Below are 42348 nucleotides of genomic sequence, written 5' to 3'. Positions count from 1 at the left end.
GCAGACAGGTAACTGTCCAGATTGAAATCACCGGCAATGGGGTTATCCCGGTTCAGCAGACAGGAAAAGGAATCCTTCCACAGACTCACCTGGTGAAAGGAACCGGGAATCTCGTTAAACCGGTTCACCGCCATGTCCACCCGACCCTGCTCCATGTCCTGGTAGCTCACGTCCGAAGGGGTCAGGAAGTCCAGCACCACGTGCGGGGCTTCCGCACGCAGGCGCCGCACGATATGGGGCACCAGGGTGGCTTCCGCATAGTCACTGGTCATGATGCGGAATACCCGACGGCTTTCCGAGGGCTGGAACACATCCTCCGGGGTAAACAGCTGTTCCGCCTGGGACAGGATCTGTCGCACCAACGGGCGCAGTTCCTGGGCACGTTCCGTGGCGGTCATGCCGTCACTGGTACGAATCAGCAGGGGATCACCGAATAATTCCCGCAGTCGCTTGAGGGAATTGCTCATGGCGGGCTGGGTAATGCCCAGTTGTTCTGCCGCCCGGGTCACATTCTGCTCGCGCAGCAGCACATCCAGGTACTTGAGCAGGTTCAGGTCAGCCGCACCAATATTCATGATATGAATCGCCACCTAAGAAAGCATCACCAAAATGGATTCTATAGCGCGGCATGCGGGGTGTCACATGGCAACGCGTTACGCCCCAAAAGCAGACAATATCCGGGCAAATCCCGCCACGTCGTGAGGTCTGCGTGAAAACATTGCAATGTAAAAGCAATTTTTACCGTTTTCGGTGTTAACCGGGTCGCTGTTTGAGGCTTAATGGCAAGCTGCCAGTATCGCCTAAAGGCAAAAAAATGCGTAAGGTCTAATGCACTGTTAACGCTACACCCTGTCGTGTTGTCTGGAACAGCCGCCCTGTATATAGAGGCTGATTTATTGTTCGCAGGTGTGATTCAGAGGTTACTATGACAAGCAGCGCAACCACGCGAGCCGAGAAGTTCGTGGTTCGATTTCCCAATGGCATGCGGGCCAGTGTCGCGGAAACCGCCGGCCTCAGCCATCGAAGCATGAATGCGGAGATCATTGCCCGCTTGCAACACAGTCTCAGCAATTGGCCCGCCACCTTGCCCCATGGCGAACCGGCAATTCCTGACGGCCAGGAAGAAGCGTACCTGCTGGAACGTTTCCGGCGTCTGCCTGCCGGTAAGCGACAGGCACTTTTGGCTCTGCTGGACTGAATGCAAATCGCCTTCTGTCCTTACAATGTGCCGCTGGCCGCCTGTGATTTTTTTCCATAGTCGGCATACTCTATGATGAAACATGGCCGTCATCGACGCACGGACACAAAGGAGCCCTATCGGCCGTGACCGCCCCCCAGAAACATAATCCGCTCCCCACCGGCAGTGACATCAAACTGCCGTGGCACCTGCGTCTGCCAAAGCCGCTGGAAAAAGACTTTCGCCTGTATTTTCTGGCCAGTGTGTCAAAGGTCGCACCCTGGGCGCTGGGCCTGGTCTCCACCCTGATTGCCACCGCCATGCTGATCGAGTCGTGGATCGGCACGGATGTGATCAGTAATTCCTGGCGGCCCCGACTCTTCACCTTGATGCTGGCCGGCGGCTGCGTGATTCTTGCCCGCAAACTCCAGTGGCGGGAATGGCTGCACCCGGCCACTCTGGCACTGGCGTTTGCCATCGCCCTGACTGGCAATTATCTGGGTGTACATGTGGATCACCCTCTTGCCTACACCTTCTTCCTGCATACGCCCCTGTCGATCATCATGATCTGCATCCTCGTGCGGGTGCCTTTCTACTCCGCCCTGCTCAGTTCCACCGTGATGATCAGCGCCATGGTCGCCACACTGCTGGCCAATCCGGAGCGGACCCCGTTCGAATCCATCACCCTGACCATGGTAACCCTGGCCTTTGCCAGCATGAGCCTGTTTGGCCAGTACGTGTATGAGCGGTTGCTGCGCCAGCACTTCCTCTCCGAGCACGTGCTTTACCAACACCGTAACGAGCTTCACTCCGCCAACCTGGTACTGGAAAACCAGGCCACCGTGGATGGCCTCACCGGCTGCATCAACCGGCGAGGCATGGAGTCCCGGCTCAATCACCTGTTCCACCTGCACAAGCAGGGCAATCCGGATGCCCCGGAACGCATCAGTCTTTTGCTGTTCGATATCGATTTTTTCAAACAGTACAACGATACCTACGGCCACCCGGCCGGGGACGAATGCCTGAAGAAAATATCCCATGTCCCCCTCTCGATGGTGCAGGCCGACACGGACTTTGTGGCCCGCTATGGTGGCGAGGAATTCGTTATCATCCTTACCGATTCCAGCTTCAATGATGCCCTGGTGTTTGCGGAGCGGATGCGCAACCGGGTCGAACAACTGGGCCTGCCCCACAGCGGCTCCCGGGTCAGCCAGGTGGTCACCATCAGCGTGGGAGTCGCCTGCTCCGACCACGGCGCCAGCAATGGCGCCGAACTCCTGAAACAGGCTGACGAGGCCCTCTACCAAGCCAAAGGCGCTGGCCGTAATCGGGTGGCGATGACGAATAGTCAGGGATTGGTGGAGATGTTGAGTTAATTAATAGTTAATAATGAATAATTAATAGTTTCGCAGGCCAGCGACAGTGCCGCCTGCAAGCAAAGAGGCCGCGTCCAAAGCATGGGCGCGGCCTCTTACATTGAAGAACAGGAAAGCCGTTTCGCGACGTTATTAATTATTCATTATTAACTATTCATTGCTTTCCATCTCCCCCACCACCGTCACCGGATCAAGCTTCTCCTCGAACCAGTTCAATCGCCAGTCCAGGTGCGGTCCGGTCGCGCGACCGGAGGCGCCGACCTTGGCCACCGGCTCGCCCTGCTTTACCGCCTGCCCTTTTTCCACCAGCACCTCGCTGAGGTGGATCATGGTGGAGGAAACCCCGTAGCCATGATCCAGGATCAGGGTGCCGCCGGAATAGTAATTATCGCCCTGCACCAGTGTCACCACCCCGTCCGCAGGAGCCACCACCACAGTGCCCGTGGGCCGGGCCACGTCCACACCATAGTGGGGCCGGCCCGGCTTGCCGTTGTAAACCCGCTGACTGCCATAGACACCACTGATACGGCCCGTGAGCGGCCACTGAAAATCACTGAGAAAGGCAAGCAGGGCAGAGTCCGTGTCCCGCGCCGTTTTGATTTCCGCCACCTCGCGACGAATCCGCTGGAGCACCGCTTCCGGTGGCGGCTCCACGGTACGCTGCGGCACCCCTTCGATACGCTGGATATCATACTCACGCTTGCTGAGGATTACCGGCACTTGCTGTGCCTTGCCCTGCTTTTCCAGCGTCAACACTTGCTCAAGGTCGGCATCCCGGCCAAAACCAACGGCAAAGAATCCTTCCGGTGTGGTCCGTACCGCCCTGTCACCCAGTTTGACCGTCACCCCACTTGCCACCTGGCCACGCAACAGCGCCCCCTGGGTTCGCTGGCCTTCCAGAGAGAGCAGCCAGTCGCTGGCGAGGCACACAGATGACACCAGGCAGAGCAATACAGCAAGAGTAATACGCACAGGAAACCTCAAGAAAACATTCGGTCGTCTTTCCGCAGGCGCGTCGCTGGCGGCGCAATACATTCCGTCTCGAGTGACGAATTACAGGACGCGACAATCAGCAGGCCCTACCGCTTTTCAGGTCTGCCTTTCGCAACTCGCTCCTCACATTTCGCCGCTCTGGCTATCGCGCCGCCAGCGACGCTCCTACAGAAAACCCATCACAGAAAAGCACTGCCATCCTCCACATCCAGCTGCACCGGATCCAGATGTTTTGCGGCGTACTGACGCCACACCCCGGAGCGAATAAACAACCGGTACAGATCCGGATCCAGGTGATCGTTGTCGCGCATTCGCTGCATGATGGCCAGGGCTTCGCTGAGCTTCAGCGGTGTCTTGTAGGGACGTTCCTTGGCGGTAAGGGCTTCGAACACATCGGCGATGGCCATGATCCGCGCCGGGATCGACATCTGGTCACGGGTGAGTCCAAGTGGAAAACCGGTGCCATCCATTTTTTCATGGTGGCCGCCCGCATATTCCGGTACCTGGCGCAATTTGGGGGGAAACGGCAGTGACCCGAGCATGTCCAGGGTCACATCCATGTGGCCATTGATGATTTGCCGCTCTTCCGGAGTGAGCGTGCCCCGGGGGATACACAGGTTGTAAACCTCATCGTCGGTGAGCAGGGGCTTTTTCTGGCCCCAGGCATCGGTCCAGCGCCGCGCCGCGATGTCCCGCACCCGTTGCTGGTCCGCCTCGGCCATGGCTTCTCCGCCCCGATTGATGCGCTCCAGAAACGCCAGGTCCTCCTTCAACTGACCGATTTCTGCTTCCATGCGTTCACGGCTGGCTGGCTCGTCGGCGGGATCCAGCAAACAGGCCTTTTCATAGCGAAACTGGATCTCCCCGCGCAGGGCAGCAAAGCGGCTGGCCACCTCATCGATACGGTCATGGAGGGTGTGCAGCTTGGTGGACTTGTCCAGCACCGAGTCCGGCGTGGCCAGCTTGCCGCAGTCGTGCAACCAGGCCGCCACATGCAATTCGTACCAGCCGTCCTCATCCAGGGAAAAGTCCGCAAAATCCGCATTATCCTCACAGGCCGCCTGGGCCAGCATTTCGGTAATCACCGGCACCCGCTGACAGTGGGCACTGGTGTGCGGACTCTTGGCATCAATGGCCTGGGCCAGCACCTTGATAAAGGCATCCAGCAGCTCCTTCAGCTCCTGCACCTGGCTTAGATTGCTCAAGGCAATCCCCGCGTAGGTCAGCAGGGACTGGAAGATCAGATCGCTGTGCTTGCCCAACCGGTGCAAACGGGCCGGTAGCGAGCGGTTATAGGCCAGCTGCAGCACCCCGATCACCATGCCCTCATGATTGCGCAGGGGCCACAGCCGCAAGCCGCCGGCATCCGGTGCCAGCGCATCCAGCAAGTATCGGTCCTCCTCGCTGAGAGCACTCCGGGAGAGATCCACCGCCAGGGGCTTGCCGTCCTGGTAACACTGTTCCGGCAGGCCGCTTTTGCGCGCCATGGGGCAGAACAGGCTGGCCTCCTCATGCAGGGACGCATCACCGGCCCGGCGACACAGGCAGCTCAAACCCGGCTCAGGCTTGCCATCTGCATACAGCCACACCCAGCCGGTATCCGCCTCACACAGGTACAGAGCCTCATCCAGCAATACCTGCAGCAGGCGCGGTACATCCCGCTGCTCGCTGAGATGTTGCGCCACCCGCAACATGCGCGGCAGCAGATTTTCGTCCGTCACCGATGTGGTGTCAGGCAAAAAGGAGTTCATGAGCTATCCCGCTCCCAATGGTCATCCATAGCAAAATCGTGTGTTTGCCCAGCAAGCATAGGCTGAGCCAGGATTTCAGGCAAAAAAACGCCGCTTTCCTCTATTCCCTTTCGACCGACGCCCATACCGCCGGTCCACAACACTGTCATATCGCACAACCTGCGCCCTGCTGGCCGCCACATTCAGCAGGCAGCGACTTGAATGAAACCCCAACAGCCCCTACCATCTGCCGGTTCCGAGCCAATCTGGATTCCTACCTCTCATGAGTGTCAGCTATCAACTGCCCGACGGGGCAACCATGGCGTTTGATCAGCCGGCGTCCGCCCTGGACATCGCCGAGCGTATCAGCAAAAAACTCGCCAAACAGGCTCTTGCCGCCAAAGTGGATGGCAAGCTGATCGATGTTTATCTGCCCATCGACGATGGCGCCATGGTAGAAATCATCACCCGCGACACCGACGACGGCCTGGAATTGATCCGCCACGATGCGGCCCATGTCATGGCAGAGGCGGTGCAGGAGCTGTTCCCGGGAACCCAGGTCACCATTGGACCGACCATCGAAAACGGCTTTTATTACGACTTCTACCGGGAAGATTCCTTCACCCCGGAAGACCTCAAATCCATCGAAAAACGCATGATGGAAATTGTGCGTCGCAACGAGGAAATTCGGCGTGAAGTCTGGGACCGGGATGAGGCCATCGACTTCTTCCTGAAAGCCGGTGAGGAATTCAAGGCGGAAATCATCCGCGACCTGCCCGCCGACCAGGAAGTGAGCCTCTACCGCCAGGGCGATTTCATCGACCTGTGCCGCGGCCCCCACCTGCCCAGCACCAGCAAGCTGGGCGACGGCTTCAAACTGATGAAAGTGGCCGGTGCCTACTGGCGCGGCGATGCCTCCAAGGCCCAGCTGCAGCGTATCTACGGTACCGCCTGGCGGGACAAGAAAGAACTCAACGCCTACCTCAAGCAGCTTGAGGAAGCGGAAAAGCGTGACCACCGCAAACTGGCCAGGGAAATGGGCCTGTTCCATATCCAGCAGGAAGCGGTGGGCAGCATGTTCTGGCACCCGAAAGGCTGGCGCATGCGCAAGAACCTGGAAAACTACATCCGCGGCAAGATGGAAAAAGGCGGCTACCAGGAAGTGGCTACCCCGCAGATGATGGACCGCATCCTCTGGGAAAAGTCCGGTCACTGGGACAAGTACGGCGATGACATGTTCACCGTCTGTACCCACGATCACCGGGAAATGGCGGTCAAGCCCATGAACTGCCCGGGCCACGTGCAGATCTTCAACCAGGGCATCAAGAGCTACCGGGACCTGCCCATTCGTCTCGGCGAGTTCACCACCCTGTTCCGTAACGAAGCCCACGGCGCCCTGCACGGCCTGATGCGCGCCCGCTCCTTCAGCCAGGACGATGCCCACATCTTCTGTACCGAAGGGCAGATCAACAAAGAAACCGCCGGGTTCATCACCATGCTGCGGGAGGTCTACAAGGACTTCGGCTTCGAGAGCTTCCGTATCAAGTTCTCCGACCGCCCGGAAAAACGTGCCGGTGCCGACGAGACCTGGGACAAGGCCGAAGGCGCCTTGCGCGATGCGGTGGAATCCCTGGGGCTGGAATGCGAACTGAACCCGGGTGAAGGGGCCTTCTACGGCCCGAAACTGGAATTTGTCCTGCGCGACGCCATTGGCCGTGACTGGCAGTGCGGCACCCTGCAGGTGGACTTCGTGCTGCCCGAGCGCCTGGACGCGGAATACGTGGCCGAAGACGGCTCTCGCCAGCGTCCGGTGATGCTGCACCGTGCGGTGCTGGGGTCCCTGGAACGCTTCCTGGGCATCCTGATCGAGTCCACCGCCGGGCACCTGCCCCTGTGGCTGGCACCGGTACCGGTAGCGATCTGCACCATCACCAATGCGGCGGATGACTACGCCCGCAGTGTGAAGGAAAAGCTGGAAGCCGCCGGCATCCCGGCGGAACTGGACCTGCGTAACGAAAAGATCGGCTTCAAGGTCCGCGAGCATTCCCGCGCCAAGGTGCCGCAGATCTGGGTCATCGGTGAAAAAGAAGCGGACGAGCAATTGGTGGCCATCCGGACCCTGGGCTCCCAGGCCACCGACACGACAAGCCTGGACGCCGCCATCACCGCCCTGGCCAACGCGACCCGCCTGCCGATCTGAGGCCAAGAAACACCGTTGGAGCCTTGCTCGCAAGGCGAATAGAGGGTAACCCCCTCGCTTTGCAAGCAAAGCTCCAACGGCCGCATTCAGCCCCCGGAGGCGTCATGTTCAAAGACAACGAACAACAGCCCGAAGGTTTCCAGGTACCGCTGCAAGAGGCCCTGGACAACCTGAAGCTCACCGACGACGGCCTGATTGCCGCTATCGCCCAGCAGCATGACACCGGCGAAGTGCTGATGATGGCCTGGATGAACCGGGAAGCCCTGGAGGAAACCCTGGCCACCGGTCGGGTCTGCTATTTTTCCCGCTCCCGGAAAACGCTCTGGCGCAAAGGCGAATCCTCAGGCCAGGTGCAGATACTGAAAGAACTGCGCATTGATTGCGACGCGGATACCGTGCTGGTGAAAGTGGACCAGACCGGCCCCGCTTGCCACACCGGCCGACGCGACTGCTTCTACTGGAAAGCCGACGCCGACAGCGTCACCATCGACAAGACGCCGATCATCGATCCGAAAGAGCTTTACAAAAAATGAGCCTGAAACTGCACAACACCCTGACCGGGCAGAAGGACGACTTCATTCCGCTGGATCCCAACCGCATCACCCTCTACGTGTGCGGCCCCACGGTCTATAACTTCGTCCATATCGGCAATGCCCGCCCGGTGGTGGTGTTTGATGTGCTGTACCGGCTGTTGCAGCGCCTCTACCCGGAGGTGGCGTATGCCCGCAACATCACTGATATTGATGACAAGATCATCAAGGCCGCGGCGGAAAATGGCGAAGACATTGGTGCCCTCACCGAACGCTTCACGGCCGCCTTCGCCGAAGACATGGCGTCTTTGAATGCGAAAACCCCGAGCATCATTCCCAAGGCCACCGACCACATCAGCGAAATGATCGCCATGATCGAGACCCTGGTGAAAAAGGGCCACGCCTACGAGGCCGACGGCCAGGTGCTGTTTGCGGTGGAATCCATGCCCGACTACGGCAAGCTTTCCGGTCGCAAACTGGAAGACATGCTCGCCGGAGCGCGGGTGGAAGTGGCCGACTACAAGCGCCACCCCGGTGATTTCATCCTCTGGAAGCCATCTACCGATGACCAACCCGGCTGGGAGTCCCCCTGGGGCCGTGGCCGTCCCGGCTGGCACATTGAATGCTCCGCCATGATCCACAAGCACCTGGGTGACGTGATCGATATCCACGGTGGCGGCCAGGATCTGATCTTCCCGCACCACGAGAACGAGATCGCCCAGGGCTGCTGCGCCCACGGCACCGACTACGTGCGCTACTGGATGCACAACGGCTATATCAACATCGACGGCGAAAAGATGTCCAAGTCCCTGGGCAATTTCCGTCTGGTCCGTGATCTGCTTACCCAATACCACGGCGAAATCCTGCGCTTTGCCCTGCTCTCCAGCCACTACCGGTCACCGCTGAACTTCTCCGCCGACGTACTGGAGAATGCGGAGAAGGGGCTGGATACGCTCTACTACGCCCTGCTCGGCCGTGGCGAAACCGTGGAGCCAGAGGCCGGCTACCAATTGCCGGACAACCACCCTGTGCTGGCAGCCCTCAAGGATGACCTGAACACCTCCGAAGCTGTCAGCGCCCTGCACGCCATTGCCGGCGAGCTGAACAAGGCCGAGCTGGCCGACAAACCGGCCCTGAAGGCCGAACTGCTGGCCGCCGCCGACTTGCTGGGCCTGCTCACCGAGGACCCCACCGCCTGGTTCCAGAACAAGAACGCGGGCGAAGACGGGCTGAGCAACGAGGAAATCGATGCCCTGGTGGCTGAGCGCACCCAGGCGAAGAAAGACAAGAACTTCGCCCGCGCCGACGAGATCCGCCAGCAACTCACCGACGCCGGTATCCAGCTGGAAGACACCCGCGAAGGCACCCGCTGGAGTCGATGAAAGGCGAGTTGAAAGTTTAAAGTTCAAAGTTGAAAAGCGCGGAGTGGGTTTTTCGCTTCATAAACGCAAGAGGCCGCGTCCATGGTTTGGGCGCGGCCTCTTTTGCTTGAGCACTTCTTGCCTCTACTCGCGTTTCAACTTTGAACTTTAAACTTTCAACTCAAAGCCTCAACGCATCCATCCCCGGCAGCCCCGGCAAATCCTCACGCCGGGCATTGGCAAACCGCGGCTTCTCCAGCTGCTCCTTCAACCCTTCCAGGGTCACCCGGGGTGCCTTGGTGGAGACCAGATTCGCCAGCCACACCGGCACATTGCCCCCCGGATCCACGAAGGTCTCGAATTTCACCCGTACCCAGCCGTCCGTCAGCGGCGTAATCACAAACTGGTTATCCAGGGCCGGGATACGCACGAAGCCCGGCTGCTTGTCCTTGACGCCCTCGGCGTTCTCACTGTGCAGATGAATCTCGCCATCAGCGGTCTGGGTCAGTGTATTGACCAGCACCACATCCCGGTCCGCCACCGGCCAGATCCCGTTGAAACGCATATGGATGCGCTCTTTTTCCGTAATACTGAGGCGCTCTGCCCCCTGACTCTGGAAGATCCACTCCGGGAAGGTGTCCACCGCCGTGATCACCGCCAGTACCGAGGTGGCGCTGGCCTGCAATTCCACCACGCCCTTGAAGGCCTTCACCGGGCTGTCGGAGACCTCGCGCACATAGGTAGTCACGTCACCCCGCTGCGAACCTTCATGGTTCAGCTCCCAATCCGCCGCCCAGGATGGGGCCGTCAACATCAACAACGTCAGAACAATGGCTCTCACAACACACTCCTCACAATCATGTCCGTGGCGCAGTATGCACCCGGCTTGCCGCCAGACAAGGGCATGCTCACAAATTGGCACAACCGGCCAAGGCGCCCCTAGGAGCCCATGCTTGCATGGCGAACCGGTGTGGGGAGGTTCGCCATGCAAGCATGGGCTCCTACAAGGACAGAATCAGCCTGCTCCCGCATCAAGGTAGCATCCGCCACCGGATTGGCCGTATCATGCCCCGTTGAGTTGACACCACACAGGTCTTGATACCGTGAAATCGCTTCTGCTCGGTATGCTCTGGTTATACCAGAAGCTGCTGAGCCCCTGGATCGGCAACCAATGCCGCTTCTACCCCACCTGCTCGGAATATGCCCGACAGGCGGTGGAAGTCCATGGCGGCCTGCGCGGCAGCGCGCTGGCAGCGAAGCGTTTGTGCAAATGCCACCCCTGGCATCCCGGTGGTTTTGACTATGTGCCGGGCACCGAGCCCAGTCAGGAACAGCACCGCTGCAGAAAGCACAGCGCCCCGGGGGAGAACGCATCATGATGCCAGCTCGCCACGGCCTGTCGCTGTCACTGATTCTGGCGCTGTTCTGCGCCCAGCTACTCTTTGCCTGGCATGCGCCCGCTCACATCGATGCCCAGCCCCACGATTCCCACACGGAGCTGCTGGCCGCTGCGGATTGCCAGATCTGTACCCACGGCCAGGGCATGCTCGCCCTGCCCAACCACTATGTTCACGTCGTTTCCATGCACGCCGAACCGGCCCCAGCCCCTGTGGCTGCCCCGGTACGACGCACCCTTGAACACCTTTCCTACCCCCCACGCGGCCCACCCGCCTCTGCTTGATACCGTTTGTTCAATCCGACAGCCCGCGCACGCTTCAACGTGATGGTCCTGCGTGCATAACGCTGTCGGACACCCGTTCCGGACCGCGACACCAGGCCCCTTGAATCCAGCGTCGCGGCCGCTCAAACGTGAAGACAGAGGTTTCTATGAATTCTCGACGCCACACCCTGGCCGGGTGCGTCGCCGTGGCGCTGGCTACATCGCTGGCCCCAACGGTCGTTCAGGCCGACAGCTCCGATTCTTCCACCGCCAATGAACTGGAAACGGTGAACGTCTCGGCCCTGCCTTTGGGCAGCGGCAGCCCCAGCACCCCGTACTCGGTGATGGATCAGCAAACCCTCACCCAGAAAAACGCCGCCACCCTGGGCGAGACCCTGAACAATCAGCCCGGTGTGCACAGCGATACCTTCGGTGGCGGCGCCAGCCGGCCGGTGATCCGCGGCCAGAGCGGCCCACGCGTGGGCGTACTCAACGACGGCTCTGCGGTGCTGGATGCTTCCAAGATCTCCCCGGACCACACCGTCACCGTGGATCCCATGCTGGCCCGCCAGATCGAAGTCCTGCGCGGCCCGTCCACCCTGCTCTACGGCAGCGGTGCCAGTGGCGGCGTCGTGAATGTGCTGGACAGCCGTATTCCCACCGAACGCCCGCGTGAGGACGTGGAAGGCTTCGTAGGCGCCCGCGCCAACACCGTGGCCGATGAAAACGCCACCGCCGCCGGCATCACCTTCTCCGCCACCGACCATCTGGTGTTCCGGGTGGAAGGCAGCCGCCGGGACGCGGATGATTACGAAGTGGACGGCTTCGACCGCCTCACCGTGCCCGGCACCTACGCGGAAAGCGACAACAGCAGCATTGGCGCTTCCTGGATCGGTGACCAGGGCTTCTTCGGCATGGCCTACAGCTACCGTCGTGACAACTACGGCCTGCCCGGCCACAGTCACGAGTTCGAGGAGTGCGGTGTCAGCGGCAACAGCCTGGCCTGCCCGGACGAAGAGCACGACCACGAGCACGGCGAAGAGGTTACCCCCTTCGTGGACCTGGCCAGCCGCCGGGTAGACGCCCGGGGGGAATACCGCAACCCCATGGACGGCATCACCGCCATCCGCTTTCGCGGCAATCACACCGAATACCGCCACCATGAAATCGAGGAAGGCGAGATCGGCACCACCTTCCGCAACCGGGGCGGCGACGCCCGGCTGGAAGTGGAACATGCTCCCATCGGCGACTGGCGGGGCGTGGTCGGCATGCAGTACACCGACTTTGACTTCAGCTCCCTGGGGGGTGAAGCCTTCGTGCCGAAAACCGAAAGCCGGGCCCTGGCCCTGTTTGCGGTGGAAGAGTACCGGCTCAACGATCAATGGCGTTTCGAACTGGGCGCCCGCCAGGAGCGCCAGCGACTGCGCCCGGAAGACCGTCCCGGCGAAGCGCTACCGGATCTGAAGCAGGACAGCACCTCCCTGTCCGCCGCCGCCAACTGGGCATTCGTGCCGGGTTATGAGCTGGTACTGTCCGTGGGCCACGCCGAGCGCGCCCCCAGCGCCCAGGAGCTGTATGCCGAAGGGGTGCACCTGGCCACCAACACCTATGAGTGCGGTCTTCTCAGTGCCTGCGGGGGCGGCCAGCGGGACCTGGACGACGAAATCAGCCTCAACGCCAACCTGAACCTGCGCAAGACCCAGGGCGACTGGCTGTTTGATCTGGGCGTGTTCGAGAACCGCATCAATAACTACATCTACGCCCGCACCCTGGACCAGATCGAAGATTTCCGCCTGATCAAGTACAGCCAGCGGGATGCCACCTTCACCGGTGCCGAAGCCTCGGTGAGCTACTACGGCGTCGACCCCATTGGCATTACCGTGTTCGGCGACATGGTGCGCGCCACCTTCGATGACGGCGGTTACCTGCCACGCATCCCCGCCAAGCGGCTGGGAACCCGGCTCAACACCTACGTGGGCCATTTCGATGCGGAGCTGGAGTACTACCGCACCTTCGCCCAGGACCAGATCGCCGGTTTCGAGGAACGTACCGATTCCTTCGACATGGCCAACATCACCGTCAGCTACCGGTTGCGCGGCGACCAGCGCTACACCTTTTTTGTGCGCGGCAACAACCTGCTCGGTGAGGAAGTGTTCAACCACACCTCCTTCCTGGCCAGCACCGTGCCGGAACCGGGCCGCAACCTGACCGTGGGCACCCGTATCGAGTTTTGACGCCTGGATCGTTAAGTGAAAACGACATACCCCGGCGCCATTATTCCGCCGGGGTCGCGAACCGAATTGGAGAACACCATGCAACGCTTCAAACACGCAGCCAAGCGGGGTCCGGCCCTGCTGACCTGTCTGCTGGCCGCCCTGCTACTGGCCGGCTGTGAAAACGAAACCGGCAGCACCCCGCTGGGCGGCGGTGAAGACGCCCATGACCATGATCACGACCATGATCACGGTGACCACCCGGGCCGCCTGGTCATTGCCTCCAGCGATGGCGCCGGCGATCAGCTCTATATGTATGATCTGGAAGAGCAGGCCCTGCTTCCCGGCTCCCTGTCGCTGAATAGCGCCCCAAGCGCTCTGTACACCAGCCCCGGCAAGCGATTTGTCCTGGCCCCCCAGCGCAGCGCCAACCAGGTGCAGATCCTAGACGGCGGCCTCTATGTCCATGACGATCATGTGCATGAAGACGCCCCCTCAATGGCTGGCACCCTGAACGGGCCCGCCCCCACCCACTACCGGGTCCACGGCGAACAGGCGGCTCTGTTTTACGATGGCGATGCCGGCAACGCCATCATGGCCAGAGTAGAACTGCTCACGGATGCGTCCCTGGAAAATGGTGGCAGTGTGGCCAGCCAGACCCTGGACAGTGCCCACCACGGCGTCGCCGAACCCCGTGGTGACATTCTGCTGGCGACCTACCGCACCGCGGCCAACGGCCTGCCGGAAAAGGTGGACATCTATCACCAGCATAACGATCACTATCATCGGGAAGACACCGTCAACCTGGACTGCCCGGGCCTGCACGGCGCCGGCTCCAATGAAGACTATTCCGTGTTCGGCTGCAGTGACGGCATCCTTATCGTCCACCAGGACGGCGAGACCTTCACCGCCCAACACGTGGACAACGCCACCCTGGGCCTGACTGGCAGCGAGCGGGTCGGCAGCTTTGACAGCCACCATGAGTTGCCTCACTTCGTGGCCTATGCGGGCGACCGGATTCTCATCATCCATCCGGAGGATGGCGATGCCGAAGAGCTGGACTGGACGGAAGGGGCCGACGTTTCCCTGGACAACCACAGTCTCGATCCCCATGGCGAACACCTGGTTCTTCTGGATGACGCTGGCGACCTGCGCATCTTCGACACCGCGGACTGGAGCGAACATGCCCATGTGGAAGACGCTGTCGACCCCAGCACCGCTCCTGCGGCCTCTGGCCACGGCAGCCGGATCGCCATGGCCGTTGCGGGGGAGCCCGCCCACGTCTTCCTGGCCGATCCCGGCAATGACGCCATCGTCGTGGTGCATCTGGAAGAAGGCGAACGGGAAGATCCTCTGCCCCTGACGTTTACACCCGGCAAACTGGCCTGGGTAGGCCTGGCGGGCGAACCCGCCCATGGCGATGATGAGCACGACCATGATCATGACCACGAGGGTGAAGACCATGACCATGATCACGAGGATGAAGAGCACGATCATGACCACGAGCATTAATCCCTGGTCCAACCCGGCAATCTTTCAGGAGGGATAACGCTCCTGTTTGCCGGTCTACGGCGGATAAAGGCAAACACGTCTTTACCGCCGTAGCGCCCTTCACAACACCGCGGGGTCATCCCATTGCGGCCCACAGCAAACAATCTGCCTGCAGGCGCCCCTTGCGGGCAGGCTCCTGCAGCGCCTTCCTGATCCCCCGGTCGCCCTACCGCCTTCTTTTCACTACAATCCGTTTCATTACTTCGTCATACACATGACTCAAGCGGGAGATACCATGAAAAAAGTACTGCTAGCCGCGACCCTGGCCCTGCCCATGTTTGCCCAGGCCAGCGGCTACGCCGGGCTGGATATCGTCAGCAGCAAGATCGAGCCGGACAACACCAGTGCCTCCGCCAAACCGGAAGTGCTGCAATTCAAATTCGGCACCTGGATCAACCGCGACGAGACCCTGGGTGGCGAACTGCGCCTGGGCCTGGGTATCGGTGAGGACGAACTGAGCAACAACGTGGACGTGGAGGTCGATCGCTCCTACGGCGCCTTCTTCCGCGGCCAGTTCCCCAACACCCTGCCGGTCCGCCCCTACGGCCTGATCGGCGTGTCCTACATCGAAACCACCGCCAACTTCCCCGGCGGCGGCTCCGACGGCGAAAACTACAAGGACCTGTCCCTGGGCCTGGGCGCCGACATCACCATCACCAACCAGATCTTCCTCAGCGTGGAATACCTGCGTGCCGTGGATCGCAGCGGCGATGAAGTGTCGAATCTCGGCTTTGGTATCAACGGGCGGTTTTAACCGCTGAAGCGCTCGATAAAAAACCGCGCATCAGCGCGGTTTTTTTATGGACAGCCGTCGTGCCCCTTGAGTCGCTGAGGCATCGCTTATGTCTTTCGCGCAAATGCGGAAACGCGATCCAGCCATGTCTGCCGCTTGCCATCAGAAGCTCCCCTCACTGGCCCCAGCACGGTTATTTCAACGGGCTTGATGCCCACAAACTCAAGAATGGTTCGACGGATCTGATTGTGGGCCGGGTTACGGTACACCAGCCGGAAATACCAGGGGGGCGTATCCATGGTGGTGATCACATGTGCCGACCGGCCAACCAGAAGCTTGTCCCACAACTGGGAATTCTCACGATACTTGAAGGCATAACCCGGCAGAAAAAGACGGTCAAACATGCCTTTCATGATGGCCGGCATGGAGCCCCACCACACCGGGAACACCAACACCACATGCTCTGACCAGGTGATCGCGCTCTGAATGTCCAGGAGTCCGGGTTCCAGTTCCTGGCGCCGGTTGTATCCATGGCGCAACACCGGATCAAATTCAATTTCACCCAACCGAAAGTAGCGCACTTCATTACCGGCCTGCTCGGCACTTTCTGCGTAGCGATCGGCCAGAGCACGACAGAAACTGTCCGGATCCGGACTGCCCAGGATCACCGCGATCTTCTTTCCCATGAAATTCCCTTAATGAATAGATCGAAACCAACACACGACACCCTCGGCTTACCGCCAGACAGCGCTCTCACCCTTGCTGTCATGGTAGAGAAATGGGGAGCGACTGAAGGATCGCAAGGCCTGCCATAAAAAGAAAATGCAAGGCAGGAAGAATGGGGCCATTGGCCTGACAAGAGTGCGGCCCGAACGTGCGCTCACAGGATTGAGTCATTGGCGGGCATAAAAAAGCCCGGGCAGCGTATGGCTGCCCGGGCCTGGTGGTGGCGGGGTTAGCGCCGCTCTCCCTTAACGGTCCTCGTAGCGTTGGTGCTTGAAGAAGATGCCTGTGTCACCGAATTGGGACAGGGTGAACTCGGACTGGGTGACCAGTTCGCCGATTTTGACGGCGCTGTTGCGACGCTCGCGGGCATAGCGGGCGGTGACCCAGGGCCAGATGGATTTACGGATCTGCATGTCGGTGCCGTAGACGTCATACACCTTGGTGCCCGCCGGGATGGCCGTGAGGTCCTCGCGGAAATCGTGGGGGGCGGTGCTGATGGTATTTCTCAGCGTCAGGTTGGGCACGAAGTAGATCTGCGTCGGGGTTTTGACGCTGCCTGCGGCGCTGCCGTCCTGGTTCACTTTGGCCATGTCGCTCATCACCAGCAGGGTGGGCTTGGTGGAAACCAGGGAGAACAATGCGGTGGTGCCCAGCGTTTCATTCACTTCCGCCTGCACATAGTTGGACAGTTCGTTGGCGAAGATGTTGTGGTTGTCGCCCTGGCCGCTGAGGGTATAGAGCGCCGACACGTTTTCGGAGCGTTTGCCATCCACCAGCAGTTTCAGTGCCAGGCCGGGGGCAAAACCGCGGTCGGAAGGATCACCGGTAACGGACAGGCGCAACAGCCCGTGGTCGGCGCCCTGGAAAAGGCCGCTGTAATCATGGCCGCCGGCGGACTGCAACTGGACCTTGGCCAAAGCACCGCGCGGATGAATCGGCTTGCTGTAACCCGGGGGCGCCACGTCGGTGACATCCTGTACTTTCTTCCACAGTACCGAGTTGATCAGGCCGCCGATGTCGATGGGTTCGATGGCGGGCATTTCACCCTCTTCATAGCTGGTGCGCAGGGCGCCGTTGACCCACAGGTGATCCTGCTTGGCCTGGGCGGACCAGTCCTGATAGTCGTCCGGCATGTTCAGGCCCCAGGGTTTGAAGGCGTTGTCCATGCCCACCAGGCTGGTGGCCAGGGTGGGAAAATGACGACGGATCACATCCACCATGGTGTTATCTTCCACCCAGTCGATACCGGCGGCGGTGTAGACCTCGTCGGTATAGTCGGTGGTGAAGAAGCGGTCGGTCATCAGACGACGGGAGGCATTGAGAATGAAGATCTGGAAAGAGGTTTCGCCGAAACCAAAGCCTTCCGGACGGGTTTCTTCCGCCAGCTGCCCCACCAGGGTGTCGATCATTTCGATGTCGTTGTTGTAGAGCGACTTCAGGTCCGCCAGCAGTTCCGGGTCGCTGGTGAGGTCCTCGAAACGGGTGATGGGCTTGAGGCCGATCTGGCGGCGGAATTCGTTGTAGCGCGGCACCCCGCGTTCGCGATCACGCAGTACATCGATGGCGGCCATGTCGATGTCGCCGATCAGCGGCATGGACAGGTTGCGCAGGAAATCCGGGTAATTGTTCAGGGTCAGCGCCCCCGGATGGGTGATGCCGAAGGAATACCATAGACGGTCTTGCCCCACGTCGCCGAGCAGATCTTCTGCGTCGCCGTTGCGGGTGTCCTGAATGGGAATTTCCTGATCAACGATGTTGGAGCCGATGTCGTAGACCTTGATCTCGTCACGCAACAGCGGATGCATGCGGTATACGGAAACAAACTCTTCGGTCAGTGTGTAAGGCACACCGTAATTGTTGGGCGTGCGCGAACCCACCAGGCCGGCCAGGGCATGCTCGATGGAACTGGTAGGGCTGTCGCCCAGGCCCGTATCGATGCCGACCAGGTCAAACAGACTGCCCAGCTGCCCCAGGTTGTTGTTGAGCATATCCAGGTCTTCCTGGAATTTGTCGCGGGTGTCGCGATCGCCGCCCAGGCCCCACCAGTTGGCGTACATGGCCCGCTCCAATACCGGATTGGCCAGGATCGCCGGGGTCCATTCCACGGTGTGAATCTTGGCCATCAAGGCGGAATTAATCAGGCGAGCCTTGTCGAACAGCCACTGATCAGACTTGCCGGGATTGTTGGCCTTGAGCATGTCGGCGATGGCGTTGTGCTCCAGGGTGAACAGGTGATGCATCATGCTCAGCCCCACCCACCAGTTCTCGTTGAAACCGGTGACCGGTTTGCCGCTGAGAAATTCCGTGGGCAGACGGCCGTTGCCGTCCACTTCCAGCTTGCCGTCCACGAAGGAACGAACCTCGTCGTTGGTGTCCTTGTCGCTACCGTAGAGCTGGGAGCCATCCCACCAGTGGGTGTTGATGTTCTCGTAGGTGACCACGGACTCGTCACCACTCACATCCGGGTCCGGACGGGTGCGCTGGACGGACATGGTGCCGGATCCCAGCACATCCCCCGGTGGCAACGGGAACTCAATGGGGTTGGCATCGGTGCGCGGACCATGGTCGAACCAGTCGTGCACCATGAACTGAATCCAGGAAGTGGCGATAAAGTTCAGGGTGGTGGCGGGTTTGAAATCGCCGCCCCGGGACATGATCAGGTTACTGACTTCCCGGGGGTTGGGGGTCAGCAGATTGCCACTGGCGTTTTCCGCATACACCGACGCCGGGTCCACATTTCGGCCGAAGTTGGTATGGACGGAGCCCTCCGCCGGGTTCTCCAGAATATTACAGGTGCCATCTTCGGTGCGGGCGGTCAGGCTGCGTTCGTCACAGACAATGCTGGCGTTCTTTTCGTCCCAGCTTTCCATATCGAACATGTTGTTCTCGAGCAGGTCTTCCCGCTGCCCGGCCAGTACCAGTAACGCACCCATCACGCCCAGGGTGCCGAATTTGGTCAGGGCCGGCCAGGTAACCCAGGGGGTCATAGCCATGATAAGCCTCCGTCTTGTTGTTCTCGGGGTATGTCGGATGACAACGCCCGGACTCTAGCAACGGGGCCAGCCCCTCCACCCCCTCCTGCGGGAGGGGGTGGGCGGAAATCGCGAACCGGGTCATGGTTTGGCTTTCGGTAGGAGCGTCGCTGGCGGCGCGATAGGCGAGTTGCGAGTTACGAGAAGCGAAAACCTGGCTTTCCCTGGTTCTCGGTTTCGATTTTCGAATCTCGCTTCTCGCGACTCGTCACTGTTTGATTTATCGCGACGCCAGCGACGCTGCTACGGCAAGCGCTAACGCGATGCCGCGCGCAGGACCGCTTCGGTGCGGCTGGAAACGCCGAGTTTGCTGTAGATGTTTTTCAAGTGCCATTTGGTGGTGGTGATGGAGGTGCCCGCTTTTTCGCTGATGCCGGCGTTGCTCAAGCCACCTTGCAACAGCTCGAAGATTTCCAGTTCCTTTGGCGTGAGCACCGCATCCGGGTCCACATCCAGCGGAGCATTGGCCGGGGCCGCGTCGAAGACGGCGGGGAACAGGTCGGTATAAAACTCCGGCAGCATCAGCACGCCACGGCTCCACAGCTTTTTCATCAATGCCGCCAGGCCCGGCGCTTCGTCGAATACCGAGCGGTTGATATTGAGCAGCCCGTAGCGGGTAATCAGTTCATCCACCCGTTTTGCCTGCTCACCGGCACTACTGCCACGGGCGGTGATTACCAACAGGTTGGCCTCCACGATGGAAGCCCGGGTCATGATCCCTGCCGCCTTCACAACTGAAAGCAACCGCTGCAACACGGCGTCTGCCTCGGCAAGGCGGCCATTGGCGATCAACCAGTAGGCCGCAGCCAGCCCTTTCCGTTCCCAGCTCTGGCTGTAAGTGGCCGGGGTGTGGGTGCCGTTTTTCGCCACCCAACCGGCCAGGTCGAAACGTTCCGCCACCGCATCCAGCCGGCTCCAGCAACCGGCGGTGAAGGCCTGGCGCACCATTTCCAGCACCGTCATGTTGACGAAGCGCTGGTAGTTGCCCAGCTGCAGAATGCCCAGCAGTTTTTCCAGCATGCGCTCGGAGGGTTTCTGTTTGCCTTGTAGATGCTGAAGCCGCGACAGGGTCAGGTAGACCGTGGAAATCACTTCCGTGGCCGAGGCGGACGACACCATGGGCAGCAGGTCTTCGCACAGCTGTTGGGCTTCCTCCAGACGGTTCTGGTCGTACAGCACCACCACCATGCCGGTGGCCCACAGGGACCAGGTCGGGCTGTCCCGGGAGGTGCCATGGAAATGCTCGTTGATAAACGCCACCGCTTCACCGATATGGCCCAGCTGGTGGTTGGCCAGGGCGGTAATCAACCCGGCGTAGCCGGCGGTAAAATGATGCCCCAGGCGAAGCAAGACTTCTCTGGCCTGACTGGAAAACGCCAACGCGGATTCCAGTCGTCCATGCTGCAGGTGGTAGTAGGCCACCATGGCCAGGGAGAAGGCCCGGATGTCCCGGTGACCACTGCTTTCCATCAGCAGGGACAGATTGGCACCCTCCATGAAGTCGGTATCGTGCTGGAACAATTGCAGGTGCATTTCCAGAAAGTCGATCACCCGGGCGTGATTGTCGCGGGCTTGCTGATCGTTACGCGGCGCCTCTTTCAATGCATCCAGATAATAACGGGCCCGAAAGAACCGGCGAGACAGAGTCAGGGTGCTGATCAAGGGGGCGGACAACTCATCACGGCTGAGAAGGGTGCTGTCCGACAGCGTTTCCGCCCAGTCGAGAATGTGGGCGGTATAACCTTCCCGTAGCCAGTAGTCGAAGGCCTGCTCCAGGCAGTGAATGAACAGGCTGTCGTCCCCGGCCCGTTTGGCATGCCATACGGCCTGCCGAAAATTCTGCTCGCGCACAAAGAAACGGGTGGCACGGCGGTGGATCGGCGCGATGCATTCGGGCATTTCAATGGCGACTCGGGCGCGCAAAAAATCCTTCAGTAACCCGTGATAGCGATACCAGCCGGGCCTGCCCGATATCGGGATCAGGAACAGTTCCCGGGAGGTCAGCTCCTCGATCAGACGGGCGGCGCGATCGCTCTGCAGCACCTGGTTGCACAATTCCGCATTGAAGCTGTCCAGCAAGGCGCTCTGCATGAACAGGGTGCGGGCGGTATCGGGCAGACCTTTCAACACCGCATGGCAGAAGTAGTCCATCAGCTCCGGCTGGCTGGCATCAAAATCTTTCAGGGTCTGCATGCCCGAGCGCATGGCCGCCAGCAGGGCAATCTTGACCCCGGCCATCCAGCCTTCGGTAATGCTAAGCAGGTGGACCATCTCCTCCTCATCCAGCGCCCCGCCGCCCAGACCTTCATTGAGGGCAGTGACTTCCTCACGGCGGATTTTCAGTTCGCTGGCGCCGATTTCCAGTAACGCGTCCTCCAGCCGCAGGCGGCTGATATCCAGGGGCGGCTGGGTGCGGCTGGCGATGATCAGGTGCACGTCCGCCGGCGGCTGGTCCAGCAGGGTGCTGATGACACTGAGTGTTTCCGGGCTACGGATATGCTGGAAGTCATCAAAGACGATAATCAGGGGCCCGGCCACCTGCTCCAGGGCCTCGAAGAGCGCATCGGCAATGGACGATGGCGGCAGCTCAGCCACATCGAAGGGCATGAACCAGGAGGTATCGAACGCCGGCACGGCGGCACGGGTCTGCTCGGCAAAACGGCGCAGGAAGCGCACCGGGTCATCATCCGCCGGGCGCAGGCTCAGAGAGACCACCACGCCGGGGCCGGGCCGGGATTGCCACTGGCTGAGCAGGGTGGATTTCCCCGCTCCGGCGGGAGCCAGCAACAGGGTGAGAGGCACGCGGGCGCAATGATCCAGCAATGCCACCAGTTCCTTCCGGTAGAACCGACCTGCCACGGGCCGGGACGCATCAGTCGTACTCATTTCTGATCTGCCTAGCGTTTTTTATTGTTGTACTGCCATCGGCTGGCTGGGACGCCAGTGCCGATATGCAAACTAACGGATATTGGCTCACCCGAACCGGCATTTGATCACAAACCGAACAACAGGTAGCGGCATGGCCGCAAATCACAAAAGGCGTGATTGAGAGGACGCGGGGCTGAGGTCGGATCTCCGACCGGGGGCTGAGAGCTGGGGCGCGACCCACAAAAAAGCCCCCTTTCCGTCAGGAAAGAGGGCTTCTTGTGGTGCGCTGACTGATCAGGGAATCGGCAGGTAACCGCCGTCCACTTCCTTGGTGACAATGGCCACCGCGTTGTGGGCGTGCAGGCTTTCCAGGTGATTGACCCGCAGCCAGAAATCCTTGTAGCAACCCTGGGGATTCAGGGCCTGCTTGAGGCGACGGGCCGCATCTTCACAGAACATCAGGTTCTGGCCGTTGAGCAGGGCGAATTCCTGTTCGTCCACCCGCTTCACGGCGGTCTGCACCGGGGTTTTCAGAGCCCCTTCGATGGAATCGATCAGCGCAGTGATGGGGAACGCATCGCCTTCGGTGTGATCCAGCAGGACCCGCACCTGGGCCACGGAGCGCTGGCTGTGCGGGGTGGCCAGAATACCCTCTTCGGTCCCCAGCCACTCAAACACCGCATCCGCATCGACCTTGCCTTCCGCAAAGTCACGGCGGAACTGTTCCTGAATCAGCTGGCGGGACAAGGCCGCTGAACACGGGCAAGTGGAGGAGTACGGCACTTCCACGTACATCTCGATCCGCATGCCTTCTTCACACAGGGTGCCCTTGATGCTGACCGGGTAGCTCTTCCAGCCGGAATAGCTGCTCTTCAGGGCAGGACGACGCATGGAGTATTCAAAGTCCAGCTGCACAAAGCCGCGGGTGCTGAGGCCTTCATGGGTCTGCAGGAAATTACGCAGCAGCTGCTCAATGGATGCAGCACTGACCGAATGATCGCCAAAGGTCTCTTCCAGCATCAGAAACAGCCGGGACATATGGATACCCTTGGAATCCGGGTTGGCCAGATTCACATAGGCCTGGATAGAGGTGCTCACCGGGCGCTCACCGGCCAGGGTGTCACTGACCCGGGCAGGCAGGTGGATTTCGCTCATGCCGACCCAATCCAGGGTGCTATGGATGTGATCCACCATGGAATTGGACGCGACGTCCGGCATCTGTTTGGTGCCACCGGCACCAGTTTCACGTGTCATGGGATTCTCCATAGGGGCGCACGAGAGACCATCTTATGGCCCGTCGGGTGAACAAAACGGTAACCCGACTGTCATCGCCCTGACTGACAAGGGGGGCAAGTCTAGCAGAAAGTCTCCCGCAAATTGACCATTTGCGGGCGCGGCTTTGGCTATGGGATTGACAGAATGGCCCTATCAGCCCGATCAGATCGGTTCGTCTGCACTACCCACCAGTTCCTGGAAGCGAGCCAGCGCATGCAGGGGGCGGAACATCTCTTCACTGCGGGCATGACGGCGCAGGGTTTCGGAGGTCTGGATGGCCGCATCCAGGTCGGCGAGCGCATTATCGATCTCACCCAACCCGGCCCAGGCGCAGGCGCGCTGGTACAAGGCATGGGAGTTTTCTTCATCCACTTCCAGCACCCGGTCACACAGGCTCAGGGCCCAGCGTTGTTCGCCCAGCTCCAGGGCCGCATCGGCCTTCCAGGCCAGGGCTTCCGGATCATCCGGGCGTAATTCCAGAATCCGGTCATACAGCTCGATCTTGGCCTGGGCGCTGGGCTCCTTGGTGGCCTTGAGCCACAGGCTGTGGATCTCGTTGGTGCGCTCGATCTCTTCCTGGTTTTCGGCAATGGTCAGGGATTTCTTGCGCAGCTCCCGCTCCAGATCCGCCAGGCGAGCCTCGTACTCGCTGGTCAGACGGGCCATTTCCTTTTCCGCGTAAACCCGCACGTTGTCCTTCAGGTCACGAATGGTGGACCAGCCCACCAGCGCCAGAATGGAAGCGGCACCGGCAATCAGATAGAAGAAATAGGTCACCGTGTTGGTGGCATAGCCCATGGCCTTGTCTGCCACTTCCAGCTCCCGGTCAGTGACCAGCAGGTTCATCTGGTTACGGTATTCCATCATGTCCTGGCGGAGGTTACGCAACTCGCCAAGGATCCAGTTTTCCCGGAACTGGGAAATGACCGGCCCCTTCTCGATTTCGCTTTCAGCCTCCTGGCGGGGAGCCTCATCGGTTTCCGCCATGACGGTGGGCGCCAGGCCCAGAAACAACACCCCCAGCAATGCCAGGCGCGCAAGTCGCATTCTCTGCAAGACTCTATCCTCAATCTGTCGACTTACGTTTAAACGGCGCAAGAAGCGGTCACTTCAGGCCCAGAGTATGGTCGCATTAAGCCCTGCCATGTGCCACCACTGTGGCCACATTCGCCAGGCCGGCCGGACCCCAGCCCCACCCACACATCCACCGGGGAAGGCTCTGACCGGGGCGCAATACTGATTCAACAAGGAGAGCAATTTCGGGTCATTGCCAGGCCTTTGGCAAATCCCGTGCAGGCCAGAAAAGACGCGGCATCGCGCCGTTTCGGCGGGCTTGCGCCAGGAGTTACTTTGACTTCTAAATGTTTTATCTCTAAAATAGCTTACCAATTTTCGCAAGGAATTACTTGGCGTTGCCCTGAATGGTGTGGGGTTGAATCCTTACATCTCAAAGGTGATTGCAGACTGATTATGTCCAATAACGGTCACATTACTTTGTTATCAAGAGAACGGACGGCAATGGCCAGACACGAAGACGTGCTGATTGCATTAAGACAGATTATTCGCGCCACCGACCTTTACTCTCGCAAGTTGAGCAAGGTCTCGGGGCTCACTTCGCCTCAGCTACTCATCATGCAGGCGATTTCGGCTCACGGTGAAATCACCATGGGCGACCTGGCCAATGAGGTCTCTCTCAGCCAGGCCACCATCACCACCATTTTGGACCGCCTGGAAAAGCGGGAGCTTGTCGAGCGCAAGCGCGGCGAGCAGGACAAACGTCGGGTCTACGCTCACCTGACCCCGGCCGGTGACGACATCATCGACCAGGCCCCTACGCCGCTTCAGGACGAATTCATCGAGCGTTTTGACCGCCTGGAAGATTGGGAGCAATCGTTAATCCTCAGCTCCCTGCAACGGGTGGCCGCGATGATGAATGCCGGGGATATCGACGCGTCCCCGGTATTGGATCTGGGCGCCATCGACCGCGCCCAACCAGCGGTGGACATGAGTAGTCGCCGCGAACGCGAAGCCAACTCTTTCTCTAAAACGGACCAAAAGTGAAACCATGGTTGCAGACAGTGCAAAGAAAACGGATTCATCCACCGACAATCAGGATGACATTACTTTCCGCAAACCGGAAAGCCAGGACGGCAGCCGGGTGCACAAGCTGATCAGTGAGTGCAAGCCGCTGGACGAGAACTCCGTCTATTGCAACTTGCTGCAGTGTACGCACTTTGCTGACACCTCCGTCGCCGCGGAAATGGACGGCGACCTAGTGGGCTTCATTTCCGGTTACATCCCGCCCAAGCAGCAGAACACGCTGTTCGTCTGGCAGGTGGCCGTACATGAGAAAGCCCGCGGCAAGGGCCTGGCCAAGCGCATGCTGGCCGAACTGATCAACCGTGAGGAAAGCACCGACGTTCAGTTCATCGAGACCACCATTACCCCGGACAACGAAGCCTCCTGGGGAATGTTCCGCAGCTTCGCCTACCAGCGCAGCATGCCCACGGAAGAATTTATTCTGTTCGATTCGCGCATTCACTTTGCCGGCGAACATAATGACGAATATCTGCTGCGTATCGGGCCATTCAACAGAGACGAAGCCTGAGCGAACTGAACAGAACGTAACAAGCACCGAATTCAAGCGAGGAACAGGAATCATGGATACCGACATTTTTGAAAGTCACGAATCGGAAGTAATGAGCTATGCACGTAGCTTCCCGGTGGTGTTTGACCAGGCCAAGGGCAGCTACCTGTACGATGAAACCGGCAAGGAATACATCGACTTCCTGGCCGGCGCAGGCACGCTCAACTACGGCCACAACAACCCGGTACTGAAAGAGAAGCTGCTTGAGTACATCCAGCGTGACGGCATTGTTCACGGCCTGGATATGCATACCACGGCCAAGCGTGAATTCATGGATGCTTTCTACGAAGTGATCCTGAAGCCCCGCGATATGGATTACATCATGCAGTTCACCGGCCCCACCGGCACCAATGCAGTGGAAGCGGCGCTGAAAGTGGCCCGTAATATCAAGGGTCGCGAAAACATCATCAGCTTCACCAATGGCTTCCACGGTGTGAGCCTGGGTGCCCTGGCCACCACGGGTAACAGCCATCACCGTGGCGTTGCCGGTGTCACCATGGGCGGCGTAACACCGATGCCGTATGACGGTTATCTAGGCGATGCCTTCGACACCACCGAGTACCTCGACAAGGTGCTGGGCGATTCCTCCAGCGGTGTGGACCACCCCGCCGCAGTAATTGTGGAAACCGTACAGGGCGAAGGCGGCATCAACGCAGCCAGCTTCGACTGGTTGCGCAATCTGGAAAAAGTGTGCCGCAAACACGACATGCTGCTGATTCTGGATGACATCCAGGCCGGTTGTGGCCGTACTGGCACCTTTTTCAGCTTTGATGATATCGGCATCAATCCGGACATCATCACCCTGTCCAAGTCCCTGAGCGGTTATGGCCTGCCCTTCGCCATGGTGCTGCTGAAACCGGAGCTGGATCAGTGGAAACCCGGTGAGCACAACGGTACCTTCCGTGGTCACAACCTGGCCTTTGTGACTGCAGCGGCCGCGCTGAACCATTACTGGCGTGACGACAAGTTCGCCAAGGAAGTACAGCGCAAGGCGGATATCATCACGGACCGTTTCCGTGAAATCGCCAACAGCTATGACGACCACTGGTTCTACCTGAACGGTCGCGGCATGATGCAGGGCCTGGTGGCCCGTGACGGCGAACTGGCTGGCGAAATCACCAAGGCTTGCTTCAAGCGTCAGCTGGTGATTGAAACCTCCGGTGCCGATGACCAGGTGATCAAGACCCTGTGTCCGCTGACCATTGCCGAAGAAGATCTGACCCGCGCGCTGGACATCATCAAGGAAAGCGTTGCCGAAGTCATGACTGACCGCATCAAGCGCGGTGAAGCGCACTCTGTTGCCAGCATGGCTAGCTAAACAGACTGCCCGCTCCCCCGGTTCCGGGGGAGCCTTTCTCCCTCCCTTTTTTGCTCAGGAGTCATAATTCATGATCGTTCGCACTCTGGCGGAAGCCGAGAAGTCAGACCGTTGTGTCAAAGCCGAAAACGGCAACTGGCAGTCTGTTCGCCTGTCCCTGAAAGACGACAAGATGGGGCATTCGTTCAACATCACCACCATCTTCAAGGGTACCAAGACTCACATCCACTACCAGAACCATCTGGAAACCGTGTATGTGATGTCGGGTAACGGCAAAGTAGAAACCATTTCCGATGGCAAGGTCTACGACCTGAAGCCCGGCACTGTCTACCTGCTCAATGAGCACGACGAACATTATCTCTATGGCGGTGACGAAGACATGGTCGTGGCCTGCGTTTTCGATCCGCCGCTGAGCGGCAAGGAAGTGCACGATGAAAATGGCGTTTACCCGGCAGATGTTGATTAAGCGACCGGGCACTCGCTGACAAGAAAAAACGGGGCGCTTCAAGCGCCCCGTTTTTTTTGCCCTTCAGACTTTACCGTTGGAGCCTTGTTCACAAGGCGAACCTTCCACGTTCCCCAGCAAGCTTCGCCATGCCGACATGGCTCCAACACCTCAACCGAGGCGCCATTCTCAAAACGCGTACTTGGCAGTGAACTGCACACGCTTCAGATCACCATTGTCACCGGCTTCGGTTTCCCGTTCGGCATAAATCAGCTCCCCCCCCAATGACAGGGGCTTTGCCACCTGCCAGATCAGGTTGGCATGGGCGCTCTGTACGGTTTCGTTGGTGGTGCCGGCCACAGTCTCCGGGTTATCCGCTTCGCTCATGGACACCGCAAAGTTCGACCTCCAGCGATCATTCCAGTTGTGGTGCAGGGCCAGTACCGCACTCCACTGATCAATCAGCTCGATATCGCCATCCGCTTCAATTTGCCCGGAGCGGAATGCATTCAGGGTGTGGTAACGGCCAATGGCATTGCCGTAATTGAGCTGGAAGCGTACATCATCCATCTCGCCCAGCATCATCTTGCCTGCCAGTGCCAGTCCGTAGCCATATTCGCTCTCGTCCCGGTCCTGGCCACCGATGTTGTCCTGGTAGGCCAGCTCACGCCCCATGCCGGACAGGCTCACATTGCCCCAGTCTCCGGTCAGGTTGTAGCGCAGCACCACATCAGGCACACCATTATCGTCGTAGGGATTTTCCGTGCCGCCGTAGAGCGTCGTGGAGGGGTTCTCCAGGGCCAGCATGATCGGGCCACTGGTGTAACGAATCTGCGGTTGGCGCTCGAAGACGGTGCCGGCAGCACCCACAAAATCCAGGGTTTCCGGCAACGCACTGACATTGAAAAAGGTGGACCAGGTCTGTCCGAACAACCACTTGTCCCAGCACAGATAGGCATGGCGAATACGTGGCGCATAGCTATTGGTAATACGCTCGTCGCCAAGGCCGGTGGTCTGAAAATCGATTTCGATATGGCCCTTCACATCCCCCACCGGAGTACGGGTAACACTCTTCAGCCAGAAGCGGCTCTGTTTGGCATGCATATGAAGCTTGCCGGAGCCCTCTTCCCCCGCCACAGGAATGGTGGAAGGCACCATAAAGTCCTCCCCGATTGCCGCTGATGCTTCTTCACCATCGCTGTATTTGCTGTAGATCGTGTCAGCTTTGATAAAACCACCAAAGGTGATCTGGCTGTTTCCGCCACTGTGTTCCAGTTTGTTTTCCAGCTCGGCTACCCGCTCCTCCAGGGTAGCGGCACCCGCCATACCCGCATGGGCAAATAGAACGGCGGCACACAGGTACTTGGGTTTTATTGCTGTCATGGCCCTGCCCTCTTGTTTTCATCAACACGTAAGTCACTCCATCAACAGCTTGCTCGGCCCCTGAGCGCGCAACTATTAGCCATAGGTCGAAAAGGGGCTGCCTTCTCTTAAGACCAAGGTCTAATTCAGGGCACCGCCGTGCTTTCGCACACTGGCAGCATCCTTGATAACAACCGCATCACTTCAGTGAGGAAGTCCCATGGAAACGGGTGCACGCGTGCCGGTAAAAGCCGCTCTGAAATCCCATTGCTGGATCGACGCCAACGACTACCAGTCTCTCTACACACAGAGCCTGCAGGACAGCGTCGGATTCTGGCGCAGCCAGGCCCAGCGGATCGACTGGGTACGCGAACCGCAGCAGATTCGCGACACCCGTTTCCATCCGGATGACGTTCATATTCGCTGGTTCCATGACGGCGAACTCAACGCCAGCAGCAATTGCATTGACCGTCATCTGGCCGCCAATGGAGACGCTGTCGCCCTGTACTGGGAAGCGGATGAAGCTGGCCTGCCGAGCCGGGAAATCACCTACCAGGCACTCCATCTGCATGTTTGCCAACTTGCCAATACCCTCAAGCGCCAGGGCGTCGGCAAGGGCGACCGGGTGATGATCTATATGCCTATGATCCCGGAAGCGGTTTTCGCCATGTTGGCCTGCGCCCGCATCGGTGCCATTCATTCCGTGGTGTTTGCCGGTTTCTCTCCGGATGCCCTGGCCGGTCGCATTGCCGACTGTGGCGCCAAAATGGTGATCACCGCCGATGCCGGACGGCGTGGCGGCAAACCGGTGCCCCTCAAGGACAACGTGGATGAGGCCCTGCGACAGGATGGCACTGGTGTGGTGGAAAAGGTTCTGGTGGTCCGCCACGTGGGCAATGACGTCCACTGGCAACCGGGCCGGGATCTGGACTATGCGGAAGAGCAGGCACAAAGCGACAGCCACTGCCCGGCTGAAGCCATGAATGCGGAAGACCCCCTGTTCATTCTTTACACCTCCGGCTCCACCGGCAAACCCAAGGGGGTGCTGCATACCACCGGTGGTTACATGGTCTATGCATCACTGACCCATCAGCTGGCCTTCGATTACCACCCCGGCCAGGTCTATTGGTGCACCGCCGATGTGGGCTGGATCACCGGGCATACCTATCTGGTCTATGGTCCGCTGGCCAACGGCGCCACCTGTGTGATGTTTGAAGGCGTGCCCAACTATCCCAATGATCAGCGGGTGGGCGACATCATCGATCGCTACGGGGTGGAAATTCTCTACACCGCCCCCACCGCCATCCGCGCTCTGATGGCCGGCGGCGATCACTGCTGCCAGAGCAGCAAGCGCGATACATTACGGATCCTGGCCACCGCCGGTGAGCCCATCAATCCGGCGGCCTGGCAATGGTTCCACGATGTGGTCGGCAAAGGCCAGGCGGCCGTGGTGGACACCTGGTGGCAGACCGAAACCGGCGGCATCATGATCTGTCCGCTCCCGGCGGCCACCGAGGCCAAACCCGGCGCCGCCACCTTGCCCTTTTTCGGCATCCAGCCGGCTCTGGTGGACAACGACGGCAACCTGCTGGACGGCCCTGCCGAAGGCAACCTGGTCATTGCCGACAGCTGGCCTGGGCAGGCCCGCACCCTGTGGGGCGATCACGAACGTTTCGTACAGACCTACTTCAGCAGCTTCCCCGGGTACTACACCACTGGCGACGGTGCCCGCCGCGACGAAGACGGATACTACTGGATTACCGGCCGGGTGGATGATGTGCTCAACGTGTCCGGTCACCGCATGGGCACTGCCGAAGTGGAAAGCGCCCTGGTCGCCCACCCGAGGGTGTGTGAGGCAGCGGTGGTGGGATACCCCCACGACATCAAGGGGCAAGGCATCTATGTCTATGTGACCCTCAATGACGGGGAAGTGGCCAGCGATGCACTGCTCCAGGAATTGCGCCAGTGGGTACGCCGGGAGATTGGCCCCATCGCCACCCCGGATCTGATCCATTTCACTGGCGGGCTCCCGAAAACCCGCTCCGGCAAGATCATGCGTCGCATCCTCAGAAAAGTGGCCGCCAACGAACATGACAGCCTGGGCGACATCTCCACCCTGGCGGATCCGGCGGTGGTGGCAAGCCTGGTGGAAACCCGGGTCAATCGGTGAGTGAAGGGTGCGCCGGGGCGCTGAAACGGACCTGCGCGTACTCAGCACCCATGCACCAGGGCCAGAGATTTATGCTGAAGGGAACCCGTTGTTTCCTGTTTTTCCCACGCTGCCCTGCGAGTCTTCCAAAGGGCAGCATCTTTTTTTCTTTCATGCTTAAATCGGGGCCATGACAACAATACTGATAGCCGATGACCATCCCCTTTTCCGCGCTGCCCTGAAACAGGCGGTAGCCGCCAGCTTTGTCGATGCCACCATCCATGAAGCCGACTCTCTGGCGACTCTGGAGACGCTGGGGCAACAGGCCATTCCCTTCGATGTGATTCTGCTCGATTTGCATATGCCGGGCACCCATGGCTTTTCCGGGCTGGTCTACCTGCGCGAACAGTATCGCAAGGTGCCGCTGGTGGTGATTTCCGCAACGGAAAGTGTTGATGTGATTCAACGGGCCATTCATTTTGGCGCCGACGGCTTTATCCCCAAATCCGCTTCCATCGAAACCATGACCGACGCCATGGGCAAGATCATGGCTGGTGAACGCTGGCTTCCCGAACACGCCCGCCGGGCCATGCCCCCTACCCTGCCCGATCACTCTGGCATGAGCGAGCGCATCGCCAGCCTGACACCACAACAATTCCGGGTCATGGGCATGTTGATGGAAGGCATGCAGAACAAAGTGATTGCCTATGAACTGGATGTCTCGGAAGCCACCATCAAGGCCCACATGACCGCCATCTTCCGCAAACTGGGAGTGCGCAACCGCACCCAGGCGGTGCTGGCATTGAAGGACCTGGCGATTGAACCGCAGGGGGTGGATGGCAATTAATAGTTAATAATGAATAATTAATAACGCGCGATCAGAAATTCTCGCTATCTAAAAGGCATGAGGCCGCGCCCAGTCTTTGAGCGCGGCCTCATGCGGTCCGGCTGTGATTACCTTTCGCGCGCAACTATTAATTATTCATTATTAACTATTAATTTGCTCCAACGCTCTCCTGAGCATCGCCTCCGTCAACGGCTTCTGCAGGAAACCAACCCCTTGCTCTTCCGCGCGCTCTCGGACGTGGGGGTTGCGGTCGGCGGTCATGAGGATGGCGGGGACCACGTCTTCCCAGCAGCTGTCCAGCCCTTCGATCACCGCAAAGCCGTCTTCATTATCCAGCTGATAGTCCACCAGCAGCACATCCGGGGCAGGGTTGTTGACTGCTTTTTGCAGGGCGTCATCCAGACCGCTGGCCGCTACCACGTCGCAATCGAGCATCTCCAGGGCCGCCACCAGACTGGCCAGCAGTGCCGGGTCGTTATCCACGCAGAACACCCGCAAACCCTCAATGCCCTTGCTGGCCGTTTCCGCTTCTTGCAGTAACGGCGGCAATTCGCCGCTGGCCAGCGGCACAGTGACACTGAACACCGTACCTTTACCGGGCCAGGAACGGACCGTTAACCGGTGCCCCAGCAATCGACAGATCCGGTCCGCGATGGCCAGCCCCAAGCCCAGCCCTTTAACCGGCTTTCGGCTTTGTTGCGGCAGGCGCTGGAACTCCCGAAAAATCTGTTCGTGCTGATCATCGGGAATCCCCGGGCCGGTGTCCCACACCTCAATGCGTATGGCATTGTGCTGGCGACGGCAGCCGAACAGGATGCGGCCGTGTTCGGTATAACGAATGGCATTGGACAGCAGGTTCTGCAGGACTCGCCGCAACAGCCCCTCATCCGTCTCCACCACCGCCTCGCAGATCACCGATCGCAGACGTAACCCATTGGCGGCGGCCAGGGCAGAAAACTCCTGGTTGAGCGGGGCCATCAAACTGCCCAGACGCAACGGATGCACATGCGTGGGCATGGTGCCGGTATCCAGCTTGCTGATTTCCATCAGTGCCGAAATGATCTGTTCGGCGGCCTGCAAGGAGGTATCGATATGACCAAGCACATCCACTTCACGGGAAAAACTTTCACCGTCACGTTTCACCAGCTGCTGGCGTAACGACGAGGTAAACAGCTGGGCGGCATTGAGGGGCTGCATCAGGTCATGGCCGGCGGCGGCCAGAAACCGGGTCTTGCCATCATTGGCCCGGGCCAGTTTCTCATTCACTTCGGTAAGTTTTCGGGTACGTTCGGCAACCCGGTTTTCCAGACTTTCGTTGATCTGGCGAAGCGCCTGCTCGTCACGCTTGCGCTCGGTAATATCCATGTAGGTACTGACAAAACCGCCCCCCATCATGGGCGTACCGCGCACCTCCACAACGATGCCGTTGGGCAACTCACGTTCGAACTGGTGAGAGTGACCCTCGCGCAACAGCTGTACCCGCTTGCTCACATCGTCTTCCAGATTCCCGCCCTCGTAATAGCCACGCTCCGCGTTATAGCGATACACGTCCTCAATGGGGCGACCCAGCCGGATCAGCCCGTCCGGATAATCGAACAGTTTCACGTAGGCCTGGTTCCAGGCCACGACCTGCATCTGCCGATCCACCACGCAGATACCCTGGCTGATGGTTTCGATGGTGGTACGCAACAGCTGGTGATTGAACTGGATCAGCTCGGAAGCCTCATCCATCATTCTCACCACATCGTCATGGCGGCTGTTCTGCTTGCGTAGCAGGGTGCTCATCACGATTCGCGCCGTGGACGCGCCCATGGTGCCGGCGAGTAGCCGCTCCACATAGCGAACCAGGTGCAACGGCGCCGGCAACGCCAGCTGCTCGGACACGTTGCGACGTCGCATATAGTCGAAGAACAAAGGCTCTGCCCGGGGATGGCCCAGCCCACGCTTGCACACTTCCAGCAGTTCCGCGGTTGTGATGGACGGGTGACCAATGCCTTCGCGCCACCAGTCCATGGGCATGTCCACAAACCGGGCTGCCTGGGCCTCGTCCAGGGCATCGTGGGATGCACGCCGGGAAAAGTAGATGAACGCCGCCAGGTTCACCGACAGGGACCAAAACACTCCATGAGTGAGCGGCTCCAGCCCCTCAATGCCGAACATGGCATGGGGACGCAGCAGTCCCAGCCCCAACAGGCCCCGATCGTTCAGGGTCTGCACCCACTCCACCGGCAGAATGACCGGCATCAACAGGCAGTAGAACCACAACAGAAACCCGAAACCCAACCCGGCAAAGGCCCCCTGCTTGTGCCCGGTGCGCCAGTACAAGGCCCCCACCAGCGACGGCGCGAATTGCGCCACAGCGGCAAAGGACAACAGGCCAATACTGGCCAGGCCATCGAAGCGATCAATCAGGGTATGAAAGGCAAAGGCCAGGCCCAGCAAGACCAGAATACTGGCGCGACGCAGAAACCGGAGCTGACGGCTCAGCCCGGCCAGCTGGTCCCGCTCATGAAGCCGCGACTGCAACCACAGCGGCAGCAACACTTCGTTGGTCAGCATGATGGCCAGCGACACCGTGGACACGATCACCATACCGGTTGCCGCCGCGATGCCGCCGATAAACGACACCATCAGCATGGTCGAATTGTCCTGGGCCATGGGCAGCGACAGCATGTAGGTGTCCGCCTGACCTATCAGGTAAGGCTGGGTGATGACGCCGGCCACCACGATGGGCAGCACAAAGACCGCAAACATCAGCAGATACAGCGGAAAAAGCCAGCGGGTGGTGCGTAAATGCCGAAGATCGTTGTTTTCCACGACCCCGGCATGAAACTGACGCGGCAAACACAGGATCGCCACCATGGACAACAGCAAGGCGGTGACAAAACTCTGGGAAAACAGAGTGGGCTCGAAAATCTGGAAAACGTCATCCTGCAGCGCCACTTGCTGCCACATATCCAGGGGGCCGTCGAAAATAAAGTACAGGCAGTAAAGCCCCAGCAACACGAAGGCCACCACCTTGATAAAGGACTCGAAGCTGACCGCCAGCATCAAACCGGACTGGTGCTCCGTGGTATCGATATGGCGGGTTCCGAACAACAGGGTAAACACCGCCATCAGTACCGCCACCAGCAGCGCGGTATCCATATCGTATTGCGCGGAGTCCTTGAGCACGTAATCGAATGACAGGGTGACTGCTTTCAGCTGCAGGGCGATATACGGCAGCACACCAATGATTGCCACCAGGGTAACCAGAACGGCCAGGCGGCGGGACTTGCCGTAACGGGCCGCCAGGAAATCCGCGATGGAGGTAATGTGATGCTGCTGGGCCACCGTGACCATCTTGTAGATCAGGGCACCACCGAGCAACACGGTAAGGATGGGACCGAGATAGATAGGCAGGTAATTCCAGCCATTCTGGGCGGCTTCGCCCACCGCACCATAGAAGGTCCAGGAGGTACAATATACGCCCAGTCCCAGGCTGTAGACCCAGGCATTCTGGAAGGTTTTACGCCCCTGTCGAGCCGCCCGGTCACCCCACCAGGCGATCACGAACAGCACCAGCACATACCCCAGTGCCAGGCCGCTCAACTGCCACAATGAAAACACCGCCGCTCCCGGTTAAACGGATACAGATTTCAGCTTATAGCAACGCCTGGACGAAGCGTAGCACCACCGCGACCAGCAACAGGGCGACCCCGGCCCGTTGCCACTTGAATTCACTCTCAGTGAGTGTCATTTCCCGCCGCCAGAACATCAGCAGGCCGCGGGTGTCCCGGGTCCGTTGCCAGTAACGCAGGTAGGCATACAACACGATGCAGAGACCGGCGATCAAGGCCACTTTTTCGGCGTAGAGCATATTCCTCTCCATTATCTCTTCCGCAACCGTTTGGCGCCTTCCTGGCAAAGCGCCAACTTAATTCATCACGGGTCTCTGCAGCTGCAGGTACATCAGCGCCGCCGTCACAGCATCGCCGCGGGCGGTGTGCCGCTCCATGACCGGTACCTGCAAGGCGTCGGCCATGGCATCGAAGTGCAGGTCCGGCTCCAGTTCCGGTTTCCAGTGACGCATTTTTTTCTGATACAGGCTGGACAGCTCGATAGTGGCATTGGGCAGATCGAAGCCCAACAGAGGGCGCAGGTAACGGTTGATCATGGCCACGTCGAAATCCACGCACCAGCCCACCAGGGGACGATTGCCGATCACGTCCAGCAGCTGCTCCAGCGCCGCGACCACGGATTCGCCCTCCTCCAGATCGACCGGCCGCAAACGATGAATACGAATGGAACTGCCTTCCAGACTTTCCGGCGCTTGCAGTTTGATATCCAGCGCCTGGCTGCTCAGCACCCGCCCCTGCTTCACCGGCACCGCCGCGATGGAAACCAGCTCCGCATGGCGGCTGTCCAGCCCGGTGGTTTCACAGTCGATGGCCATCACCTCATCGCCCTGATAGGGCATAAAAAGATGGGCAAAGGGCCCCTGCCCGTGACGATGTCGATCGGTATAACGTCGCCAGTGCCTCAGCATGCCTTTTATCCTCCTGCCTGCACCCATGGCTATTCTCAGTACTCCAGATGGAAACGACGGGACAGGCGCTGTTTAAAATCACTGACCAGATGCAGGGCATCCCGGAGCAGGTCTCGCTCCAGAGATGACAGCCGCTGCACCACGATATGGTTGTCGGGAATGTTCATGGCATCACCATGCAGGTGTTCGAGCTGATGATTCAGGCGCAGTTCACTGAACAGCTCCATGGCTTCCCCCAGGTCCTCGGCAAAGCCAGGTTCCAACACTTTCATCGCCACCAGCTTTTCCAGCCGGGCCAGGGTGGAGGTTTCTGCGATGCGGTGCTGCAAGGCCAGGGCACGCACACCATGAACCACCGGAAACAATGCCCCTTTCTTGATATCGATACCGTGCTGGGGCTTTTTCAGGGAACCGAACAGGTTCAATGGCGTGGCGAATTGCAGGATCGGCCGGGCAAAGTGGGCCATGAAAAGATCATCATCGCTGCAACGGTCGAACAGTGCCGTGCGCACGCTATCCAGCAAGCGGTTATCCCCGGCCACGCAATGGGCGTCCACCAGGGTGGTAATGCGGATCAGTCCCTCGCCACCCACATCCGCCGCCCAGCCATGGATGCGTCGTTGCCACTGACTCAGGCTACCCACCCACTCCGGGTTGGACACCATCACCTTGCCTGGACAGGGGGGATAGCCCAGGGTCAGCAGGGTTTCAGAAAAACGCCGGGCATCGGTTTCGCAGCGGGGCCAGTGTTGATCATCCGCCAGGATCAGACCATTGTCCTGGTCGGTTTTCAGGATCTGCTCCCCGCGCCCTTCACTGCCCATGATGATCAGGCAGGCCTGGTGCTGTTCAGGCGGCACCACCATGGCAAACGCCTTGGCCATGATGCGCCCGTTAAGGGCAGCCAGAAGCTCCATGGCAAAGCGCATTTTCACGCCCTGGGCCATCAGCGCTTCCACCAGTTCCGGCAACCGTTCACTGGCAAGCCGTAACTCGTCCAGGGATTCGGCCTTCTCGATTTCCAGACCCACCACATAGGAGCGGCTGGAAAAGAAACTGAGCACATCGGTGAGCTCCACCACCCCCACCGCCTGCTCGCCCGCCATCACTACCACCCGTGCCACCTTGTGGCGGGTCATGCTTGTCAGCGCGGTGAACAGATAATCGTCCGGGCGAACGGTGACAAGTTGCCGCTCTGCCGCCGCGTCCAGCGGGGTATCGGCACTTTGCTCGTTGAGCACCAGGGCGGTCAGCAGATCGGTTTTGGTGACAATGGCAAAGCCGTCATCACTGTGGATCAGCACGCTGTCCACACCATGTTGCTTGAGCGCCGTCACCGCATCCCGCAGGGTACCGTCGGCGGCCATGACCAGCGGCTCGCGCATGCACTGATCCACCCGCGCCAGCATGAACCCGGCCAGGGTGACACCCCCTTCCCGTCGCTCCGCCAGGCGCTGGCTTTTTTCCGCCAGGCTCTGGCGAAAGAAGCGGCCGAACTCCGGCTCACTGTCGCATAACTCCAGAAACAGGGCTGCGGGAATCAGATGGCACAGGGTCTGTTGCTCTGCGCGAAAACGGTAACGGCTTTTGCCATTGAGCACACTGATGGCACCGAACAGATCCCCGGCAGCATACACCCCCACCTGGCTGCGCCCATCCGGAGCCTTCACATCCAGCTCTGCCACACTGCCCTTGTGGACCACATAGACATAGTCACTGGGACTGGCCGCCTCGAGAATAATGTCACCGGGCTCGTAATAGGACAGATCCGTGCCCTGATGCAGGCGATGTCGGCCTGCTGTTCCCAGCAGGCTGAACGGATACTGGTCGAGTTCCTGTTCAATCATGGCGGCGGACCGGTTAGTGAAAAGGTGAAAGTTCAAAGCGTAAAAGCGCGAAGATGGCGCAGCAGGAACAGAAATGCTCTGCCCGCGTTTCAACTTTAAACTTTCAACTTTTCACTCTCCTCTCTTCTTTCAGAAAGCGCAAAACCGGTGCGGACTGACTGTTTCCACACCGGCTTGGCTCAACGTTTTCTTTAGTGCGCCACAGCTTCACCGGCACCACGCGGAACACGGATGTCCTCCACGATATGCTGGATATGCTCCGGCGGCGGTGCCGTCACCCGGGAAACAGCAAAGGCCACGGCAAAGTTCAGCAGCATGCCGACGGTACCAATACCCTCCGGAGAGACACCCAGCAGCCAGTGCTCGGCGCTGTTCAGCTCCGGGGACACGAACTTGAAATAGACGATATAGGAGAAGGTAAAGGCAAGCCCGGTAAGCATGCCGGCAATGGCCCCTTCCTTGTTCATGCGCTTGTAGAAGATACCCATCAGGATGACCGGGAAGAAGCTCGCCGCTGCCAGCCCGAAGGCGAAGGCCACCACCTGGGCCACAAAGCCCGGCGGATTGATGCCGAAGTAGCCGGCGATACAAATCGCCACCACCGCTGCGCCACGGGCCGCCAACAATTCCTGCTTCTCGGTAATATCCGGCTTCAGGGTTTTCTTCAGCAAGTCATGGGAAATGGCACTGGAAATTACCAGCAACAGACCTGCTGCAGTGGATAGCGCCGCAGCCACCCCACCGGCCGCCACCAGGGCGATGACCCAGGCTGGCAAATTGCCGATTTCCGGGTTTGCCAACACGATAATATCGCGATCGATATACACTTCCGCATCGTTATCGCTGGGTGCATTGGTGAGTACACGCTCGCCATAGGCACCGGTTACTTCTGCACGGCTGCCGGCGAAAGTGGGCTTGCCTTCAAAGGCTGCGCCGGCACTCATCTGCACTGCGCCATCGCCGTTCTTGTCCATCCAGCCGATCAGCCCGGAGTTTTCCCAGTTATAGAACCATTCCGGCAGTTCCTCATACTGGGTCTGGTGAACCGTATCAATCAGGTTAAGCCGGGCAAAGGCACCCACCGCCGGAGCCGAGGTGTACAGCAGGGCGATGAAGAACAGCGCCCAACCGGCACTGATACGGGCATCCTTTACCCGAGGCACGGTAAAGAAGCGCACGATCACGTGGGGCAAACCGGCGGTACCACACATCAGTGCAGCCGCGATAAAGAACACGTCAACCGTGGATTTGGAACCATCGGTGTAGGCCGTAAAGCCCAGATCGGTGACCACCTGATCCAGCTTGTGAAGAAGATAGACACCGGAATCGTTACCGGCCGCATCCAGCACGGTGGCACCGAAACCTGTCTGCGGCAGCACATGGCCAGTCATCATGATGGACAGGAAAACCGCCGGCACCAGGAAAGCAAAGATCAACACGCAATACTGGGCCACCTGGGTGTAGGTAATCCCTTTCATCCCGCCCAGCACCGCGTAGAAGAAAACGATGGCCATACCGATCACCACACCGGTATTGACATTCACTTCCAGGAAACGGGCAAACACGATACCGGTACCACGCATCTGCCCGGCCACGTAGGTGAAAGAAACGAAGATCACGCAGATCACTGCCACGGTTCGCGCCACATTGGAGTAGTAGCGGTCACCGATAAAATCCGGCACCGTAAACTTGCCGAATTTTCGCAGATAGGGCGCCAGCAGCATGGCCAGCAATACGTAACCGCCAGTCCACCCCATCAGGTAGACCGACGCATCGTAACCGGCGTAGGCAATGATCCCCGCCATGGAAATAAACGAGGCGGCGGACATCCAGTCCGCTGCCGTTGCTGCGCCGTTGGCAATGGGAGACACCCCACCACCGGCCACATAAAAGTCTTTGGTTGATCCGGCTCGCGACCAGATCGCAATCCCGATGTAAAGCGCAAAGGAACCGCCCACAAAGAGATAGGTGAGTGTTTGAACATCCATAATCTTACCCCTCTCAGTCTTCGTGGACGTCGAATTTACGATCCAGCTTGTTCATGGATCGCGCATACATGATGATCAGCACCAGGAACACATAGATGGCTCCCTGCTGCGCAAACCAGAAACCCAGCTTGAATCCGAAAAACTGTATCTGATTGAGTTCATCCACCAGCAGGATTCCGCAGCCATAGGAGACGGCGAACCAGACAGCCAGGTAGGTCAAAATCAATCGCAGGTTGGCAGCCCAATAGGCGCGGGCATTTTCTTCTTTCATTACTCGTCCCTCTGCGTCCTCGTTGTAGCGGGCTATCCGCAATATCGGGATAGGCTCGCTATCAAGACTAGCCAAAGGGCATCGGCGGCACAGTATGACTTTAGTCGAAGCCCGGAAAGACAGAGGGGATGGGGAGGAGACAAGGCTGACGGGAAAATCCGTGGGCACGACCGGGACTTTGCGACAGACCGCCATCTATCGCGGCGGTTTCCCTGTCAGAATGGTACTTATGCGTTAAAATGCGCCCCTGGTCCGGAACGGCCTTTCAACAGAACAACAGTGGATGTCCCATGAAAATTGCGCGATGGATGATCGGCGCCCTTCTGGTAGCAGCGATAGCTATCATTGTGTCTTTCCAGCTATCCCCCTCCCGGGATCACTGGCCTGTTGCCGAGCCGCATCCCCCGGCCCAACCCGGTGACGTGACCCTGACCTTCCTTGGTACCAGCACCGTACTGATCAGCGACGGCACCACCCACCTGCTCACCGATGGCTACTTTTCCCGGGTCAGCATCCCCCAGCTTTTTGGTCTGATCGAGCCGAACCCGAAACGTATCGACAACGCACTCAAACAGGCAGGTATCCGTAAACTGGATGCCATCCCGGTACTGCACACCCATTTCGACCATGCCATGGATTCCCCCCTGGTGGCGCAACGGACCGGCGCCCAGCTGTTGGGATCCGCGTCCACCGCCATGGTGGGGCGCGGTGGCGGCTTACCGGAAGCGCGCATCACCACGGTGCAGACTCACCACCCCTATCGATTCGGGGACTTCACACTCTACTTCGTTCCTGCCGGCCACGTGCCCTTGCCACAAGCCATTGAAAACTGGACCGGCAAGGGAGAGGTCACCGAACCGGTGATCCCGCCAGCCCCCCTGGGGGCCTGGGAAGAAGGCACCAGCTACGGACTGGTCGTCAGCCATCCGGCGGGAACCCTGCTGATTCAGGGAAGTGCAGGCATGCAGCCCGGGGAACTGGATCGCTACCAGGCCGACTATGCGCTATTGGCCAGCGCCAGCCTGGGCAAACAGAGTGAGGCCTATCAACAGGCATTTATGGAAGAAACCGCTCAGGCGGTGGGAGCGCACACGGTGATCCCTGTGCACTGGGATGATTTTTTCGCGGAACTGCGTGACGATGTGGCACCACTGCCCTGGGCCTTGGACAACCTGGATGCATCGTTCCGTGCCATGGCGGATCGTCACGACGGTGATTTTTTCGTGCTGCCGCCGTTCCAGCCGTTTATGCTGACACCGCCTGCTGCGCCGCAGACAGAAACGGGGCCATAGCCAGGGGGTCGGATTCCCGCTTGATCTGCTCCAGCAACGCCCCGGCCTGGGGCCACTGCCGACGCAGGTAGCTCAGCCACTGCTTGACCCGTCCCGCCACCTGGGCATCGGTCCCGGTGCCGATCACATCGGCCAGGAACCGGCTCAGCACCGGCGGGATATCCTCCCAACGCGTGGCGCGACCATCCCGCAAGGCACTGACCAGCCACGGGTCTGCCACCGCTCCACG

33 protein-coding genes and 1 pseudogene are annotated in these 42348 nt (G+C 59.6%); 17 read left to right on the top strand and 17 right to left on the bottom strand.

Features of this window, described 5'->3' with window-relative positions; translation table 11 throughout:
• The coding region (locus A3714_RS05340; protein WP_156493830.1) for a LysR family transcriptional regulator at positions 1–575 on the bottom strand (575 nt) is incomplete at its 3' end.
• A 350-nt stretch (positions 576–925) separates the two neighbouring features.
• Here A3714_RS05340 and A3714_RS05335 point away from each other — a divergent pair.
• Positions 926–1198, top strand: a complete 273-nt coding sequence (locus A3714_RS05335) for an Arc family DNA-binding protein (RefSeq protein ID WP_062815829.1) — start codon at positions 926–928, stop codon at positions 1196–1198.
• 125 nt (positions 1199–1323) lie between these two features.
• Positions 1324–2553, top strand: a complete 1230-nt coding sequence (locus A3714_RS05330) for a GGDEF domain-containing protein (RefSeq protein ID WP_063525814.1) — start codon at positions 1324–1326, stop codon at positions 2551–2553.
• A gap of 150 nt (positions 2554–2703) precedes the next feature.
• Here A3714_RS05330 and A3714_RS05325 read toward each other — a convergent pair whose 3' ends face one another.
• Together A3714_RS05325 and A3714_RS05320 are read right to left on the bottom strand one after the other, a co-directional pair.
• Positions 2704–3525, bottom strand: a complete 822-nt coding sequence (locus A3714_RS05325) for a M23 family metallopeptidase (RefSeq protein ID WP_231867828.1) — start codon at positions 3523–3525, stop codon at positions 2704–2706.
• 200 nt (positions 3526–3725) lie between these two features.
• Positions 3726–5297: an HD domain-containing phosphohydrolase gene (locus tag A3714_RS05320; protein ID WP_063508751.1), complete on the bottom strand. Its 1572-nt coding sequence runs from the start codon at positions 5295–5297 to the stop codon at positions 3726–3728.
• A 262-nt stretch (positions 5298–5559) separates the two neighbouring features.
• Between A3714_RS05320 and thrS the strand changes: the two genes are divergently transcribed.
• The 3 genes from thrS to cysS all read left to right on the top strand — a co-directional run bounded on the left by thrS (position 5560) and on the right by cysS (position 9388).
• Entirely contained in the window at positions 5560–7476 is a 1917-nt protein-coding gene (thrS, locus tag A3714_RS05315; RefSeq protein WP_063508752.1) for a threonine--tRNA ligase, read from the top strand.
• Positions 7477–7580: 104 nt separating this feature from the next.
• Positions 7581–8009, top strand: a complete 429-nt coding sequence (hisI, locus tag A3714_RS05310) for a phosphoribosyl-AMP cyclohydrolase (RefSeq protein WP_062815824.1) — start codon at positions 7581–7583, stop codon at positions 8007–8009.
• Positions 8006–9388 carry a cysteine--tRNA ligase gene (gene cysS, locus A3714_RS05305; RefSeq protein WP_063509710.1) on the top strand — a complete coding sequence of 461 codons (1383 nt, stop codon included), beginning with the start codon at positions 8006–8008 and terminating at the stop codon, positions 9386–9388. The genes hisI and cysS overlap by 4 nt, the downstream gene beginning before the upstream one ends.
• Before the next feature lie 160 nt (positions 9389–9548).
• On the opposite strand, the gene A3714_RS05300 is transcribed toward cysS, so the two are convergent.
• Entirely contained in the window at positions 9549–10208 is a 660-nt protein-coding gene (locus A3714_RS05300) for a hypothetical protein (protein ID WP_231866121.1), read from the bottom strand.
• Between the two features lie 262 nt (positions 10209–10470).
• Here A3714_RS05300 and yidD point away from each other — a divergent pair, with 262 nt between their 5' ends.
• The 5 genes from yidD to A3714_RS05275 all read left to right on the top strand — a co-directional run bounded on the left by yidD (position 10471) and on the right by A3714_RS05275 (position 15545).
• Complete coding sequence (gene yidD, locus A3714_RS05295; protein WP_063509708.1) at positions 10471–10746, top strand: membrane protein insertion efficiency factor YidD; 276 nt, start codon at positions 10471–10473, stop codon at positions 10744–10746.
• A complete protein-coding gene (locus A3714_RS05290; protein WP_063509707.1) occupies positions 10743–11048 on the top strand; it encodes a hypothetical protein in 306 nt (101 codons plus the stop codon). The genes yidD and A3714_RS05290 overlap by 4 nt, the downstream gene beginning before the upstream one ends.
• A 146-nt stretch (positions 11049–11194) precedes the next feature.
• A complete protein-coding gene (locus A3714_RS05285; RefSeq protein WP_063509706.1) occupies positions 11195–13261 on the top strand; it encodes a TonB-dependent receptor domain-containing protein in 2067 nt (688 codons plus the stop codon).
• Positions 13262–13276: 15 nt separating this feature from the next.
• Positions 13277–14752 (top strand): hypothetical protein, encoded by a 1476-nt coding sequence (locus tag A3714_RS05280; RefSeq protein WP_231867827.1) that lies wholly within the window; start codon positions 13277–13279, stop codon positions 14750–14752.
• A 274-nt stretch (positions 14753–15026) separates the two neighbouring features.
• Positions 15027–15545 carry an outer membrane beta-barrel protein gene (locus tag A3714_RS05275; RefSeq protein ID WP_062815817.1) on the top strand — a complete coding sequence of 173 codons (519 nt, stop codon included), beginning with the start codon at positions 15027–15029 and terminating at the stop codon, positions 15543–15545.
• Positions 15546–15631: 86 nt separating this feature from the next.
• Here the strand turns inward: A3714_RS05275 and A3714_RS05270 are convergent, their stop codons facing one another.
• The 5 genes from A3714_RS05270 to A3714_RS05250 form a co-directional block, all read right to left on the bottom strand.
• Positions 15632–16210 carry an NAD(P)H-dependent oxidoreductase gene (locus A3714_RS05270; protein ID WP_063509704.1) on the bottom strand — a complete coding sequence of 193 codons (579 nt, stop codon included), beginning with the start codon at positions 16208–16210 and terminating at the stop codon, positions 15632–15634.
• 285 nt (positions 16211–16495) lie between these two features.
• Positions 16496–19243 carry a peroxidase family protein gene (locus A3714_RS05265; RefSeq protein ID WP_063509703.1) on the bottom strand — a complete coding sequence of 916 codons (2748 nt, stop codon included), beginning with the start codon at positions 19241–19243 and terminating at the stop codon, positions 16496–16498.
• A gap of 294 nt (positions 19244–19537) precedes the next feature.
• Positions 19538–22168 (bottom strand): LuxR C-terminal-related transcriptional regulator, encoded by a 2631-nt coding sequence (locus A3714_RS05260; RefSeq protein ID WP_082844790.1) that lies wholly within the window; start codon positions 22166–22168, stop codon positions 19538–19540.
• A gap of 276 nt (positions 22169–22444) precedes the next feature.
• The gene (gene folE2, locus A3714_RS05255; protein WP_231866133.1) at positions 22445–23404 is read right to left on the bottom strand and encodes a GTP cyclohydrolase FolE2; all 960 of its coding nucleotides are present in this window, start codon (positions 23402–23404) and stop codon (positions 22445–22447) included.
• A 183-nt stretch (positions 23405–23587) separates the two neighbouring features.
• Entirely contained in the window at positions 23588–24472 is an 885-nt protein-coding gene (locus A3714_RS05250; RefSeq protein ID WP_062815808.1) for a hypothetical protein, read from the bottom strand.
• A 471-nt stretch (positions 24473–24943) separates the two neighbouring features.
• On the opposite strand from A3714_RS05250, the gene A3714_RS05245 reads away from it, so the two are divergent.
• The 4 genes from A3714_RS05245 to A3714_RS05230 all read left to right on the top strand — a co-directional run bounded on the left by A3714_RS05245 (position 24944) and on the right by A3714_RS05230 (position 27856).
• Positions 24944–25486: a MarR family winged helix-turn-helix transcriptional regulator gene (locus tag A3714_RS05245; RefSeq protein WP_062815807.1), complete on the top strand. Its 543-nt coding sequence runs from the start codon at positions 24944–24946 to the stop codon at positions 25484–25486.
• Positions 25487–25490: 4 nt separating this feature from the next.
• Positions 25491–26033 (top strand): diaminobutyrate acetyltransferase, encoded by a 543-nt coding sequence (ectA, locus tag A3714_RS05240; protein WP_062815806.1) that lies wholly within the window; start codon positions 25491–25493, stop codon positions 26031–26033.
• Positions 26034–26085: 52 nt separating this feature from the next.
• Positions 26086–27390, top strand: a complete 1305-nt coding sequence (ectB, locus tag A3714_RS05235; protein WP_063509702.1) for a diaminobutyrate--2-oxoglutarate transaminase — start codon at positions 26086–26088, stop codon at positions 27388–27390.
• Between the two features lie 70 nt (positions 27391–27460).
• A complete protein-coding gene (locus tag A3714_RS05230) occupies positions 27461–27856 on the top strand; it encodes an ectoine synthase (RefSeq protein WP_062815804.1) in 396 nt (131 codons plus the stop codon).
• Positions 27857–28024: 168 nt separating this feature from the next.
• Here the strand turns inward: A3714_RS05230 and A3714_RS05225 are convergent, their stop codons facing one another.
• Positions 28025–29218 carry a DcaP family trimeric outer membrane transporter gene (locus tag A3714_RS05225; RefSeq protein WP_063509701.1) on the bottom strand — a complete coding sequence of 398 codons (1194 nt, stop codon included), beginning with the start codon at positions 29216–29218 and terminating at the stop codon, positions 28025–28027.
• A 199-nt stretch (positions 29219–29417) separates the two neighbouring features.
• Here A3714_RS05225 and acs point away from each other — a divergent pair, with 199 nt between their 5' ends.
• Both acs and A3714_RS05215 read left to right on the top strand, forming a co-directional pair.
• The gene (gene acs, locus A3714_RS05220) at positions 29418–31367 is read left to right on the top strand and encodes an acetate--CoA ligase (RefSeq protein WP_062815802.1); all 1950 of its coding nucleotides are present in this window, start codon (positions 29418–29420) and stop codon (positions 31365–31367) included.
• A 169-nt stretch (positions 31368–31536) separates the two neighbouring features.
• Positions 31537–32193 carry a response regulator transcription factor gene (locus tag A3714_RS05215; protein WP_063509700.1) on the top strand — a complete coding sequence of 219 codons (657 nt, stop codon included), beginning with the start codon at positions 31537–31539 and terminating at the stop codon, positions 32191–32193.
• A gap of 141 nt (positions 32194–32334) precedes the next feature.
• Here the strand turns inward: A3714_RS05215 and A3714_RS05210 are convergent, their stop codons facing one another.
• The 6 genes from A3714_RS05210 to A3714_RS05185 all read right to left on the bottom strand — a co-directional run bounded on the left by A3714_RS05210 (position 32335) and on the right by A3714_RS05185 (position 40827).
• Positions 32335–35802, bottom strand: coding sequence for a hybrid sensor histidine kinase/response regulator (locus A3714_RS05210; protein ID WP_063525775.1), 3468 nt, complete (start codon positions 35800–35802; stop codon positions 32335–32337).
• 34 nt (positions 35803–35836) lie between these two features.
• On the bottom strand, positions 35837–36052 hold the full coding sequence (locus tag A3714_RS05205) for a hypothetical protein (protein WP_063509587.1): 216 nt from the start codon (positions 36050–36052) through the stop codon (positions 35837–35839).
• Positions 36053–36109: 57 nt separating this feature from the next.
• Positions 36110–36721 carry a 3'-5' exonuclease gene (locus A3714_RS05200; RefSeq protein WP_063509588.1) on the bottom strand — a complete coding sequence of 204 codons (612 nt, stop codon included), beginning with the start codon at positions 36719–36721 and terminating at the stop codon, positions 36110–36112.
• A 35-nt stretch (positions 36722–36756) separates the two neighbouring features.
• Entirely contained in the window at positions 36757–38568 is a 1812-nt protein-coding gene (locus A3714_RS05195; protein WP_063509589.1) for a DUF294 nucleotidyltransferase-like domain-containing protein, read from the bottom strand.
• Between the two features lie 191 nt (positions 38569–38759).
• On the bottom strand, positions 38760–40556 hold the full coding sequence (locus A3714_RS05190) for a sodium:solute symporter family protein (RefSeq protein ID WP_062815796.1): 1797 nt from the start codon (positions 40554–40556) through the stop codon (positions 38760–38762).
• A gap of 13 nt (positions 40557–40569) precedes the next feature.
• The gene (locus A3714_RS05185; RefSeq protein ID WP_062815795.1) at positions 40570–40827 is read right to left on the bottom strand and encodes a DUF4212 domain-containing protein; all 258 of its coding nucleotides are present in this window, start codon (positions 40825–40827) and stop codon (positions 40570–40572) included.
• A gap of 290 nt (positions 40828–41117) precedes the next feature.
• On the opposite strand from A3714_RS05185, the gene A3714_RS05180 reads away from it, so the two are divergent.
• Complete coding sequence (locus A3714_RS05180) at positions 41118–42119, top strand: MBL fold metallo-hydrolase (RefSeq protein WP_063509590.1); 1002 nt, start codon at positions 41118–41120, stop codon at positions 42117–42119.
• On the opposite strand, the pseudogene A3714_RS17935 reads toward A3714_RS05180, so the two are convergent.
• Positions 42073–42348: pseudogene (locus A3714_RS17935) on the bottom strand (tRNA dihydrouridine(16) synthase DusC); the annotation flags it as partial. The gene A3714_RS05180 and the pseudogene A3714_RS17935 sit on opposite strands and share 47 nt — an antisense overlap.

The organism is Alcanivorax sp. HI0007, from assembly GCF_001635525.1.
Lineage (GTDB): Bacteria > Pseudomonadota > Gammaproteobacteria > Pseudomonadales > Alcanivoracaceae > Alcanivorax.
This window is presented reverse-complemented; position numbering and strand designations above follow the sequence as displayed.

Bases quoted from the DNA above. Each gene is read 5' to 3' on its own strand.
- A3714_RS05335 (WP_062815829.1), top strand. From the start codon at position 926: ATGACAAGCAGCGCAACCACGCGAGCCGAGAAGTTCGTGGTTCGATTT.
- A3714_RS05320 (WP_063508751.1), bottom strand. From the start codon at position 5,297: ATGAACTCCTTTTTGCCTGACACCACATCGGTGACGGACGAAAATCTG.
- thrS (WP_063508752.1), top strand. From the start codon at position 5,560: ATGAGTGTCAGCTATCAACTGCCCGACGGGGCAACCATGGCGTTTGAT.
- hisI (WP_062815824.1), top strand. From the start codon at position 7,581: ATGTTCAAAGACAACGAACAACAGCCCGAAGGTTTCCAGGTACCGCTG.
- cysS (WP_063509710.1), top strand. From the start codon at position 8,006: ATGAGCCTGAAACTGCACAACACCCTGACCGGGCAGAAGGACGACTTC.
- A3714_RS05290 (WP_063509707.1), top strand. From the start codon at position 10,743: ATGATGCCAGCTCGCCACGGCCTGTCGCTGTCACTGATTCTGGCGCTG.
- A3714_RS05285 (WP_063509706.1), top strand. From the start codon at position 11,195: ATGAATTCTCGACGCCACACCCTGGCCGGGTGCGTCGCCGTGGCGCTG.
- A3714_RS05275 (WP_062815817.1), top strand. From the start codon at position 15,027: ATGAAAAAAGTACTGCTAGCCGCGACCCTGGCCCTGCCCATGTTTGCC.
- A3714_RS05270 (WP_063509704.1), bottom strand. From the start codon at position 16,210: ATGGGAAAGAAGATCGCGGTGATCCTGGGCAGTCCGGATCCGGACAGT.
- A3714_RS05265 (WP_063509703.1), bottom strand. From the start codon at position 19,243: ATGGCTATGACCCCCTGGGTTACCTGGCCGGCCCTGACCAAATTCGGC.
- A3714_RS05260 (WP_082844790.1), bottom strand. From the start codon at position 22,168: ATGAGTACGACTGATGCGTCCCGGCCCGTGGCAGGTCGGTTCTACCGG.
- folE2 (WP_231866133.1), bottom strand. From the start codon at position 23,404: ATGACACGTGAAACTGGTGCCGGTGGCACCAAACAGATGCCGGACGTC.
- A3714_RS05250 (WP_062815808.1), bottom strand. From the start codon at position 24,472: ATGCGACTTGCGCGCCTGGCATTGCTGGGGGTGTTGTTTCTGGGCCTG.
- A3714_RS05245 (WP_062815807.1), top strand. From the start codon at position 24,944: ATGGCCAGACACGAAGACGTGCTGATTGCATTAAGACAGATTATTCGC.
- ectA (WP_062815806.1), top strand. From the start codon at position 25,491: ATGGTTGCAGACAGTGCAAAGAAAACGGATTCATCCACCGACAATCAG.
- ectB (WP_063509702.1), top strand. From the start codon at position 26,086: ATGGATACCGACATTTTTGAAAGTCACGAATCGGAAGTAATGAGCTAT.
- A3714_RS05230 (WP_062815804.1), top strand. From the start codon at position 27,461: ATGATCGTTCGCACTCTGGCGGAAGCCGAGAAGTCAGACCGTTGTGTC.
- A3714_RS05225 (WP_063509701.1), bottom strand. From the start codon at position 29,218: ATGACAGCAATAAAACCCAAGTACCTGTGTGCCGCCGTTCTATTTGCC.
- acs (WP_062815802.1), top strand. From the start codon at position 29,418: ATGGAAACGGGTGCACGCGTGCCGGTAAAAGCCGCTCTGAAATCCCAT.
- A3714_RS05215 (WP_063509700.1), top strand. From the start codon at position 31,537: ATGACAACAATACTGATAGCCGATGACCATCCCCTTTTCCGCGCTGCC.
- A3714_RS05205 (WP_063509587.1), bottom strand. From the start codon at position 36,052: ATGCTCTACGCCGAAAAAGTGGCCTTGATCGCCGGTCTCTGCATCGTG.
- A3714_RS05200 (WP_063509588.1), bottom strand. From the start codon at position 36,721: ATGCTGAGGCACTGGCGACGTTATACCGATCGACATCGTCACGGGCAG.
- A3714_RS05195 (WP_063509589.1), bottom strand. From the start codon at position 38,568: ATGATTGAACAGGAACTCGACCAGTATCCGTTCAGCCTGCTGGGAACA.
- A3714_RS05190 (WP_062815796.1), bottom strand. From the start codon at position 40,556: ATGGATGTTCAAACACTCACCTATCTCTTTGTGGGCGGTTCCTTTGCG.
- A3714_RS05185 (WP_062815795.1), bottom strand. From the start codon at position 40,827: ATGAAAGAAGAAAATGCCCGCGCCTATTGGGCTGCCAACCTGCGATTG.
- A3714_RS05180 (WP_063509590.1), top strand. From the start codon at position 41,118: ATGAAAATTGCGCGATGGATGATCGGCGCCCTTCTGGTAGCAGCGATA.